Annotated in this window: 50 protein-coding genes and 2 pseudogenes (1 of these 52 cut by a window edge); 34 read left to right on the top strand and 18 right to left on the bottom strand. The window is 73.5% G+C overall.

The window, feature by feature from the left end:
• Positions 1–147: 147 nt before the first annotated feature.
• A complete protein-coding gene (locus ACIQ6Y_RS39105; RefSeq protein WP_404047625.1) occupies positions 148–1,185 on the bottom strand; it encodes a LacI family DNA-binding transcriptional regulator in 1,038 nt (345 codons plus the stop codon).
• A 169-nt stretch (positions 1,186–1,354) separates the two neighbouring features.
• On the opposite strand from ACIQ6Y_RS39105, the gene ACIQ6Y_RS39100 reads away from it, so the two are divergent.
• The 4 genes from ACIQ6Y_RS39100 to ACIQ6Y_RS39085 all read left to right on the top strand — a co-directional run bounded on the left by ACIQ6Y_RS39100 (position 1,355) and on the right by ACIQ6Y_RS39085 (position 5,187).
• Positions 1,355–1,999, top strand: a complete 645-nt coding sequence (locus ACIQ6Y_RS39100) for a hypothetical protein (protein WP_404047622.1) — start codon at positions 1,355–1,357, stop codon at positions 1,997–1,999.
• Between the two features lie 78 nt (positions 2,000–2,077).
• Positions 2,078–3,556 carry a PucR family transcriptional regulator gene (locus ACIQ6Y_RS39095; protein ID WP_404047619.1) on the top strand — a complete coding sequence of 493 codons (1,479 nt, stop codon included), beginning with the start codon at positions 2,078–2,080 and terminating at the stop codon, positions 3,554–3,556.
• 539 nt (positions 3,557–4,095) lie between these two features.
• Positions 4,096–4,332, top strand: a complete 237-nt coding sequence (locus ACIQ6Y_RS39090; RefSeq protein WP_404047616.1) for a hypothetical protein — start codon at positions 4,096–4,098, stop codon at positions 4,330–4,332.
• A gap of 114 nt (positions 4,333–4,446) precedes the next feature.
• Positions 4,447–5,187: a Type 1 glutamine amidotransferase-like domain-containing protein gene (locus ACIQ6Y_RS39085; protein ID WP_404047613.1), complete on the top strand. Its 741-nt coding sequence runs from the start codon at positions 4,447–4,449 to the stop codon at positions 5,185–5,187.
• Positions 5,188–5,189: 2 nt separating this feature from the next.
• Here ACIQ6Y_RS39085 and ACIQ6Y_RS39080 read toward each other — a convergent pair whose 3' ends face one another.
• From ACIQ6Y_RS39080 to ACIQ6Y_RS39065, 4 genes are all read right to left on the bottom strand, one after another.
• Positions 5,190–6,017, bottom strand: a complete 828-nt coding sequence (locus tag ACIQ6Y_RS39080; RefSeq protein ID WP_404047610.1) for a chitosanase — start codon at positions 6,015–6,017, stop codon at positions 5,190–5,192.
• 120 nt (positions 6,018–6,137) lie between these two features.
• Positions 6,138–8,942 carry a SpoIIE family protein phosphatase gene (locus ACIQ6Y_RS39075; protein WP_404047607.1) on the bottom strand — a complete coding sequence of 935 codons (2,805 nt, stop codon included), beginning with the start codon at positions 8,940–8,942 and terminating at the stop codon, positions 6,138–6,140.
• Positions 8,943–9,224: 282 nt separating this feature from the next.
• A complete protein-coding gene (locus ACIQ6Y_RS39070; RefSeq protein WP_404047604.1) occupies positions 9,225–11,828 on the bottom strand; it encodes a SpoIIE family protein phosphatase in 2,604 nt (867 codons plus the stop codon).
• Positions 11,829–12,240: 412 nt separating this feature from the next.
• Positions 12,241–13,095, bottom strand: coding sequence for a fructosamine kinase family protein (locus ACIQ6Y_RS39065; protein ID WP_404047601.1), 855 nt, complete (start codon positions 13,093–13,095; stop codon positions 12,241–12,243).
• Between the two features lie 172 nt (positions 13,096–13,267).
• On the opposite strand from ACIQ6Y_RS39065, the gene ACIQ6Y_RS39060 reads away from it, so the two are divergent.
• On the top strand, positions 13,268–13,840 hold the full coding sequence (locus ACIQ6Y_RS39060; protein WP_404047598.1) for a hypothetical protein: 573 nt from the start codon (positions 13,268–13,270) through the stop codon (positions 13,838–13,840).
• A 135-nt stretch (positions 13,841–13,975) separates the two neighbouring features.
• On the top strand, positions 13,976–15,355 hold the full coding sequence (locus tag ACIQ6Y_RS39055) for an FAD-binding oxidoreductase (RefSeq protein ID WP_404047595.1): 1,380 nt from the start codon (positions 13,976–13,978) through the stop codon (positions 15,353–15,355).
• A gap of 50 nt (positions 15,356–15,405) precedes the next feature.
• On the opposite strand, the gene ACIQ6Y_RS39050 is transcribed toward ACIQ6Y_RS39055, so the two are convergent.
• A complete protein-coding gene (locus tag ACIQ6Y_RS39050) occupies positions 15,406–15,792 on the bottom strand; it encodes a DUF4440 domain-containing protein (RefSeq protein WP_404047592.1) in 387 nt (128 codons plus the stop codon).
• 172 nt (positions 15,793–15,964) lie between these two features.
• On the opposite strand from ACIQ6Y_RS39050, the gene ACIQ6Y_RS39045 reads away from it, so the two are divergent.
• Positions 15,965–17,254, top strand: coding sequence for a phytase (locus tag ACIQ6Y_RS39045; protein WP_404047589.1), 1,290 nt, complete (start codon positions 15,965–15,967; stop codon positions 17,252–17,254).
• A 16-nt stretch (positions 17,255–17,270) separates the two neighbouring features.
• On the opposite strand, the gene ACIQ6Y_RS39040 is transcribed toward ACIQ6Y_RS39045, so the two are convergent.
• Positions 17,271–18,347, bottom strand: a complete 1,077-nt coding sequence (locus tag ACIQ6Y_RS39040) for a DUF6745 domain-containing protein (protein WP_404047586.1) — start codon at positions 18,345–18,347, stop codon at positions 17,271–17,273.
• 75 nt (positions 18,348–18,422) lie between these two features.
• Positions 18,423–18,749, bottom strand: coding sequence for a hypothetical protein (locus ACIQ6Y_RS39035; protein ID WP_404047583.1), 327 nt, complete (start codon positions 18,747–18,749; stop codon positions 18,423–18,425).
• A gap of 171 nt (positions 18,750–18,920) precedes the next feature.
• On the opposite strand from ACIQ6Y_RS39035, the gene ACIQ6Y_RS39030 reads away from it, so the two are divergent.
• The 6 genes from ACIQ6Y_RS39030 to ACIQ6Y_RS39005 are packed head-to-tail and all read left to right on the top strand — an operon-like array spanning position 18,921 to position 25,148.
• Positions 18,921–19,880 (top strand): STM4015 family protein, encoded by a 960-nt coding sequence (locus ACIQ6Y_RS39030; protein ID WP_404047580.1) that lies wholly within the window; start codon positions 18,921–18,923, stop codon positions 19,878–19,880.
• 7 nt (positions 19,881–19,887) lie between these two features.
• Positions 19,888–20,838 carry an STM4015 family protein gene (locus ACIQ6Y_RS39025; protein ID WP_404047577.1) on the top strand — a complete coding sequence of 317 codons (951 nt, stop codon included), beginning with the start codon at positions 19,888–19,890 and terminating at the stop codon, positions 20,836–20,838.
• Positions 20,819–22,108 (top strand): STM4014 family protein, encoded by a 1,290-nt coding sequence (locus tag ACIQ6Y_RS39020; RefSeq protein WP_404047574.1) that lies wholly within the window; start codon positions 20,819–20,821, stop codon positions 22,106–22,108. Before ACIQ6Y_RS39025 ends, ACIQ6Y_RS39020 begins: the two co-directional genes overlap by 20 nt.
• Before the next feature lie 31 nt (positions 22,109–22,139).
• A complete protein-coding gene (locus ACIQ6Y_RS39015) occupies positions 22,140–22,952 on the top strand; it encodes an STM4013/SEN3800 family hydrolase (RefSeq protein ID WP_404047738.1) in 813 nt (270 codons plus the stop codon).
• Positions 22,949–24,277 (top strand): STM4012 family radical SAM protein, encoded by a 1,329-nt coding sequence (locus ACIQ6Y_RS39010; RefSeq protein ID WP_404047571.1) that lies wholly within the window; start codon positions 22,949–22,951, stop codon positions 24,275–24,277. The genes ACIQ6Y_RS39015 and ACIQ6Y_RS39010 overlap by 4 nt, the downstream gene beginning before the upstream one ends.
• 10 nt (positions 24,278–24,287) lie before the next feature.
• Entirely contained in the window at positions 24,288–25,148 is an 861-nt protein-coding gene (locus tag ACIQ6Y_RS39005) for an STM4011 family radical SAM protein (RefSeq protein ID WP_404047568.1), read from the top strand.
• Here the strand turns inward: ACIQ6Y_RS39005 and ACIQ6Y_RS39000 are convergent.
• The gene (locus tag ACIQ6Y_RS39000) at positions 25,130–25,774 is read right to left on the bottom strand and encodes a response regulator (protein WP_404047735.1); all 645 of its coding nucleotides are present in this window, start codon (positions 25,772–25,774) and stop codon (positions 25,130–25,132) included. The two genes, ACIQ6Y_RS39005 and ACIQ6Y_RS39000, sit on opposite strands and share 19 nt — an antisense overlap.
• A 282-nt stretch (positions 25,775–26,056) precedes the next feature.
• Here ACIQ6Y_RS39000 and ACIQ6Y_RS38995 point away from each other — a divergent pair, with 282 nt between their 5' ends.
• The 7 genes and pseudogenes from ACIQ6Y_RS38995 (at position 26,057) to ACIQ6Y_RS38965 (ending at position 31,212) form a co-directional block, all read left to right on the top strand.
• A complete protein-coding gene (locus ACIQ6Y_RS38995; RefSeq protein ID WP_404047732.1) occupies positions 26,057–27,040 on the top strand; it encodes a Bug family tripartite tricarboxylate transporter substrate binding protein in 984 nt (327 codons plus the stop codon).
• Complete coding sequence (locus ACIQ6Y_RS38990; RefSeq protein ID WP_404047565.1) at positions 27,037–27,576, top strand: tripartite tricarboxylate transporter TctB family protein; 540 nt, start codon at positions 27,037–27,039, stop codon at positions 27,574–27,576. Before ACIQ6Y_RS38995 ends, ACIQ6Y_RS38990 begins: the two co-directional genes overlap by 4 nt.
• Position 27,577: 1 nt before the next feature.
• Positions 27,578–29,068: a tripartite tricarboxylate transporter permease gene (locus tag ACIQ6Y_RS38985; RefSeq protein ID WP_404047563.1), complete on the top strand. Its 1,491-nt coding sequence runs from the start codon at positions 27,578–27,580 to the stop codon at positions 29,066–29,068.
• A gap of 76 nt (positions 29,069–29,144) precedes the next feature.
• Positions 29,145–29,918 carry an SGNH/GDSL hydrolase family protein gene (locus ACIQ6Y_RS38980; protein WP_404047560.1) on the top strand — a complete coding sequence of 258 codons (774 nt, stop codon included), beginning with the start codon at positions 29,145–29,147 and terminating at the stop codon, positions 29,916–29,918.
• 146 nt (positions 29,919–30,064) lie between these two features.
• Positions 30,065–30,517, top strand: coding sequence for a flavodoxin family protein (locus tag ACIQ6Y_RS38975; protein WP_404047558.1), 453 nt, complete (start codon positions 30,065–30,067; stop codon positions 30,515–30,517).
• A 43-nt stretch (positions 30,518–30,560) separates the two neighbouring features.
• Positions 30,561–30,650: pseudogene (locus tag ACIQ6Y_RS38970) on the top strand (hypothetical protein); the annotation flags it as partial.
• Between the two features lie 106 nt (positions 30,651–30,756).
• Positions 30,757–31,212 carry an SRPBCC domain-containing protein gene (locus ACIQ6Y_RS38965; protein ID WP_404047555.1) on the top strand — a complete coding sequence of 152 codons (456 nt, stop codon included), beginning with the start codon at positions 30,757–30,759 and terminating at the stop codon, positions 31,210–31,212.
• 4 nt (positions 31,213–31,216) lie between these two features.
• Here ACIQ6Y_RS38965 and ACIQ6Y_RS38960 read toward each other — a convergent pair whose 3' ends face one another.
• Together ACIQ6Y_RS38960 and ACIQ6Y_RS38955 are read right to left on the bottom strand one after the other, a co-directional pair.
• Positions 31,217–31,948: a carbonic anhydrase gene (locus ACIQ6Y_RS38960; protein WP_404047552.1), complete on the bottom strand. Its 732-nt coding sequence runs from the start codon at positions 31,946–31,948 to the stop codon at positions 31,217–31,219.
• 179 nt (positions 31,949–32,127) lie between these two features.
• Positions 32,128–32,550, bottom strand: a complete 423-nt coding sequence (locus ACIQ6Y_RS38955; protein WP_404047550.1) for a heme-binding protein — start codon at positions 32,548–32,550, stop codon at positions 32,128–32,130.
• Between the two features lie 135 nt (positions 32,551–32,685).
• Here ACIQ6Y_RS38955 and ACIQ6Y_RS38950 point away from each other — a divergent pair, with 135 nt between their 5' ends.
• From ACIQ6Y_RS38950 to ACIQ6Y_RS38915, 8 genes and pseudogenes are all read left to right on the top strand, one after another.
• A complete protein-coding gene (locus ACIQ6Y_RS38950; RefSeq protein WP_404047547.1) occupies positions 32,686–33,618 on the top strand; it encodes a LysR family transcriptional regulator in 933 nt (310 codons plus the stop codon).
• Between the two features lie 166 nt (positions 33,619–33,784).
• Complete coding sequence (locus ACIQ6Y_RS38945; RefSeq protein WP_404047544.1) at positions 33,785–34,489, top strand: type 1 glutamine amidotransferase domain-containing protein; 705 nt, start codon at positions 33,785–33,787, stop codon at positions 34,487–34,489.
• Between the two features lie 236 nt (positions 34,490–34,725).
• A pseudogene (locus ACIQ6Y_RS38940) lies at positions 34,726–35,223 on the top strand (hypothetical protein); the annotation flags it as partial.
• Complete coding sequence (locus ACIQ6Y_RS38935) at positions 35,197–36,639, top strand: hypothetical protein (RefSeq protein ID WP_404047729.1); 1,443 nt, start codon at positions 35,197–35,199, stop codon at positions 36,637–36,639. The pseudogene ACIQ6Y_RS38940 and the gene ACIQ6Y_RS38935, both read left to right, overlap by 27 nt.
• A complete protein-coding gene (locus tag ACIQ6Y_RS38930; RefSeq protein WP_404047541.1) occupies positions 36,636–38,072 on the top strand; it encodes a VWA domain-containing protein in 1,437 nt (478 codons plus the stop codon). Before ACIQ6Y_RS38935 ends, ACIQ6Y_RS38930 begins: the two co-directional genes overlap by 4 nt.
• Positions 38,073–38,096: 24 nt before the next feature.
• Positions 38,097–39,209: an AAA family ATPase gene (locus ACIQ6Y_RS38925; protein ID WP_404047539.1), complete on the top strand. Its 1,113-nt coding sequence runs from the start codon at positions 38,097–38,099 to the stop codon at positions 39,207–39,209.
• Positions 39,206–41,959 (top strand): hypothetical protein, encoded by a 2,754-nt coding sequence (locus ACIQ6Y_RS38920; RefSeq protein WP_404047537.1) that lies wholly within the window; start codon positions 39,206–39,208, stop codon positions 41,957–41,959. The genes ACIQ6Y_RS38925 and ACIQ6Y_RS38920 overlap by 4 nt, the downstream gene beginning before the upstream one ends.
• A 73-nt stretch (positions 41,960–42,032) precedes the next feature.
• Positions 42,033–42,650, top strand: coding sequence for a hypothetical protein (locus ACIQ6Y_RS38915; RefSeq protein ID WP_404047534.1), 618 nt, complete (start codon positions 42,033–42,035; stop codon positions 42,648–42,650).
• A gap of 18 nt (positions 42,651–42,668) precedes the next feature.
• Here ACIQ6Y_RS38915 and ACIQ6Y_RS38910 read toward each other — a convergent pair whose 3' ends face one another.
• Both ACIQ6Y_RS38910 and ACIQ6Y_RS38905 read right to left on the bottom strand, forming a co-directional pair.
• Complete coding sequence (locus tag ACIQ6Y_RS38910) at positions 42,669–43,478, bottom strand: SMI1/KNR4 family protein (RefSeq protein ID WP_404047531.1); 810 nt, start codon at positions 43,476–43,478, stop codon at positions 42,669–42,671.
• Positions 43,478–43,837 (bottom strand): MerR family transcriptional regulator, encoded by a 360-nt coding sequence (locus tag ACIQ6Y_RS38905; protein WP_404047528.1) that lies wholly within the window; start codon positions 43,835–43,837, stop codon positions 43,478–43,480. Before ACIQ6Y_RS38905 ends, ACIQ6Y_RS38910 begins: the two co-directional genes overlap by 1 nt.
• 91 nt (positions 43,838–43,928) lie before the next feature.
• On the opposite strand from ACIQ6Y_RS38905, the gene ACIQ6Y_RS38900 reads away from it, so the two are divergent.
• Positions 43,929–44,381, top strand: a complete 453-nt coding sequence (locus ACIQ6Y_RS38900) for a hypothetical protein (protein ID WP_404047526.1) — start codon at positions 43,929–43,931, stop codon at positions 44,379–44,381.
• A 4-nt stretch (positions 44,382–44,385) separates the two neighbouring features.
• On the opposite strand, the gene mgrA is transcribed toward ACIQ6Y_RS38900, so the two are convergent.
• Complete coding sequence (gene mgrA / locus ACIQ6Y_RS38895) at positions 44,386–45,429, bottom strand: L-glyceraldehyde 3-phosphate reductase (protein WP_404047523.1); 1,044 nt, start codon at positions 45,427–45,429, stop codon at positions 44,386–44,388.
• A gap of 301 nt (positions 45,430–45,730) precedes the next feature.
• Between mgrA and rpmG the strand changes: the two genes are divergently transcribed.
• Entirely contained in the window at positions 45,731–45,898 is a 168-nt protein-coding gene (gene rpmG / locus ACIQ6Y_RS38890) for a 50S ribosomal protein L33 (protein WP_404047520.1), read from the top strand.
• 84 nt (positions 45,899–45,982) lie between these two features.
• On the opposite strand, the gene ACIQ6Y_RS38885 is transcribed toward rpmG, so the two are convergent.
• Positions 45,983–46,330, bottom strand: coding sequence for a luciferase family protein (locus ACIQ6Y_RS38885; protein ID WP_404047517.1), 348 nt, complete (start codon positions 46,328–46,330; stop codon positions 45,983–45,985).
• On the opposite strand from ACIQ6Y_RS38885, the gene ACIQ6Y_RS38880 reads away from it, so the two are divergent.
• From ACIQ6Y_RS38880 to ACIQ6Y_RS38870, 3 genes are all read left to right on the top strand, one after another.
• Positions 46,322–46,627 (top strand): winged helix-turn-helix transcriptional regulator, encoded by a 306-nt coding sequence (locus ACIQ6Y_RS38880; RefSeq protein WP_404047514.1) that lies wholly within the window; start codon positions 46,322–46,324, stop codon positions 46,625–46,627. The genes ACIQ6Y_RS38885 and ACIQ6Y_RS38880 overlap by 9 nt on opposite strands.
• Before the next feature lie 163 nt (positions 46,628–46,790).
• Positions 46,791–48,515 (top strand): lysyl oxidase family protein, encoded by a 1,725-nt coding sequence (locus tag ACIQ6Y_RS38875; protein WP_404047511.1) that lies wholly within the window; start codon positions 46,791–46,793, stop codon positions 48,513–48,515.
• Positions 48,516–48,680: 165 nt separating this feature from the next.
• The gene (locus ACIQ6Y_RS38870; RefSeq protein ID WP_404047507.1) at positions 48,681–49,865 is read left to right on the top strand and encodes a tetratricopeptide repeat protein; all 1,185 of its coding nucleotides are present in this window, start codon (positions 48,681–48,683) and stop codon (positions 49,863–49,865) included.
• A 307-nt stretch (positions 49,866–50,172) separates the two neighbouring features.
• On the opposite strand, the gene ACIQ6Y_RS38865 is transcribed toward ACIQ6Y_RS38870, so the two are convergent.
• Together ACIQ6Y_RS38865 and ACIQ6Y_RS38860 are read right to left on the bottom strand one after the other, a co-directional pair.
• A complete protein-coding gene (locus ACIQ6Y_RS38865; RefSeq protein WP_404047504.1) occupies positions 50,173–51,090 on the bottom strand; it encodes a hypothetical protein in 918 nt (305 codons plus the stop codon).
• Complete coding sequence (locus ACIQ6Y_RS38860) at positions 51,087–51,476, bottom strand: hypothetical protein (RefSeq protein ID WP_404047501.1); 390 nt, start codon at positions 51,474–51,476, stop codon at positions 51,087–51,089. The genes ACIQ6Y_RS38865 and ACIQ6Y_RS38860 overlap by 4 nt, the downstream gene beginning before the upstream one ends.
• Positions 51,477–51,686: 210 nt before the next feature.
• Here ACIQ6Y_RS38860 and ACIQ6Y_RS38855 point away from each other — a divergent pair, with 210 nt between their 5' ends.
• Entirely contained in the window at positions 51,687–55,535 is a 3,849-nt protein-coding gene (locus ACIQ6Y_RS38855) for a CHAT domain-containing protein (protein WP_404047498.1), read from the top strand.
• Here ACIQ6Y_RS38855 and ACIQ6Y_RS38850 read toward each other — a convergent pair.
• Positions 55,494–56,014 carry the 3' portion of an HXXEE domain-containing protein gene (locus ACIQ6Y_RS38850; protein WP_404047496.1) on the bottom strand. The gene runs 76 nt beyond the window's last position, so 521 of the gene's 597 nt are visible here — the last part of the coding sequence; its start codon lies off the right edge, out of view; its stop codon occupies positions 55,494–55,496. The genes ACIQ6Y_RS38855 and ACIQ6Y_RS38850 overlap by 42 nt on opposite strands.

Raw genomic sequence — 56,014 nt, 5'->3', positions numbered from 1 at the left:
GCCGGGGGGCCTCGCCGCGGCTTTTGCGGCCACCAACCCCCCCGGGTTTATCCGGGGGGGGGGGGCGGGGCGGGCCCCGGGGGGGGGGGGGGGGGCGTGGGGGGGGGGTGGGTGGGGGGGGGGGGCCCCCCCCCCCCGCGACCCCGCTCAGCCCAGCGGCGCTCCCACCGGCTCTCCGGTCGACTCCCGGACGCGCAGCTCGGGCGTCAGGACCTCGGACGCGGTCTCCTCGCCGGCGATGCGCCGCAGCAGCAGGGCGACCGCGCGCCGGCCCTGTTCGGCCATGGGGGAGTGGACGCTGGTGAGCGGCACGGGGAGTTCGGCGGCCAAGGGTGTGTCGTTGAAGCCCGCGAGGGCCAGGTCCCGGCCGAGGTGCAGGCCCAGGTCACGGGCCGCGCCAGCCGCGCCGATGGCGGCGAAGTCGTTCACCGCGAACAGGGCCGTCGGGCGCGCGTCGGAGGCGCCGGACCCTGAGCCGGTGAGCAGGGCGGTCGCGGCACGCCGGCCGCCTGCGGTGTCGAACGCGCAGTGCACGACCCGGTGCGCGGGCACGGGCAGCCCCGCCTCGCGGTAGCGCTCGACGAAGCCCTCCGTACGGTCGGCGCCCGTGCTGGCGAACGGCTCGCCCGCGAGGACGCCCACCGAGCGGTGCCCCAGCGCGAGAAGGTGCTCGGCGACCAGCCGCCCGCCCAGCCGGTCGTCGCACGTCACGGACGTATGACCGGCCCGGGTGCGGCGGTTGACCAGCACGAACGGCGTGCCGCGCAGCCCCGGCACGTCCAGCGCCGCCCCGTCCAGATGGGCGTCCCCGATGATCAGGCCGTCCACCCGGCGGGCCAGCACCATCGCGATCCGGTCGCGCTGGAGGGCCGGATCGTCATGGGTGTTGGTGACGAACGCCGACAGCCCGTGCGCCGCCGCGGCCTCCTCGGCCCCCTCGTAGACGGTCGCCATCACGATCTCGGACAGCCGTGGCACCAGCACGCCGATCAGATTGCTGCGCCGCGTCCGCAGGCCGGCCGCCAGCGGGTTGGGCCGGTAGCCGAGTTCGTCGGCGAGCCGCCGGATGCGCTCGGCCGTGTCCCCGGAGGCGGCGCGCACCCGTCGGTCGCGCGGGCCGTTGAGCACCCGGGAGACGGTCGAGACATGCAGACCGAGCCGCTCGGCGATGCCCTGCAATGTCACCGGACCCTGCTCCACCACGACCCCGCCTCTCGGTAGTTCTGTGTCGCGCGCACATTGTTGCGCAACCCGCTCCGGCCGATCCGGGCAAACGATTGGCCCAAACGATTGGGTGGGGCATACTGACGGCCCGCGCAAGCGACAAGACCGAGGGGATCAGAAGGAGTTGGACGTGACGGCGTTACGAAGAGCCGCTCTGGCCGTGCTGCTGGCCGGCGCCGTGGTCACCGGCTGCGGACAGGCGGAGGGATACCGGTCGGACGGCGCCGCGCCCACGAGCGCGAGCCCTTCGCCGGGAGAGGAGCTGGACGTCGACGACTGTGTCGCGAAGGACGACGCCCCGGGGCCGGCCGGCGAGTACGAAGAGGTGCCGTGCACCGACCGCCGGGCGGAGGCCACCGTGCTGGCGGTGTTCCAGGACACCGCCCCGGCCGACCCGCGCGACTGTCCCGAGCGGACCGACGACACCGTCGACGTACCGTGGGACGCGGGCAGCCGTACGGTCGTCCAGCTGGTCTGCGTCCGCAACCGCACGGCCCCGCACCCCGGGGACCCCGGCCAGGGCGGCGGCCCCCACCTGGTGGTGGGCGACTGCCTGCGCGTCGGCGAGGAGGGGTGGGTCGCGGAGGTCGTCTGCCGAGGCAAGTCCCCCGCGGACAGGGCCACGCACCAGGTCGTCGAGGTGCTGGTGGACCAACCGGTGAGCGACGGCATCCCCTTCGACGGCTGCGCCGCCGGTCTGACACCGGTGGTCCTGAAGAAGTGGGCCACGACGGACACCGGGGCCGAGGTCGCCTGCAGCCGGGAACTGGACTGACGCCCCCGGCGTCTTCCCAGGTCCCTGAGGTAACGTCCGGACGGATCAGGGGCGTACGACAGGCGAGGAGGAGGCGGCATGGCCGGCCGCGGCAGCGGAGCGCGGGACGGCGGGCGGTCCGCCTGGGCGGAGGAACTGCTCGGTCATCTGCGGCCGACGGGACGCGACCTCGGCCGGATCGCCGACTGGCTGGCGAGGACCGTGGAGGGCAGCGTCTGCCTGCGCGACCACGACGGCACCCTGCTCGCCGGACGCCCGATCGCGCTGGACGACGCGCTCGCCGCGGACGTCGGCGCCGGGCGCATCGCCACGGCGGCCGTGGAGGACGCCGGACGCCATCTGCGGCTGGTCCGGGTGGAGCGGCCGGGCCCGCAGCCCGCCGCCGTCCTGGCCGTGTCCCGCACGGAACCCTTCGACCGCCGGGCCTTCGACATCGTCACCCACACCGCCGCGGTCGTCGAACTCCTCCTCGGCGCGGGCGAGTCGGCACTCGCGTCCCGGCGCCTCGAACGCGCCGCCGCCGACCTGCGCCTCGCCATCCTGCAACTGCTCATGGTGGAGGACGCCGTCTCCGCCCGCCGGGTCGCCGCGGGCCTGTGGCCCGGCCTGCTGGACACCGACACCGCCCGCGTCTACGTCGTCGAGTGCCGGCCCGAGGACCGCGACCGGTTCGCCGAGGACTGCCTCGACGCCACCGGGGAGCGGGCGCTCGTCGTGCGCTGCCCGGCGGTCGACGCCCATGTCATCGTCGTCGTGCCCGACGACACCGCGGCCGAGCGGCTGCACGCGCTCGTCGGCGACCGCGCCGACACCTTCCTCGGCGGCAGCCGCCGGCACAGTCTCGCCCGTACCGCCACGGCGTACGGACAGGCCGTCAGTGCCCTGGCCGTGGCCCGCTTCCGGCCCGGCAAGGCGGCGCTCTACGCCGAACGCACCCACCCCGAACGGCTCCTGGACCCCCGGGCGCTGCACGGCTGGGCCGCGCGGCTGCTCAGCCCGCTCGACGCGCTCGCCCACCACACGCGGGCCGAGCTCCTCGCCACCACGCGCCTGGGGCTGGAGTTCACCGCCGTCAGCGCGGCGAAGATCCTCGGCGTCAGCCGCAACACCGTGCGCGCCCGCATGGAGCGCGTGGAGGCCCTGCTGGGCACCGACTTCTCCGACCTCGGGGTCCGCGCCGCCGTCCATCTCGCCCTGAACTCCCAGGCCGGGCTCACCGAACAGCCGCCGCCGCAGCCCGCCGGGGCCCGCACCGCGTTCGATGACCTGCTGACGGACGCCGCCCTGCGCGCCTGGTCCCGCGCCCTGCTCGGGCTGCTGGACGGCGACGGCCGCGACCTGCGCCGCACGCTGCGCGCCTGGCTCGCGGCCGGCGCCAACGCCGAGCGGGCCGCGCGGACGCTGGGCGTGCACGCCCAGACCGTACGCGACCATGTGCGCGGCGCCGAGCCCGTGCTGCAGCGCCAGCTCCTCGCCTCCGGCAGCGACCTGTACGAGGTCGTCCTGGCCCACCTCGCCCTCGGCGACCTCGCCCCGCCGGAGCTGCCCGCCGCGTAGCCCCGGCGGCGACGAACCGGGACCATCCGGGCGGGCTTGTGCACGGTTGAGTCCTCGGGGCGCCGGACCGGGCATCGGCACGGTTCCCAACCGGCGGATCGCGCACGTAGGTTCGGCGGGCCGCAGGGGCGCGACCGGCACGGGGGACCGGTCGGCCCCTTCGGCACCGACCGGCACGGGGGAACGAGTCCGGCCCTCCGGCGGCCGACCGGCATGGGGGATCGAGTCCGGCTCTTCGGCGGGCGACCGGCATGGGGGATCGAGTCCGGCTCTTCGGCGGCCGACCGGCATGGGGAATCGAGTCCGGCTCTTCGGCGGCCGACCGACACGGGAGACCGGTCGGTCCCTTCGCCGCCCGACCGGGACACGCAGGCGGCCACGCCCCGGGCCGGGCCGTGCCTTTCCGAGGCGATCTCCCGTGCAGGCGGTGTGTGCGGCCCGCGGGCGGGTACTCGGCCCGCGCCGACAAGATCCGTCACGCCCGGTGACCCGACCCGGGCCCGCGGATCCGCACCGAGAACCGCGAAGTGGAGGGCCGCATGACGAGTGGCACCGAGACCGGCCAGGTGACCGGTACACGGGACAAGGACTACAACCTCATCTGGTACGTGGAGGCGTGCCTGAGCAATGCCCTGCGCCTGGAGACGTACATCCAGGACGCCGAACGCGACAAGGACAGCGAGGTCGCGGACCTGTTCCGCAAGGCGCAGGCGGACAGCCGCAAGGGCGCCGAGCTGGGCAAGGACCTTCTGCGCTCGCGTCTCGCGGGCGGCTGACGCCACGGCCCGACGAGCCCGGTCCGTGCAACCGGTACGGACCGGGCCGTCGCCGTGCCCGCCCGGCCTCAGGCGCCCGGGACCGCACCCGGGGACGGCCGTTATGATCACGCCATGACAGCTCCGGAACCGACCGTCCTCGCCACCTCCGGCGGCCACCGCATGGGCCGGCGGACCCGGCTGCTGTTCGACTCCCTGGTCCACCACGCCGTCGAACTGTCCGGCGTTCACGGCCGGCGCCCCCGCATCCTGTACGTCGGCACCGCGATCGGCGACGCCGAGGCCACCGCCGCCCGCATGGCCGAGGCGGCCCGGGTGGCCGGCTTCGACCTCACCCCGCTGCAGCTGTTCCCGATGCCCAACCTGGACGACATGGAGGGCGCGGTCCTCGACAGCGACGTCGTGTGGGTCATGGGCGGCTCGGTCGCCAACCTGCTCGCGGTGTGGCGGGTGCACGGCCTGGAGCGGATCATGCGCCGCGCCTGGGAGGCGGGCGTGGTGCTCAGCGGGGTCAGCGCCGGTTCCCTCTGCTGGTTCCAGGGCGGCACGACGGACTCGTACGGGCCCGAACTGCGCCCCGTCACCGACGCCCTCGGCCTGCTGCCGTACGGCAACGGCGTGCACTACGACTCCGACGCGGGCCGACGCCCGCTGATGCACCGGCTCGTCGCGGACGGCACCTTCCCCGAGGCCCACTGCACCGACGACGGCGTGGGGCTCGTCTACCGGGGCACGCGGCTGGTCGAGGCCGTCACCGAGATCCCCGGCAAGGGCGCCTACGTGGTGCGCCGCGAGGGCGGCGAGGCGGTGGAGGAGCGCATCGAGCCGCGCCTGCTCCCCACCGCCCCGGGCTGACCTCAGTCGAGGTGGTAACTGTCCCCGTACACCCGCCAGTCCAGCGGGGTGTCCAGGTCGAGGTTGCCCGCGCGCAGGAAGACCCGCTGGGCGGTGTCCACCCGGCTGGTGTCGCTGTGCGCCTCCTCCTGCTTCATGGCCCACACCCGCGCGTCGAGGAAGGCGTGCAGGTAGCGCACCTCGTCCCCGCCGCGTGACGGCGGCTGGGCCGAGCGCAGCGCTCGGGCGCGGATGCTGCGGAACGAGGTCGCGTCCGTGCCGTCGCCGTGCATGACCAGGGCGTCGTAGTAGGCGAACTGGCCGAGTGTGCGCAGCCCGTCCGCCCTGCCCTGCCGTACGGCGGGGTCGAAGTAGACGCGGTCGCGTTCGTCGTTCTGGGCCTGCTGGAACGCCCCGTCCCGGGCGGCCCGGCGCCAGTCGCCGGGGTAGCCGGGGTCGAGGCCCTCGTGCGAGTCGGTGCCGTCGACCTCGCGCAGGGCGGGCAGATAGCGGGCCAGGACGTTGCCCGGGCGGCGCGCGGCGTACAGCTCGACCAGGTCGAGCATGTCGCCGGTGCCGGAGCAGAAGCCGATGATCCCGGCGGTGTAGCCGCGCCCGTCGCCGATGTCCTCGATGTACTTGTACTGGGCGCGCCAGTCGAGGGAGGAGTTCTCCGCGCTGGAGACCAGCTTCATGGCGATCTCCTTCTTCGCCGGGTCGTCCAGGCCGGCCGCCCGGTCGGGGGCGGCGTACGCCCGTGGGGAGCCGAGCAGCGGGGCCGACGCCATGGCGGCGCCGAACAGGGCGAGGAGGGTGCGGCGCGAGGCGCTCGCTGCGGTGAAGGGTTGCATCACGGGGCTCCGATTCCGTGTGGGGGGTGGGGAGTTGAGCGTGGTTCCGTGTGCCGAACTGATAGTAAGGTTTCCTATCAGACCCGCTCGCGCTTGACCACACCCCTTGCGAGAACTCCCTCACGGCAGCGGCTGCTCCGCCCAGATGACCTTGCCGTCGGCGACATAGCGCGTGCCCCAGCGCTCGGCGAGCTGCGCCACCAGGAACAGCCCGCGGCCGCCCTCGTCGGTCATCGCCGCGTACCGCAGATGCGGGGCCGTGCTGCTGCTGTCGAAGACCTCGCAGATCAGGGTGCGGTCGAACAGCATCCGCACCCGGATCGGCCCGGCGCCGTAGCGGATCGCGTTGGTCACCAGCTCGCTGAGGATCAGCTCCGTGGTGAACACCAGTTCCTCCAGGCCCCACTCGTCCAGCCTGCGGGTGACCGCGGCGCGCACCCGGCCGACCTCCGCCGGGTCCGACGGCACCTCCCACTCCGCGATCCGGTCCGCGGCCAGCGCCCGGGTGCGCGCCACGATCAGCGCGATGTCGTCGCCAGGCCGGGCCGGCAGCCGGGCGTCCACCACCGCCCGGCACGTCTCCTCCGGCGACGGCCCCGCCTGCTCCAGCGCCTCGCCGAGCAGCTCGAGACCGACGTCGATGTCGTGTCCCCGGTCCTCGACCAGGCCGTCGGTGTACAGCACCAGCCGGCTGCCCTCGGCCAGCTCCACGTCCGCGGTCTCGAACGGCAGCCCGCCGAGCCCCAGCGGCGGGCCCACCGGCACGTCCAGGAACTCGACCTCGCCGTCCGGCCGTACCAGCGCGGGCGGCGGATGACCGGCCCGCGCGATCGAGCACCGGCGCGTGACCGGATCGTAGATCGCGTACAGACAGGTGGCGCCAGTGACGGGTGCGCTGCCGCCCTCCTCCGCCTCGTCCTGGTCGATGCGCGCGACCAGCTCGTCGAGCAGCGACAGGAGCTCGTTCGGGGCGAGGTCCAGCGCCGCGAAGTTGTGCACCGCCGTGCGCAGCCGGCCCATCGTCGCCGCCGCGTGCAGCCCGTGGCCGACCACATCGCCCACCACCAGCGCCACGCGGGTCCCGGACAGCGGCAGGACGTCGAACCAGTCGCCGCCGACGCCCGCCTGCGCGGGCAGATACCGGTAAGCGATCTCCAGCGCGGACTGCTCCGGCAGAGAACGCGGCAGCAGACTGCGCTGCAGCGTCACCGCCATGGCGTGCTCGCGGGTGTAGCGGCGCGCGTTGTCGATGGCGACCGCCGCCCGCGCCGCCAGCTCCTCCGCCAGCGCCTGGTCCTCCTCGTCGAACGGCTCGGGCTGCTCGGACCGCCAGAGAGTGACCAGGCCCAGGATCAGCGCGCCCGCCCGCAGCGGCACCGTGATCAGCGAGTGGATGCCGTACTCCACCACCTGCCCGGCCCGCTCCGCGTCCTGCTCGTGCCAGCCGTACGCCTGGTCCAGGTCGGGCTCCACCACGGACTCGCCGGTCGCAAGGACGCGGGCCTGCGGGGAGGTCGGCACGAACCGGATCCGCTCGCCCACCGGGTACAGCGGCACGTCCTTGCGGATGCCGCTCAACGCCGTGCGGCGCAGCTCCGTGCCGGGCTCCGGCGGCTCACCGCCGAGCACCGCGTCGAACAGGTCCACGCTGACGAAGTCCGCGAACCTCGGCACGGTCAGCTCCGCCAGCTCCTCCGCCGTACGCGACACGTCCAGGCTGCCGCCGATGCGCACCCCGGCCGCGTACAGCAGGTCCAGCCGCTCACGGGCCAGCTCCGCCCGCCCGGACAGGGCGCGCAGCTCGGTGGAGTCGCGCAGGGTCGCCACACTGCCGGCCGGGCCGCCCGCCAGATCGGTGGGCCGCTGGTTGACCGCCAGCAGCCGGTCGCCGACCAGGTGCACCTCGTCCGTGGCCATCCGGGCCGAGCCCAGCAGGTCGGCGGTGTCCGGGTCCAGACCGAGCTCACGCACCTGCCGGCCCTCGGCGTCGGCGGGCAGGTCCAGCAGCCGGTGCGCCTCGTCGTTGGCCAGCAGCAGCTCGCCCTCGCCGCCGACGATGATCACGCCCTCGCGCACCGAGTGCAGCACCGCGTCGTGATGCTCGTACATCCGGGTCATCTCGTCCGGGCCCAGACCGTGCGTCTGACGCAGCAGCCGTCTGCTCACCAGCGCCGTACCGGCCAGCGCGAGGGCCAGGGCGGCCGCCGCCGCGCCCAGCACCAGCGGCAACTGGTCGTTGGCCGTGCCGCCCACATGCGCGGTGGTGATGCCGGCCGACACCAGGCCGACCACCGTTCCGTCGTCCGTCCTGACCGGCACGACGGCCTGGACCAGGCGGCCGATGGTGCCGTCGACCTCCTCGACCACAATTCCGCCGGCCTGCGCCGGGGCGATGTTCCCGACGAACTTCTTGCCGATGCGGTCCGGCTTGGGGTGGGTGTAGCGGATGCCGTCGGGATCGGTGACGACGATGAAGTCGACCTCGGAGGCCAGCCGGGCCGCCTCCGCGCGCGGCTGCAGCACGGCTGACGGGTCCGGGGAGAACAGCGCCTCGCGGACACCTGGTGCGTTGGCGAACGTCTGCGCCACCGCGAGCGAGCGGTTACGGGCCTCCGTCGTGGTGTCCACGCGGCCCTGGAGGACCAGCGCCGCCACCGCCGCGACCACCAGCAGCAGCACGATGACGAACTGGAAGACGAACACCTGCCCGGCCAGACTCCGGCCGCCGAGCGCCGCCCGCAGCGCCGCGAGCCGGCCCGGACGACGCCCGCCCGCAGCCGAGACCCGCCGCAGCCGCGGCCGGTCCGCCGCGTGCCGGGCGCGCGACTCACCGACCGGACGAGCACGACCGGGCGCCCGCACCGCGCGCGCACTCCCGAGACGGCGGGCCGGCCGAGTCCCGGACCGCCCCACAAGCCGGACCATGAGCCATGTCTACACTCCCGAGCCCCGGTAGGCGAGGGGTGTCACTGATCGGGACGAGCCGTGTCCGGGCGCAACGGGGTGGGGGTTGCGGGGACACGCGGGGCGGGTGCGGGTTCGCCTGTGCCGTGGGCCGGCTCCGGGCTCTTGCCGGGTTCTGGGTTCTGGGTGGCTGGTGTGCGGGTGCCGGGGTTCGCGGGCGCGCCGGGCTCTTGACGGGTGCCGGGTGCCGAGTGCCGAGTGCCGGGTGTGCGGGCGTGCCGGGGTTCGCGGGCGTGTGGCGCCTCAGCCGTGGTCTCCCGCCCCGCCCCGGCGTGCCGCGAGCAGGAGGGCGATGTCGTCGGGGCGGTCGGCGGTGTGGCGCATGGTGGCGGTGAGGCGGTCGGCCACGGAGAGCAGGGAGCGTCCGTCGGGAGTGCCCGCCCTGGCCAGGGCCACCCGCAGTGCGCCGATGCCGTCGTCGATGTCCACGCCCTGCCGCTCCACCAGCCCGTCGGTGTACAGCGCGAGGATCGCGCCGGGCTCCATCCGCACCTCCGTCACCGGGTAGCGGGCGTGGGTGACGACCCCGAGCACGACCCCGACAGGGGTCTCGACCACCTGCGTACGGCCGTCCGGGTGGCGCAGCAGCGGCGGCGGATGCCCGGCCCGTGCGATGCGGGCCACGCCGGTGGCCGGGTCGAGCCAGACGTAGCAGCAACTGGCGAACTGGCCCGGGTCGAGGTCGATCAGCAGCCGGTTGGTGCCGCTCAGCACCTGCTCGGGCGGCCGGTCGTCCAGCGCGAACGCCCGCACCGCGCTGCGCAACTGCCCCATCGTCGCCGCAGCCTGCACCCCGTGCCCCTGCACATCGCCGATCACCAGCGCCACGCCGTCCCCGGCCTCCACGACGTCGTACCAGTCCCCGCCCACGTCCATGCCCTCGGTCCCCGGCAGATAACGCCCCGCCGTCTCCAGCCGCGGATGCACCGGCAGCCGGCGCGGCAGCAGGGCGCGTTGCAGGCCACGGGCGAGCGCGGCCTCGGAGTCGTAGCGCTGGGCCTTCTCCATGGCGTGCGCGATCAGCCCCGCGAGTGCCGTCAGCACGGTGCGCTCCTCCTGCGCGAAGCTGTGGGGCCGGTCGAAGCCGAGGATGCAGGAGCCGACCGGGCGGCCCGACGCGATCAGCGGCAGAAAGGCGCGGGCACCCTCGGGAGCGTCCAGCGCGATACCCGGATAGGCGGCCGCGAGCTGCTGCATCGAGTCGAAGAACAGCGGCTGACCGGTGGTCAGCGTCTCCACGCCGGGCAGCCGGGTGTCCAGGCTCACCCCGTCGAAGGGCGCGAGGAAGCCCTCCGGGAAGCCGGTCTCCCACGCCAGGTACAGATGCCGGTCCTGAAGCAGGTAGATCGCCAGCCGCCGCCCGCCGAACGCGGGCAGCAGCTCCTGCATCACCACGGCGGAGACCTGGCGCGCGGTGACGGCCTCGGTGAGGGCGATGGCGAGGGTGATGGGCCGGTAGAACGACGCCGAGCGCAGGGCGTCCGTCGGGGAGCGCAGCACATCGGCGGGGTGGGGGAGCGGGGAGGTCGCCGGTGCCTCTGTGCCGGGGGCCGCGGGGGCCTCCGTGCCGGGGGCCGCGGGGGGCCGGTGTGGCTCCGTGTCGGGGAGCGGGCCGGGTGCGTGGGTCGGCGGAGGGGAGGCGTCGGGCGGGGGCGCGGGCGCGTCGGCCATGCGGTTGGCCGGTACGACCGTGCAGGTCAGGATGTCGGGTCCGGGACGCACGGACAGGGCGAGCCAGTCGCCCTCGTAGGGATGCGGGCCGGGAGGCCGGCGGACGTGGAAGTGCACGGCCTCCGATGCGAGCAGCGCCGCCCGCAGATGGTCCTCGCACACCGGCTGCTGCAACCACGGCACCGCCTCCCACAGCGGCCGCCCCACGAGCCGCTCCCGGGCCACGCCCAGCAGATGCGCGGCGCGCGGATTGGCGTACACCGCGATGCCGAGGCGGTCCAGGCAGAACACCCCCTGCGGCAGCAGCTCGGCCGCGGTGTCGGCCACCGGGTCCGCCTCCAGCACCACCCCGGCCACGAGACGCGCGCCGGAGGCGGGCCGCAGGTCCACCAGACGCAGCGCGCCGTACGTGATCCGCACCGGCAGCGGGCGAAGGGGCGTGCGCCCGCGGGCCGTCTCCCGCAGCAGCGTCATCAGCCGCAGCGCGTCCCCCCGGTCCATGCCCCGGGCCAGCGCCCCGGCCGGGCCGGGCAGATCGCCGGGCGCCAGGTCCAGCAGCCTGCGCGCGCCGTCGTCCGCGGTGACCAGATCGGCCGCCGGGTCCCAGGTGAACCGGCCCACGCGGGCCGTGCCCAGCCGCGCGGACGGGGGCCGCAGACACAGCGGCTCGTCCTCCCACACGGCCCGGGTGCCGGTCTTCTCCAGACCGTCCAGCCGCAGGGCGAGCCCGCCAGCGAGGGTGAGCAGCCGGTCCCGTTCGGGCAGCAGCTCGGTGACGTCGGCGCTGGACGGCCGCAGCACCGTCAGCACACCGGTCCGGGCCCCTCCGGTCGTCATGGGCACGGTGATCGAGCCGAGCGGGAACGGCAGCGCGGCGGCGAACTGGGGGTAGCGGCGCATCGTCTCCGTGGCGTTCGGCAGGACCACCTGCACGCCGGAGCGGAACGCGTCCGCGACCGGGAACTGGCGCTCCACATGCACCCGCCACCACGGCCGGAACAGCGGACCGGGCACGCCCGCCAGCACCGCGAGCCGCAGCACACTGGGCACGTCCGAAGGCAGATAGACGCCCGCGACCGTGCCGCGGACCGCACTGATGGCCTCGGCCGCGACCTCGGTGAGCAGCACGGCCAGCCGGCCCGGCATCCCGCTCCCGCTCTCGGCGCTCCCAGTCATCGGCCCTTACCTCGTCGGTGCCCTGCCGCGCAGGCGACACAGCCAGAATGCGCCTGTCCGACGCGGGCGCGCACCTCCGGGGTGAGCTGCCGTCTCGGCGACGAGCGGTTCGACATCGCGCGCGGGGCCGAGCGCGGGCGCGACGCGGCATCTGCGCGGCCCGCGCTCCAGGTGGCCGGTGGGCGTGCCGGTCGGCGGCACGGACCTACGTGTTGGCTGGTGGCGCGGACATATGTGCCGGCCGGCGGCGCGGACTCACGTGCGGCTGGTGGCGCGGACTCACACGGCGGTGGATGTGCCGGCCGGCGGCGCGGACTCACGCGGCGGTGGATGCGCCGGCGGGCGACACGGCCCCACGTGGCGGTGAATGTGCCGGCCGGCGGCACGGACCCACGTGCCGGTGGGCGTTCCCCTAGTGGCGCACGGCCGCCCGGGCCGTCTCGACGGCCTGTTCGGCGTAGCCGCGGCCGAACAGGACGGCGTGCACGAGCAGCGGGAAGAGCTGGTGCACGCCGACGCGTGCGGCCCAGCCGTCGGCGAGCGGCGCGGCCTGCTGGTACGCCTCCAGTACGTCGTCCAGGTACGGGCAGCCGAACAGGCGCAGCATCGCCAGGTCCGTCTCGCGGTGCCCGCCGTGCGCGGCCGGGTCGATGAGCCAGGCGTCCCCGTCGGCGCCCCACAGGACGTTTCCGTTCCACAGGTCACCGTGCAGCCGGGCGGGCGGCTCCGGAGGCCCGGCGAGCGCGGGCAGCTGCTCGCACACCGCCTCGACCACCCGGGCCTCCGCCGGGCGGACCGTACCGTCGTCGACCGCCCGGCGCAGATACGGCAGCACCCGCTGCTCGGCGTACCAGCGCGGCCAGTCAGTGTCCGGGCTGTTGCGCATCGGCGCGGCACCGATGAACGCGTCCCGCGGGCCTCCGGGCGGCGGCGCCCCGAACGCGGGCGCGCCCGCCGCGTGCAGCGCGGCGAGACCGCGGCCGAGCCGGGCGGCCGTCTCCCGGTCGGCGGGGCCGGTGCGCACGCGCTCGGTGACCAGCCAGGTCCCGTCCTCGCCATGGACACGCGGCACCCTGAGGGCACCCGCCTCGGCCAGCCAGCGCAGCCCGGCCGCCTCCGCCCGTACGGCGTCCGGACCGTCGCCCCGCTTCACCATGACCACCGGCCCGCCCCGGAGCGCGACCTCAGCGAGCGTCCCCGACAGCGGCCGCACCTCGGCGACGGACCGCCCCGTCAGCCGCGCGGCGGCGTCTCCCGGCCCGCTCATCCGCCGGTCCCCGCGCACGCGCGGAAGGGACCCTGCTCACGGCCGCTACGACGACACATGCGCCCAGAGTACGGCGCGCCGCCCCGGCCGGCCCGAGCCAACCCACCGCCGCCGGTCGCCCTTTGGCAGGATGTCGCCTGCACCGCGCCCCGCTGTGTAAGGAGCCCGCTCCGTGCGAAGACCGCTGCTCTACCTCGACGTCGACGGCCCCCTCAACCCGTACGCTGCCAAGCCCGAACGCCGCCCCCAGGGCTATACGACCCACCGCCTGGCCCCCGAGGGATGGCTCGCCCGGCATCCCGTCGAGGACCGCGCCCGGCTGCGCCCGCTGCGGGTGTGGCTCAATCCCGAACACGGCGCGTGTTTAAGGGAGTTGAGCGACGTGTACGACCTGGTGTGGGCCACCACCTGGGGCCGCGACGCCAACACGCTGATCGCCCCGGTCCTCGGGCTGCCCGACCTGCCGGTCGTCGACTGGCCCGGCATGTTCGACGCGGGCCCCGAGGGCACGTTCTGGAAGACCCGCCATGTCCTCGCGCACGCCGCGGGCCGCCCGTTCGCCTGGGTGGACGACGAACTCGGCGACGCCGACCGCGCCTTCGTGGCGGCCCGGCATCCCGGCAGCGCCCTCCTGCACCGCGTCGACGCCCGACACGGCCTGCGCCCCACCGACTTCGCCGCGCTGAAGGCCTTCGCCCACGCGCTCACCGGCTCCGCCGAACCCGGTCCCGACGTACCGCTGTGAGCGGGTCCGGTGTCCAGTTCCCAAAGTCTTGGCCGAATCCTTCCGCGCAGGTCCCGCCCGCTGACCGGAGCCCTACTCTGCCGCTACCAGACGCTGCGGGCGTGACCGGCGGCGCAGACTCTCAGAGGGGTGGCCATGACTGCTGTGAGCGCGACCGCGCAACTCGCCGAACGTCTGCGACGGACGACGGACCCGGGCCGGGTCACGACGGCCGGCCCCGAGTACGAGGCGTCCCGCACCGTGTGGAACGGCGCGGTCGAGAGCCGTCCGGCCGTCGTCCTGCGGTGCGCCGACGCCGGCGACGTCCAGGCGGGTGTCACGGCGGCGCGTGAGCTCGGCGTGCCGCTGTCGGTGCGCGGCGGCGGCCACGGTTGGACGGGCGGCGCGATCCTCGACGGCGGGCTGCTGCTCGACCTGAGCGGCATGCGGCAGGTCACCCTCGATCAGGACGCCGGCGTGGCGGACGTCCAGGGCGGCGCCCGGGCCATGGACGTGGCGCAGGCCGCCGAAGCCGCCGGCCGGATCGCCGTCACCGGCACCTCCGGCAGCGTCGGGATCGTCGGCTTCACCCTCGCCGGCGGATACGGACCGCTCGGCGGCCGGTACGGCCTCGGCATCGACAACGTGGTGGCCGTCGACCTCGTCCTCGCCGACGGAACCGCCGTCACGGCCGACGCCGAGCACGAGCCCGAGCTGCTGTGGGCCCTGCGCGGAGGCGGCGGCAACTTCGGCGTCGTCACCTCCATACGCGTGCGGGTGCACCCGCTGCCCGGTGGAGCCGCCGACCCGACCGTGGTGGCCGGCACGATCCTCTACCCGTGGGACCAGGCGAGCTCCGTGCTGAAGGCGCTCGGCGAACAACTGCCGACGCATCCCGACGAACTGACCGTCACCTGCGGGCTCTTCACCGGCCCGGCCGGCAGCCCGCTGATCTACGTCGCCCCCACCTGGTGCGGTGACGCCGACACCGGCCGCGCGGCCGTCGAGCCCCTCACCCGCCTCGGCGACCCGGTGATGGCGCAGGTGGGGCCCACCCGGATGACCGAGACCCTGGCCGCCACGGACACCATGGCCCCCGCGGGCCGCCACGTCGAGGTCCGCCCGCGCACGGTGCCCGGCCTCACCGACGGCGTCATCGACGCCCTAGTCGCCGGCGGCGACGCGCTGACCTCCCCGATGTCCGCCGTCTACACCCACCGCCTGCACGGCGCCGCCGCCCGCGTGCCCGTCTCCGACATGGCCTTCGCCATGCGCACCCCGCACATGCTCGTCGAGAGCGTCGCGGCCTGGGCACCGGCAGAGCCCGCCGCCCGGCACCGCGACTGGGCCCGCGCCCTGTCGGACTCGCTGTCCGCCGAAGCGCTGCCCGGCGGATACGTCAACATGCTCGCCGCCGACGAGCACGACCAGATCGCCCACGCCTACGGCCCCAACCGCGACCGCCTGCTGGCCGCGAAGCGCGCCTACGACCCCGACGGCGTCTTCCACGCGAGCCCGCTGCCCGTGGTCTCCTAGGGCTTGCCTGGCCTGCCCTCCGGCTCATGCCAGCGTCGCCGGGCCTGGCACTACGCGACGTCCGCCGGCACCGGCGTGGCCTGGTGGTAGTACATGCGCCAGCCCGCGCCACCCTCTCCCCGGCGCCAGAGCGAACTGCGCCGCGCACGCTGCCCGTCCCGGACCGTCTCGTACGTCAGATGCACCAGGCCGGGAGCCAGCAGCACCCCGTCGATGTCCGAGGGCTCGTACCGCGGCCCCTGCGCCGCGCTGCCCGCCATGCCGGGCAGCGCGGCGAGCATCTCCTCGTACGTCCAGCGCCGCCCCGACGCGCCGACCTCCACGAACTGCGGGTCCAGCAGCCGTGCGGCGTCCTCGGGCGATGTCCGCACGGTGGGGTCCATCAGCCGCAGCTCCGCCGCGATCGCCTCGGCGATGTGATCTTCGTCGTCAGTCATGGAGGATCTTCACCACGTCCATCGCTCCTTCCGCAATCGCATTGTCCGGCCCACCGGACACACCCTCAGCGTTACCCTGCCGTTCACAGCCCCGTCGAAGAACCGTCCCCACCCGTCAGCCGCTCCCGGACAAGGTCGAGCCGTCCGAGAACATGCCTGGAAAGGACCGACTGTGACGACGCGTCAGACGCTGCGGGTTGCCACCTACCTGCTGGGAGTGGTGGTGGCCGCGGCCACCACCGTGCCGGCCGAGGCCGCCTCCCTGCCCCTCGTGCACCCGCGCGCCGAGACCTCCGCCCTCTACGACGACGAGGCCGGCGGCAACGCCAACGCCGACGACCCGGCCATCTGGCGCAACGCCGCCGCCCCGGGCCGCAGCCTGGTCATCGCCACCGCCAAGGAGGGCGGCCTGCGCGTCTACGACCTCGACGCGCACGAGGTCCAGTCGATCCCGGCCCCGGCCGGCCCCGGCGAGGACGACGCCCCCGGCCGTTTCAACAACGTCGACCTGGTGCAGGGCATGCGCCTGTCCGGCGGCCGCGCCGACCTGGCCGTCGTCAGCGACCGCGGCAACGACCGGCTGCGGATCTACCGCATCGACCGCGACCGCCCCGGCGGCCCCCTCACCGACGTCACCGACCCGGCCGCACGCCCCGTCTTCTCCGCCGACCAGGCCGAGATCAACGACCAGCGCACCGCCTACGGCCTGGCCACCTGGACCGACAAGGCCACCGGCAGGTCCTACGCCCTGGTCAGCCGCCGCAACGAGACCCGGCTCGCCCTCCTGGAGCTCACCGCCGGCCCTGGCGGCACCGTCGGCTACCGCACGGTCCGCACCCTGGACCTGCCCTCCTCCTTCCGCCTGCCCGACGGCACCTCCTGGTCCCCCTGCGGCGAGCCCGACGAGCGCCCGCAGGTCGAGGGCATGGTCGTCGACCCCGCCGACGGCACCCTGTACGCCGGACAGGAGGACGTCGGCATCTGGCGCCTGCGCGCCGACCTGACCAGCCGCCCCGAACTCGTCGACAAGGTCCGCGAGTACGGCGTCCCCGGCACCTATGACGAGGAGACGGAGGAGTGCACGCCCGGCGCCGACCCCGGCTACGGCGGCGAGCGCCTCACCGCCGACGTCGAGGGCCTGACCCTCCTGACCGAGTCGGACGGCGACGGCTATCTGCTCGCCTCCAGCCAGGGCGACAACACCTTCGCCGCCTACGACCGCGAGACCGACGAGGACAACGAGTACGAGGCGGGCTTCCGCGTCGGCGCCGCGTCGGCCACCCTCGACGGCTCCGAGGTCTGCGACGGCGCCGCCGTCCTCAACGCCCCGCTCGGCAGCCGCTACCCCGAGGGCCTGCTCGTCGTCCAGGACGGCCAGGAGACCCCGGCCGACGGCGACCGGGAGAGCACCGGCTTCAAGTTCGTAGACCTCGGCGACGTCATGGACGTCATCGACGGCTGACCCGCGGGGGAGTCGCTCAGGTCTCCCGCAGCGGTGCGTAAGCGTTCTCGTCGAGGCCGAACGTCCAGGCGACGCCCTGTCTCGCCGTCATCGTCGTCGGCGGCACGCGCAGCCAGTACGTGCGGTGCGTGCCGTCCGGCTCCGGCGTGGAGTTGACGACCTCCACCATCACCACCGGCTCGTCGCCGACCAGCGTGATCCGCCACAGGGTGCCCGTCTCGTCCTGGTGGACCGGGCGGGCACCGGAGTCCTCCAGGTAGCGCTCGTAGCCGTAGTGCTCCAGCATCACGCGGCGCAGCTCGGCGTTCTCCTCGTCGCGGATCCGCTCGGGCGTCAGCGTGCTCAGCTCGTCCAGGAAGGCCGCCGGCACCGGCATGCCCCGCCAGGCGTACAGGGCGAACCCGTCCGGGAAGGCGAGCGCCGGGCCGTCCCCGCGGTCGAGGCGGCCCGCCTCGTCCCGGTGCAGGGCGACGGGCCGTTCGCACACCACCGCCACCTTCGCGAACGGCCACCACCAGCCGGCGCTGCGGCACACCCGCGCGAGCCCGTCCAGCGGGGCCCGGTCGGTGGGCAACGCGGCGAGCCACGGCGCGTCGTGCTGCCCCAGCACCGCGTCCAGCAGGATCAGCCGCGTCTCCGTCTCGAGCCGGCGGTCGTCACCGGCCAGTTCCTCCAGCACACCCCGGCGGACGCGGTCCACCAGCGCCTGCGTGACGTTCCACAGCCGCTCACCCGTCGCCGACCAGTGGGCCGACCAGCCCGTCGGCCCCAACTCCACGAGCATCCGGGCGCGTTCGCGGGCCCAGGGACCCGTCCGCACCGCCTCCCGGACACTCGGCCCCGCGTCCGTGAGCCCGCGCACCACCTCGACGCCCTCGCGAGGCGAGGCGGCCCACACGATCCGCTCCGGCTCGGCGAGCCCCGCCCGCCGATAGGCCAGCCGGACGCCCGCCTCGGCCTCGGCGCGATCGGCCGGAACCGCCGCAGCGGCCCACTGCCGCCACGGTCGTACCGCATCAGCATCCGCATTCACGTCCGGTGCGCCGGCCCCGGCCCCGTCCGTCGCGACCGTGTCCCTCGTCCCTGCCCTCATCGTCCTCGCCCCCGTCGTCATCTCCCGCACCTCCGCGAGCCGTTCCCCTCAACCCCCGTCGTCTCCGGGGCAACCTCAGTCCGCCACGATGCGCACCGACCCCGGTACGTACTCCCGCTGCCGGACCACCCGGAACCAGCCCTTGGGCAGCACGATCGCCGCATGCTCCTCGTGCACCACCCGTCCGCCCTCCGGCAGATGCAGCAACATCGGCCCGAACGGGCCTGGCTCCCTGATCAGTTCACCCGGCCCGACGACCGCATGGGCATGCCCGGTCACCTCGCCCAGGGCCAGCACCAGCCGCCCCCGCCCGTCCCGCGGCTCCCGCGGCGCCCGTTCCACATGCGATGGCACCGCCTCCTTTGCCACGGGCACGATCAGCACGTCTCCCTGCCGGTACACGGCTCACCCCTCCCCGCCGGTGCACGGCGCACCGGCCACGAGATCGACAGTACGAGCCACCACTGACAACGGCCCCCGGCGAGCGGCCCCGCGACCGTCGATGTCAGTGCCGGTTGATACAACTGCTGGCATCTCACGGATCGCGGAACCCACACGTCAGGAGCAGCGCGCATGACCATCGGCGACCACTTGCAGGAGCTGTACGGCCTGCCCGCGTTCACGTTCCCCGGACCGGGAGAGAAGGAGACGGTCCTGCCCGCTGCAGACGCCGTCGCCTGGCGGGTCACGAGCGATGTGTACGACGCCGACGAGGAGTGGGAGGCGGCCTTCGCCCGGTTCTGCTCCGAGATCGACACCACCCGGGTCCGCGCCCTGATCGTCGGCGCCTGGTCGGAGGCGTACGACACGGACTCCTCCGGCGTGGTCGCCGCGCTGCTGGCCGCCTGTGACCGGCTGCCCGCCCTGCGGGCGCTGTTCCTCGGCGACATGGTCATGGAGGAGTGCGAGATCTCCTGGATCAACCAGAGTGACGTCACCGACCTGCTGACCGGCTTTCCGGAGCTGGAGGAGTTCGGGGTGCGCGGCGGTTCCGGGCTAGGTCTGAGCGCCGTACACCACGAGCGGCTGCGCAGGCTCACCGCGGAGACCGGCGGTCTGCCCGTCGGATTCGTGCGCGGCGTCGGCGCGAGCGACCTGCCCGCGCTGGAGCACCTGGACCTGTGGCTCGGCACCTCCGAGTACGGGGCCGACACCGAGGTGTCCGACCTGGAGCCGCTGCTGTCCGGCACCCGCCTGCCGAGGCTGCGCCATCTCGCCCTGCGCAACAGCGAGATCCAGGACGAGATCGCCGCGGCCGTCGCCTCCGCACCCGTGGTCGCCCGCCTCGAGACACTCGACCTGTCCATGGGCGTGCTGACCGACGACGGCGCCGCCGCACTGCTCGGCGGCCAGCCGCTCACCCACCTCAAGTCGCTGGACCTGCACCACAATTACCTCAGCGAGCCCGTCCGGCAGCGCCTGCGCGAGACCCTCGAACCCGCGGGCGTGACCCTGGACCTCGACCCGGACGACGCCGACCAGGACGAGGACGAGGACGGCACGGTCTGGCGCTTCGTCTCGGTGGGGGAGTGAGGACGCCGTGCCGAGCTACTACCCGTCGCATCTCCAGGACTTCCACGACCTGCCGGTCCACACCTTCCCCGCCGACGAGGAGCACGACGCCCGGGCGTTGCCCGACGCCGCCTCCGTCGCCTGGCGGCTGAGCACCGAGTGCGAGTACGCCTTCGAGCCGATCTGGGGCCGCTTCCTGGACCAGGTGCGCGCCGAGGACGTCACCGCTCTCGTCATCGGGCCCTGGTGGGAGGACTGGGACGCGTCCAGCGTCGACCCGGTGCTGGAACTGATCGCGTCCGACGCCCGCCGCCTGCCCAACCTGCGCGGCGTGTTCGTGGCCGACGTGGAGTCCGAGGAGACCGAGCTGTCCTGGATCGTCCAGGGCGAGGTCACCCGGCTGCTGCGCGCCTGGCCCGGCCTGCGCGAACTCGGCGTACGCGGCGGCGAGCACCTGGCGATCGAGCCCCTGCGCCACGAGGGCCTGCGCGACCTGTGGGTCGAGTCCGGGGGACTGCCCGCCGCACCCGTACGGGCGCTCGGCGCCTGCGAGTTCCCCGCGCTGGAGCGGCTCGAACTGTGGCTCGGCACCTCCTGGTACGGCGGTGAATGCACCCCCGAGGACATCGACCCGCTGCTGGCCATGCTCGGCCGCTGCCCCGAACTGCGCCATCTCGGCCTGCAGAACAGTGACATCCAGGACGAGATAGCCCTCGCGCTGTCCTCCGCCCCGGTGGTCGCGGGGCTGGAGTCCCTGAACCTGAGCATGGGCACGCTCGGCGACGACGGCGGTGCCGCGCTGCTGGCCGGGCAGCCGCTCACCCACCTGCGCTCGCTCGACCTCGACCACCACTACATGAGCGAGGAGCTCACCGACCGTCTGCGCGCGGCCCTGGAACCGCACGGCGTACGCCTCGCCCTGGCCGCGGTCGACGCCCGGTACGACTCGGAGAACCGTTATGTCGCCGTCGGCGAGTGACGTCCCCGCGCGCCTCGCCGTCGTCGGCAACCCCGAGAACCGTCGCGTCACCCTGTTCGCCGACGCGGTCCGGGCGGCGGGGCTGCCCGCGCCCCGGGTCGTGCCCTGGGCGCAGGTGCTGCACGACGGCGGTGCCGACTTCGGTCCGGACGAGACCGTACGGCTCGACTCGCCCGGCGAGAACCCGGACGTGGACCGGCTGCTGCGCGGCACCGACGACCCCACCCGGGTCGAGGGGTCGGCCCGCTGGTACACGGCCTTCACCGCGGCCGTGCGTGGCCTGCGCGGCGGCGTCCGGCTCGACGACCCGGACGAACTGGCCGTGCTGTTCGACAAGCGCCGCTGTCACGGCGTGCTGCAGGCGGCCGGCGTCCCGGTGCCGTTCTCGCCCACGTCCGGCCCGGCGGGCGCACCGGTGCGCGGCTGGGACGACGTACGGGCCCTGATGCGTGAGCACCGTATGCCGCGGCTGTTCGTGAAGCTCGCGCATGGCTCGTCCGCATCCGGCGTCCTGGCCGTCGAGTCGGCCGCAGGCGGCCGGATCAGAGCCACCACCTCCGTCGAACTCGCCCCGGGTTGCGCCCTCTTCAACTCCCTGAAGGTGCGCCGCTACGACAGCGAGCGGGACATCGCGGCGATCGTCGACGCACTCGCCCCCGACGGACTGCACCTGGAGCGCTGGCTGCCCAAGGCCTCCCAGCGGGGCCGCGCCGCCGACCTCAGGGTCGTGGTGATCGACGGCCGCGCCACCCACGCGGTGGTGCGCACCAGCGCCTCGCCCATGACGAACCTCCACCTCGGCGGCAGCCGAGGCGACCTCGACCTCGCCCGGCAGGCCGTCGAGGCGGCGGGCGCCCGCTGGGCCGACCTGCTGGAGGTGTGCGAGCGGGCCGCGGCCTGCTTCCCGCGCACCCTGTGCGTGGGCGTCGACCTGCTGCCCGCCGTCGGCTGGCGCCGGGTCGCGGTCGGCGAGGTCAACGCCTTCGGTGACCTGCTGCCCCGTCTCACCGGCCTGCCCGGCAGCGGTGCGGAGGGCCTCGACACCTATGCCGCGCAGGTGGCCGCCCTCGCCCGCCCGGGCGGCCTCGCGAACGACTGCGCCCCACACCATCCGCACGACCGGGCACCGCACGACCCACATGACTGCGCTCCGCACGACCCGCACGACCGCGCTCCGCACGACCGCGCTCCGCACCCCCCGCACGGCCTCGCGCCCGGCCGCGCACCGCACCACCCGCACAGAACGGAACACGCCCATGCCGGCGCCTGACAGCACGCCTGAGGCCGAGAACGCGCTCGACATGAACGCGATCGTCGGCAGTCACGACCTGCTCCTGGTCACCCTCGACACCCTGCGCCACGACGTCGCCGTCGAACTCGCCGCGGCGGGCCGCATCCCGAACCTGGCCCGGCATCTGCCGGGCGGCCGCTGGGAGAAGCGGCACGCCCCCGGCAGCTTCACCTACGCCTCGCACCAGGCGATGTTCGCCGGCTTCCTGCCGACCCCAGCCGCCCCCGGCCGGCACCCGCGCCTGTTCGCGGCGAGCTTCGCGGGCAGCGAGACCACGGCTGAGCGGACGTACGTCTACGACACTCCCGACTTCGTCTCCGCCCTCGCCCAGGACGGCTACCGCACGGTGTGCATCGGCGGTGTCGGCTTCTTCAACAAGCAGGGCCCGCTCGGCTCGGTGCTGCCCGGACTGTTCCAGGAGTCCCACTGGGAGCCGGAGTTCGGGGTCGCCTCGCCCACCTCCTTCGAGGCCCAGGTCGCCCGCGCGGAGGAGGTCGTACGCCGACTGCCCCGTGAACAGCGGCTGTTTCTGTTCGTCAACGTGGCCGCGCTGCACCAGCCCAACTGGTTCCACCTGCCCGGCGCCACCCGCGAGGCGGGCGACTCCCGCGAGACGCACGCCGCCGCGCTGGAGTACGTCGACCGGCACATCGGCCGCCTGTTCACGGCCGTGAGCAGCAGACGCCCCGCCTTCGCCATCGTCTGCTCCGACCACGGCACCGCCTACGGCGACGACGGCTACACCGGCCACCGCATCGGTCACGAGTCCGTGTGGACGGTGCCGTACGCCCACTTCTTCCTGGAAGCGGAGGCCGCCCGATGAATGCTCCCGTCGGCCCCTACCAGAGCTACGTCTACGCCTACCCGCACAAGACCGCGTACCGGAAGCTGCCCGACCGCCCCTTGCTGCGCATGGAGTGGGAGGCGGAGCCGAAGGACGCCCTCTCCCTCTACCTCCACATCCCGTTCTGCGAGGTCCGCTGCGGCTTCTGCAACCTCTTCACCCGCATCGGTGCCCCCGACGGCCTCGCCGGCGCCTACCTCGACGCCCTCGACCGGCAGGCGACGGCCGTACGCGAGGCGCTGGGCGGCACGGAGCCCGTGCGGTTCGCGACCGCGGCCTTCGGCGGCGGCACCCCCACCTTCCTCACCGCCGCCGAGCTGGAGCGGCTGTGCGACATCGCCGAGCAGCGCATGGGAGCCGACCTCAGGGCCGTACCCCTGTCCGTGGAGGCGTCGCCCGCCACCGCCACCGCCGACCGGCTCGCCGTCCTCGCCGAGCGCGGCACCACCCGGCTCAGCCTGGGCGTGCAGAGCTTCGACGACACCGAGGCCCGGTCCGCCGTACGGCCCCAGCGCCGCGCCGACGTCGAGGCCGCGCTGGGCCGCGTCCGCGACAGCCGCATCCCCGTCCTGAACATCGACCTGATCTACGGCATCGACGGCCAGACCGAGGACAGCTGGCTGAAGTCCCTGGATGCGGCCCTCACCTGGCGACCCGAGGAGCTGTACCTCTACCCGCTGTACATCCGCCCCCTGACCGGCCTCGGACGCCGCGCGGGCGAGCACGATCCGGCCTGGGACGCACAGCGCCTGCGGCTGTACCGCCTCGGCCGCGACCACCTCCTCGCCCAGGGCTACACCCAGCAGTCCATGCGCATGTTCCGCCGCGCCGACGCCCCGCCCCAGGGCGCCGACGACTACGCCTGCCAGACCGACGGCATGATCGGCCTGGGCTGCGGCGCCCGCTCTTACACGGCGGGACTGCACTACTCCTTCGACTACGCGGTCGGCATGCACGAGATACGCGGCATCATCGACGACTACGTCGCCCGCCCGGCCGCCGACTTCGCGCACGCGGAGTACGGCCGCCGGATGGACGCGGACGAGTCCCGGCGCCGGCACCTGCTCCAGTCGCTGCTCCAGGCCGAGGGATTCCGGATCGCCGACTACCGCGAGCGGTTCGGCCGTACGCCCCGGGACGACTTCGGCACCGAACTGGAGCGGTTCGCCGACCGCGGCTGGCTGGTGGACAGCCCTGACGTACTGCGGCTGACCCCCGAGGGTCTTGCCCACTCCGACGCGATCGGACCCGAGCTGTTCTCCCCGGACGTCCGCGCGGCGATGGCCGCCTACGAGCGGAAGTGAGCGGCCCGCGATGGACCTGACCCTCCTCTACCGGGGCCCGCTGGCCTCCTGCGACTACGACTGCCCGTACTGCCCGTTCGCCAAGCGGCGCGACAGCCCGGAGCAGTTGCGCACCGACCGGGCCTGCCTGGAAAGGTTCGCCGACTGGGCGGCCGGGCAGACCGATGACCGGCTGTCGGTGCTGTTCACGCCCTGGGGCGAGGGCCTGGTCCGCTCCTGGTACCGGCGCGCCCTCACCGAGCTGTCCCACCTCCCGCACATCCGCCGGGTGGCGATCCAGACCAACCTCAGCTGCCGCACCGACTGGCTCACCGGCACCGACCGCGACACCCTCGCCCTGTGGTGCACCTACCACCCGGGCCAGACACGGTACGACCGCTTCCTGGGCAAGTGCCGCGAACTCGCGCGGCAGGGCGTCCGCTTCAGCGTCGGCATCGTCGGCCTGCCCGAGCACCTGGAGCACGCCCGCCGGCTGCGCGCCGACCTGCCCGAGCACGTGTATCTGTGGGTCAACGCCGCCGAAGGACACCTGTACGACGACGTGGAGGCCGGGAGGTGGACCGACCTGGACCCCCTCTTCCCGTACAGCCGCCGCCCGCACACCAGCGCGGGCCTGCCCTGCCGTACGGGCGAGTCGGTGATCTCCGTCGACGGCGACGGCACGGTCCGCCGCTGCCACTTCGTGCGCGCCGAACTGGGCAACCTCTACGACGGCTCGTACCGCGAGGCGCTGCGCCCGCGCCCCTGCCCGCTGGCGGTCTGCGACTGCCACATCGGGTACGTCCATCTGGAGACGCTGCCGCTGTACGACGTGTTCGCGGGCGGCGTCCTCGAGCGCATACCCGCCGGCGCTCAGCTCCGCCAGCTGTAGCGGCGCTCCGGCCGCCCCGCAGCGCCGTAGCGCAGGGACACCTCGGCGCTGCCGGTGCTGTGGAAGTACTCCAGGTAACGGCGGGCGCTGACCCGGGAGACGCCGGTGAGCCCCGCGCACTCGGTGGCGGACAGGGTGCCGTCGGCCCCGCGCAGGGCGCGCTCCACCAGGCCGGCGGTCTCGACGCTCATCCCCTTGGGCAGGGCAGCGGCCGGCCCCGGTCCCGCCGACGCCCCGGCCAGGACGCGGTCCACGTCGGCCTGGCTGCGCACCACGGCCGTCAGCAGGCGCCCGCGCTGGGCGGCGTACCGTTCCAGGCGTGTCCGCAGGTCCTCGAACGCGAACGGCTTGAGGAGGTAGTCGACGACGCCGTGCCGCACCGCGCCGCGCACCGCCTCGGCCTCGCGCGCGGCGCTGACGACCATGACGTCGCAGTCGTGCCCGGCGGTGCGCAGCCGCGGGATGACGTCGAGCCCGAACCCGTCCGGCAGATACAGGTCGAGCAGCACCAGGTCCGGGCGCAGCGCGTCGACCGCGGCCACGGCCTCCTCACCGCTGCCCGCCGAACCCACGACGCGGAACGGCCCGACGCGCTCCACATAGGCGCGGTGCACCCGCGCCACCATGAAGTCGTCGTCGACCACGAGGACGTCGATGTCCTGCTGCTGCACTGTCGTCCCTCCCACCGGCACGACATCGGGCACCTCCGCTGCCGGACCGCCCCATCATGGCGCCGACCTGCGGGGAAGGAAAGGGAGGTGCCGCAACCGCGGGTGACCGCAATGACCACAACCTCCGTTGCCGACGCAAGGCAGACACCCGCCCGGTGCGGGGGCACCATGTGGGCCACATCACGCCCCCCACGGGATCCCCCCTTTCCGTAAAGACATCGACAGGTGGTGGCACTCGTGCGCCTGCGCACCCCCCTGGCCCTGCTCGGGGCCGCCCTGCTCGTCCTGCTGGGACCACCGCTGCTGACCACCGGCAGCGGTGCCGAGTCGGGCACCCGCATCCCGGGCCTGCGCTTCATGGTCCCCAACACGCCCGGCGGCGGCTACGACATCACGGCCCGTACGGCGGCCAAGAACGCCGAGGACGCCGGGCTCACCCCCGGCATCGAGGTGTTCAACCTGCCCGGCGCGGGCGGCACCGTGGGCCTGGCCCGGCTGGTGAGCGAGCACGGCAACGGCAAGCTCGCGATGTCGATGGGCCTCGGCGTGGTAGGCGCCGTCCGCTCCAACCATGCGCCCAAGACCCTCGCCGACACCACGCCCATCGCCCGGCTCACCGAGGAGCAGGACGTCGTGGTGGTCGCCAAGGACTCCCCGTACCGCACCATCGGCGACCTCGTCGACGCCTGGAGGGCGAACCCCGGCAAGCTCCCCGTCGGCGGCGGCTCCTCCCCGGGCGGCCCCGACCATCTCGCGCCGATGCTGATGGCCCAGGCGGCCGGGATCTCCCCGAAGCAGGTCAACTACATCCCCTTCGACGGCGGCGGCGAGCTGCTCGCCTCGATCCTCGGCAACAAGGTCGCCTTCGGCGTCTCCGGCGTGGGCGAGTACCTCGACCAGATCCGCGCCGGCGAGCTCCGCCTCCTCGCGGTGACCGGCCCCGAGCGCGTCCCCGGGCTGGACGCGCCGACGCTGAAGGAGTCCGGCTACGACGTGACGTTCACCAACTGGCGCGGCATCGTCGCCCCGCCCGGCCTGTCCGACGCCGAGCGCGACAAGCTCACCCGCCTGATCGAGGAGCTGCACGCCTCGCCGCAGTGGCGGCAGTCCCTGAAGCAGAACGGCTGGGACGACGCCTTCCTGAGCGGCGAGAGGTTCGGCGCGTTCCTGGACGCCCAGGACAAGCGCGTGGTCTCGGTACTGAAGGAGCTGGGACTGTGACGACACAGACCACCGACACACCTCAGGCCACGTCCCGCGAACGGGGCTCCTGGTGGCGCGAGCACTCCGAACTCGGCGTCTGCGCCATGCTGCTGGCGCTCGGCGTCCTGGTCCTGACCGACGCGCTGACCATGGACGTGGACATCGCCCAGCGCGGTCCGGTCGGCCCGAAGACCGTGCCGGTCGTCGTCGGCGCGGGCCTGCTCGTGATCGCCGCGCTGCTCGCGCTCGACGTGCTGCGCGGTGGCCGCGGCCGGGCGGAGGGCGGCGAGGACATCGACCTGTCCGAGCCCGCCGACGGGCGCACGGTCCTGCTGCTGGCCGGGGTGTTCCTCGGCGCGGCCGTGCTGATCGAGCCGCTCGGCTTCCCGGCCGCGGGCGCGCTGCTGTTCTGGGGCGCGGCGTACGCCCTCGGCAGCCGCCGGACCGACCGGGACCCGCTGATCGCGGCCGTGCTGTCCCTGGTCACCTACGCCGTCTTCGACAAGCTGCTCGGAGTGCCGCTGCCCGGCGGCCCGCTGATGGGAGTGCTGTGACATGAACGCCCTGAACTCCCTCCTCGACGGCTTCGGCACGGCGCTCACCCCCCTGAATCTGCTCTGGGCCGCGATCGGCGTGCTCCTCGGCACCGCGATCGGTGTCCTGCCCGGCATCGGGCCCGCGATGGCGGTGGCACTGCTGCTGCCGGTGACGTACGGACTCGACCCGATCGGCGCGTTCATCATGTTCGCCGGCATCTACTACGGCGCCATGTTCGGCGGCTCGACGACCTCCATCCTGCTCAACACGCCCGGCGAGAGCGCCGCCGTGGTCGCGGCGATGGAGGGCAACCCGATGGCGAAGTCGGGGCGGGGTGCGCAGGCCCTTGCCGCGGCGGCCATCGGCCACTTCGCGGGTGGCATGGTCGGCACGCTGCTGCTGGTCGCGCTCGCACCGACGGTCGCCGACCTCGCGGTCGACATCGGCGCGCCCGACTACTTCGCCCTGATGGTCCTGGCGTTCATCGCCGTGACCTCCGTCCTCGGCTCCTCCCGCATCCGCGGCCTCGCCTCCCTGTTCATCGGCCTCACCCTCGGCCTGGTCGGCCTGGACCAGATGACCGGCCAGCAGCGCCTGACCTTCGGCTCGCTGCAACTGGCCGACGGCATCGACGTGGTGATCGTCGCGGTGGGCCTGTTCGCCATCGGCGAGGCGCTGTGGGTGGCGGCCCACCTCCGGCGCCGCCCGGCCGAGCCGATCCCGGTGGGGCGGCCGTGGCTCGGCCGCGAGGACGTGCGGCGCACCTGGAAGTCCTGGCTGCGCGGTCCGTTCATCGGCTTCCCGTTCGGTGCGATCCCGGCGGGCGGTGCGGAGATCCCCACCTTCCTGTCGTACGTGACCGAGAAGCGCCTGTCGAAGCACAAGGACGAGTGGGGCAAGGGCGCCATCGAGGGCGTGGCCGGACCGGAGTCGGCCGCCTCCGCCTCCGCGGCGGGCACCCTGGTGTCGATGCTGACCCTGGGCCTGCCGACCACGGCGGTCGCCGCGGTCATGCTGGCCGCCTTCCAGCAGTACGGCATCCAGCCCGGCCCCCTGCTCTTCGAGCGCGAACCCGAGCTGGTCTGGGGCCTGATCGCCTCCCTCTTCGTCGGCATGGTGCTGCTGCTCGCGCTCAACCTCCCGCTGGCCCCGCTGTGGGCGAAGCTGCTGCGCATCCCGCGGCCGTACCTCTACGCGGGCATCCTCTTCTTCGCGGCGGTCGGCGCCTACGCCGTCGGCGGCGACGTTGTGGACCTGGTGATCCTCCTGGTCATCGGCCTGATCGGCTTCGGCATGCGCCGCTACGGCCTGCCCGTCCTGCCCGCCGTCCTCGGCGTCATCCTCGGCCCGAACGCCGAGCAACAACTGCGCCGGGCACTCCAGATCAGCGACGGGAGTGTCAGCGGGCTGGTGAACACGCCGTTCGCGGTCACGGTGTACGGGGTGATCGCGGTGGTGCTGGTGTGGCCGCTGGGGAAGAGGGCCGTCGTCGCTGCTCGTGGTAACTGATTCGATTACTAAATTTTATGAGTAACATGGGTGCTCGCTCGCGGTGAGCGGAGTGAGGACGCGGAAGGCGGCACCCATGATCTGCACGCGGTACGTCGCCCTCGGGGACAGTCAGACCGAGGGCGTGGGCGACGGCGACGACGTCACGGGGCTGCGCGGCTGGGCCGACCGCCTCGCCGAACGGCTCGACCGGAACAGCCCCGGGCTCCTCTACGCCAACCTGGCCGTCCGGGGCCGTCTGGCCGGCCAGGTCCGCGCCGAGCAGCTCGCCCCTGCCCTGGCCCTGCGTCCGGACCTGGCCACCGTCGTCGCCGGGGTCAACGACCTGCTGCGGCCCCGCTTCGACGCGGACGAGGTCGCCGGGCACCTGGAGGCGATGTTCGCCGCGCTGACCTCCCAGGGCGCCCGGGTCGCCACGCTGACCTTCCCGGACCCGGCGCGGATCAGCCCCCTCGCCCGAAGGCTCGGCCCGCGGGTGACGGCGCTCAACGACCGGGTGCGCGAGGCCGCCCGGCGCCATGGCGTCATCGTCGCCGACACCGCCGAGCAGCCCGTCGTCGCCGACCCTCGTCTGTGGAGCCCCGACCGGCTGCACGCGAGCCCGCTGGGCCACGACCGCATCGCCGCCGCCATGGCGCACGCCCTGGAGCTGCCCGGCAGCGACGCCCGCTGGGCCGACCCGCTGCCGCCTACGGGACCGGTTCGCGCCAGGTGGCAGACGGTCGGCACCGAGCTGCGCTGGACGGCCTCCTTCTTCGGCCCCTGGCTGGGCCGACGGCTGCGGGGCCGCTCCTCGGGGGACGGACGCGCGGCGAAACGGCCTGCGCTGCTGCCCGTGACGCCGGTCTGAACGCCGTATACCTGCCCGGGCCTCCCAGGCGTCCCAGGCGTCCCAGGCGTCCGGTACGGGCTGACGGCCCCGTGGCACAGGAACCAGAACCGCAGCCGCGGCTCCAGCGCTTGCGCCGACCGAGGGCGGCGGGGCAGGGTTCGGGCGTGGCCACCTTGTTGATCGTCCATCACACGCCCTCGCCCAACTGCCAGGCGATGTTCGAAGCCGTCGTCGCCGGTGCGACGGCCCCGGAGATCGAGGGAGTCACCGTCGTACGCCGGGCGGCGCTGGCCGCCACCGTCTCCGACGTGCTCGAAGCCGATGCCTACCTGCTGGGAACACCGGCGAACCTCGGCTACATGTCCGGTGCGCTGAAGCATTTCTTCGACCAGGTGTACTACCCCTGCCTCGACGAGACACGCGGCCGCCCCTTCGGCTACTACGTCCACGGCGGCAACGACGTCACCGGTGCCGTGCGGGGCATCGAGGCCGTCACCACCGGCCTCGGCTGGCGGCGCACGGCGGAAGCGGTGACCGTGACCGGCGAGCCGTCGAAGAGGGACGTCGAGGCGTGCTGGGAACTCGGTGCCACCGTGGCCGCGGGCCTGATGGACTGACCCTCACCTCCCCCGAGCGGGGGACCGCTTCTTCGTCCTCGGCCTGCGCCGGCCGGTCGACCACACCGACCCCAGGGCCGGCACCTTCGAACAGCGCCTCACGCTCCTGCACGCCTCGGCCGACCGCCCCACCGTGCTGTTCACCACCGGCTACGCGGCCACGCTCACACCCCCGCGCGCCGAGGCCACCCTTCTGCGCTGGGCGGCGGGGTCGGGCGGGCGCGTCTAGTGTGAGCCCCATGTACGCGACGCGGATGTCCCGGTACGTCGAGGCGTCGCCCGGTTCCGTCTACCGGGCGCTGCTGGACGCGGACGCGGTCGGCCGCTGGCGGGTGCCGGACGGCATGATGAGCCGGGTGCACGCGTTCGACGCCCGGGAGGGTGGCGCATTCCGGGTGTCGCTGACGTACGAACAGCCCGACGCCGTCGGCAAGTCGGGCGCGCACACCGACACCTACCACGGCCGGTTCGTACGGCTCGTGCCGGACCGGCTGGTGGTGGAGGAGCTCGCGTTCGAGACCGAAGACCCGGACCTGCGCGGCACGATGACCATGACGACCACGCTCACCACCAAGGAGGGCGGGACCGAGGTCGTCATGGTGCACGAGGGCGTCCCGGACGCGGTGCCGCGCGCCGACAACGAGACCGGCACGCGCATGGCGCTCGCCAGGCTCGCCGCGCTGGTCGAGGGCTGACGGCTCAGTCGACCCGGTGCACCAGCTGGCTGCCCAGCTCGTACCGGGCGCCCACCACGGCGAGCCGGCCCGCCGTGATCCTCTCCGCGAGGTCGGGCTGAGCGGCGAGCCGCGAGCGTACGAGCCGGACCTGCGCGTCGATCGTGGCGTCGATGCGCGCGTCGCCGTCCACGCTGTGATCGATGGCCGGGCGTATCTGGTCCGCCAGGTACTGGATGTGGTCCGGCAGCGGCTCCCCGGTCCGGTCCACCTCCACGGCGGCACGCACCGCCCCGCAGGACTGATGGCCCAGCACCACGACCAGGGGTATCGCCAGCTCCAGCACCCCGTAGGCCACACTGCCGAGCACGGCCTCGTCCAGCACCTCGCCCGCCGAGCGCACGGTGAGCAGATCGCCGAGCCCCTGGTCGAACACCAGCTCCGGCGGCACCCGAGAGTCCACACAGCCGAGCACGAGCGCGAACGGGTGCTGACCGCTCGTCACCGCCCTGCGCACCGCGGGCGTCTCGTCCGGATGCCGCTCCCGGTACGTCTGCCAGCGCAAGTTGCCCGCGGCCAGCGCCCGCAGCGCCTCGGCGGGGGTGGAGGGCCGCGGCTGCGCGGGCCCGGGCCCGGCGGCGACCGCGGGCGTGGCCCCGGCCGTCAGGGCGGCGGCCCCGGTCAGACCGGCCCACAGGAGCGTGCGCCGGGCGGGCGGAAGGACAGGGGCGGCGGGGGAGTCGGCATGTGATGTCACGACGAACGAACGTACGACGGCCCCAGGGACTGCTTGCCGCTCCTTGCCGAATGCTGATCAGGGGTTGAACCGCCCTTGGGTGGTTCGTTTCCACCGGAATACCCGCGAGTAGGTGCCGGCTGCTTCCGCTTCGCGGGGGTCGCCGCGCGCGAGGACGCTCTGTTGGTGCCGCGGGCGGGTCAGGCCAGGGTGGTCAGGGCCGTCGTCGCGAAGGAGTGGTCCTGCTCGGGGGCGCCGCCGCCCACGCCGATGGCGCCGATGAGGCGGCCGTCCCGGTGGACGGGGATGCCGCCGGCGATGAACAGCAGGGGCCGGTCGAGGGCGGTGGGCAGGCTGTGGAAGGGGCCGTCCGGCTTGACCGCGTCGACGAGGTCGGCGGTCGGGGCGTCGAGCTGCAGGGCGGTGTAGGCCTTGCGGGTGCTGGTCTCGCCGGAGATGAGGACGGCCCGGTCGTCGCGGCGGAAGGCCAGCAGGTGCCCGCCGGCGTCCAGCACGGTGACGCTGACCGCGACCCCCGCCGCCTCGGCGGCCCGGCGGGCGGCGGAGACGAGGGCCTCCGCGTCGGCGGTGGTCAGGGGGGTGACAGCGGTGGTGGTGCTCATGGGGCGATGACTCCGTTGCTGATTGCGTGCGGTGCTTACGAGCGGCCACAATAGTTGCATGCGCGGGCTACGTGCAAACGCCGCAAGGTGTCGTGCCGTCCTTTGTCGCTGCCTGGGAATGGTTTGCTTCTGCCTGTGGTGGAGTACGACAAGCGCGGCGGTACGCCGAGTCTCGATCTGTTGCTGACCTTCCTGGAGATCTACCGGGCGGGCTCCCTCTCCGCGGCGGCCCAGCGGCTGGGCGTGACCCAGCCGGCCGTCACCGGGCAGCTCGCCCGGCTGGAGGAGCAGATCGGCGAGCGGCTGTTCCTGCGTACGCACAAGGGCGTCACCCCGACGCAACGAGCGGCCGTTCTCGCCTCGCGGATCGGCGTCCATGTGGACGGACTGCGCGGCGCCCTGGCCCCCGAGGGCACCGAGCCGGTGCTGGGCGGCACCGTACGGGTGGGCGGGGCGGCCGAGGTCATGACCCTTCGAGTGATGCCGGTCCTGGCCGACCTCGGCAGGCGCGGCGTACGGGTCCAGGTGACCCTCGGCCCCGCCGACGACCTGCTGTCCCAGCTGGCGTCCGGTGCCCTCGACCTGGTGGTCTCCGCGGTGCGGCCCGCCCAGGGCGGCGTCCTCGCGATGCCGCTCGTGGACGAGGAGTTCCTGCTGGTCGCCGCCCCGGCACTGGCCCACACCGTCGACGCCGAACGGCTCGCCGCCGACCCGCTCGCGGCCCTGGCGCACCTGCCGCTGGTCGCCTACGCCGACGAGCTGCCGATCGTACGCCGGTACTGGCGCAGCGAGTTCGGCCGGCGGCCCGCCAACCCGGTGGCCCTGGTCGTGCCCGACCTCCGCGCGGTGCTGGCCGCGGTGGTGGCGGGCGCGGGCGTCTCCGTCCTGCCGCGCTACATCGCCGCCCCGGCCCTGGCCGCCGGCGACATCGTCCAGCTGCACCACCCGGAGGCGGCCCCGCTGAACACCCTCTACCTCGCCGTCCGGCGGGGCGCCCCCGTCGGACCGGCGCTCGCCGTGCTGCGCGACCGGCTCCAGCGGGCGGCGCGGGACTGGAACGGTCTGTAGCAGCTGGTGTCTGTTCCCGGACGGTTCCCGCCGCCTATAAGCATGCTTATAGCCGAGCGTGGGCGGGCGGATGATCCCTGATGGATTCTGGCGTTGTCCAGCACACCGCGGAACCGCCGCGGGGCAGGTGGCCCAGCCACCTCGATCGGGAAGAACAGGCAAGTCGATGTCGAAGATTCTGATGGTCCTCTCCGGAGCCGACACCCTGGAGCTGGCCGACGGCTCCACCCACCCCACCGGTTACTGGGCGGAGGAGGTCGCCGCCTCCCACCAGGTCCTCACCTCGGCCGGCGTCGACGTCGTGATCGCCACGCCGGGCGGCGTGCGCCCCACGGTGGACGCCCTCAGCCTGAGCGAGCGCGGCGGCGTCGCCCCGGCCGACGCCGAGCGTCACCGCGCCTACCTGGACGGCATCGCCGACCAGCTGGACGCACCCCTCGCGCTGGCCGACGTACACGCCGCCGACTACGACGCGATCTACCTCCCCGGCGGTCACGCGCCGATGGCCGACCTCGCCCAGGACACCGATCTGGGGCGGCTGCTCGGTGAGTTCGCCGCGCAGGACAAGGTCGTCGCGGCCCTGTGCCACGGCGTCGCCGGACTGCTGAGCGCCCGTACCGCCGACGGCGGCTTCGCCTTCGCGGGCCGCTCCCTGACCTCGTTCACCGACGAGGAGGAGCGCCAGGGCGGACTGGGCGAGAACACGCCGTACTTCGTGGAGAGCCGGCTGCGCGAGCGCGGCGCCGTCGTCGAGACGGGCCCCGCGTGGAGCGACACCGTCATCACCGACGGCACCCTCGTCACCGGGCAGAACCCGCAGTCCAGCACGTCCACCGCACAGGCCGTCCTCAAGGCGGTCGCCGACCGCTGAACGGGCTGCGTCCACACGAGCGGGCCCGTGGGCGAAGGCGTCGTCAGACGTCCTTCGCCCACGGGCTTTTCCGCTGATCAAGAGCCCTGCGGCGAGCCTTCGCGGGGGAGGCGGACAGCGCTCGGAGATCACGTTGTCAGTGGTCGCCGGTAAGTTCGTTCGTGTTCCCGCCGGAAGGTGTCGGCACGCGGTCTCTCGCGTGCTCATGAGGCGTGCGCTGCAAAGGAGATGATGCGTTGTCCGACTGGGAGAAGTCGAGCACGGCCCGGGTGGTCCGCCCCGCCCGGCCGCGCAAGCTCGCCAAGGTGCCGTTCGTCGAACTCGCCGACGGACGACTGCAGGGCGTGGTGTCCAGCGGCTCGGACATCGAGCGGGTCTACGTGTCCTCCGTAGCCGCCGGGACGTACGCCTTCGCGTGCAGCACCAACAACAACCGCCCCTGCGGCGGCGCCCGCGGCTCGTTCTGCAACCACATCCGGGCCCTGATCAACGAGGCCGTGCTCCAGTACGGCGGTGACCGCGTCGCCCGCTATCTGCGCGTGGACCTCGCCGACGACGAGCCGGGCGCGGCATCCCTCACGTCCGCCATGAGCGCCGCGCGCCCCTCGGCGGCCGACGGCAAGGCCGCCGCGGCTCCCGTCTTCAGCCGCTTCCTGCGCCATCTCGCCTACCTCGAACTCGCCCCGGACACCGAGCCGTTGCCCGAGATGCAGTGGTTCGCGCCGACCCGGTCCCAGGTCGAGACGGACGCGCCGGAGCCGGCCACCGGCCTCCTCGCCGAACCGATCGCCGGGCTCGACGAGGCTCTCGCGGCCGTCGACGCCTTCGACCGCGCGCTGAGCGAGGGCCTGCTCAGGCCCCGCCCCGACCGCGCCGCCGATCTGACCGCGCTCGCCGACGCCCTCGCGGGCACGCCGCTGGCCGCCCGGGTGGCGGAGGCGGCCGACAAGGCGGCCGCCGGAGCCGCGAGCGAGGACCACCTCCTCGCACTCGCCGCCGCCCGCACCGCCCTGCTGGGCTCCGCCCACGACGCACTGGCCGCGCGCATCGCGGAGCTGACCGGCCGCACCCCGCAGGACGCCGACGGCCCGTCCGCACCGGGTGCGGGCCAGGCGCCCAACCTCCTGGTGGCCGCCCGGTCCTGGCTCGCCGACCTGGCCCGCACCGGCTGGCAGGGCATCGACCACGACCTCGTCTCCGGGGCGGCCCAGATCGTCTCCGCGATGCTCCCGGACCCCTCCCTGCGCCGCCTGGCCACCCTCCTCGACGGCCTCGCCGCCGAACTCGCCGCCTCCTGCCCCGGCACCGCCCTGGAGCGCATCCCGGCACGCCGCTGGGGCGACCTGTGGGCGCGCGCCCTGCTGCTCACCGTGCCCGGCGCCATCGACGCGCCCGACCCGGGCACCGCCACCGGACGCCTGCTGCCGCTCGGCGTCGACCTGCACGAACACGCCACCGCCGTACAGGCGCAGGTGCATGCGGTCCTGGAACCCGCCGACGGGGGAACGCCCCGCCTGGTGCGTGCCTCCGTCTCCGTGCCCAAGCCGGACACCGTCGTCGAGGCGGGCGTCTGGCAGCTGCTGCGGCCCCATATGTCGCTGCTCGCGGCCGTCGGCGAGGGCCGCGCCATGGAGCTCGACGGCATGCCGGTCACTGCCGAGGGCGACCTGATCTGGCACGAGGAGCAGGCGCGCCCCGGCGAGCCGGCCGACGTGTTCGCCACCGCCCGCGTGGCCCTGTCCTCCGCGACCCTCCCGGCCGCCGCACCCCTGGACCGGCACCCGGCAGGCCTCGCCGTCCCCGTCTTCCTGGAGGGCTACGCCGCCCGGCAGGACGGCGACATCACCGTGTTCGACCTGCCCTCGGGGCCGCTCGCCGTCGACACCGACCGCATCCCGACCGCCGGACCGCTCACCCCCGAGTCCGTCGCCGCCTCCAGCGCCTGCGTCGGGCTGCTGCGCTGGGACGCCGGGACGTTCACCGTGCAGCCGCTCGCCGTCGAGACGACCGTACGCAAGAAGACCGTCGCCCTGCACGCGGGCGCCTGGGCAGGCGGCACCACCGACAAGGCCGGCGTCAAGGCCGAGAAGGCCGCCACCGACGCCGTCAAGGTGCTGCGCGAGCGCGCCGGAAGGCTGCTGCGGAAATGACCGAACCCACGCGGGAAGCCACCGCTTCCGAATCAGACGTCAATCGCCGCCAAGCCCTCTACTGGCGGCTGCTCGCCCGCCTCTTCGACCAGGAGGAGCAGCCCACCCTGGAGTCCGCGAGCCTCGCCGTCGTCGAGGACATCGGCCTGCCGGCCGCGCTGCTCGACCCGCAGACCTCGGTCGACTCCCTGGTGCAGCGTCACCCCGAACTGGCCGCCGAGTTCGACGGCCTGATGGTCCCCGAGGACGGGGGCGGGGAAGAGGACCGGGACCGTGCCACCGAGGTGCGCCGCGCCGCCCTGGTGTCGAAGGTGCTGCTGAACGTCTTCGCCCAGGGCTCCGGCACCGTCACCGCCGGCCAACTCGCCCGCTGGCAGTCGGACGCCGCCTGGCTGGAGCGTGCCCTCGGCTGCAAGCCCGGCGAGCTGCGGGCCGGCCGGGCCGCGGCGCAGGGTCCGGGCGTGAGCGGTGGCGCCGGAGCGGGTGTCAGCCCCACCGGCACCGGAGGCAACCGCCACACCCCCGACCTGAGCCGGCTGATCCCCGAGATCGGCCCCGAACTCGGCGCCATCGAGGCCGACCTGGTCAAGCGCATGCACCTGCGCGAGGTCCTCGCCGACCCGCAGCTCGCCGCGAAGCTCACCCCGAGCATGTCACTGATCGAGCAGCTGCTGCGCGACAAGAACAACCTCTCCGGCGTCGCCCTCGCCAACGCCAAGGCGCTCATCCGGCGCTTCGTCGACGAGGTCGCCCAAGTCCTGCGCACCCAGGTCGAGAAGAGCACGGTCGGCACCCTGGACCGCTCCGTGCCGCCCAAGCGGGTCTTCCGCAACCTCGACCTCGACCGCACCATCTGGAAGAACCTCACCAACTGGAGCCCGGAGGAGGAGCGGCTCTACGTCGACCGCCTCTACTACCGGCACACCGCGCGCAAGACGACGCCCCAGCGGCTCATCGTGGTCGTCGACCAGTCGGGCTCGATGGTCGACTCGATGGTCAACTGCACCATCCTGGCGTCCATCTTCGCCGGACTGCCGAAGGTCGACGTCCACCTCATCGCGTACGACACGCAGGCGCTCGACCTCACGCCGTGGGTGCACGACCCGTTCGAGACGCTGCTGCGCACCCAGCTCGGCGGTGGCACCGACGGCACGGTCGCCATGGCCCTCGCCCAGCCGAAGGTCGCCGAACCGCGCAACACCGTCGTGGTGTGGATCTCCGACTTCTACGAGTGGCGCGGCGAGCAGCTCTTCGCGTCCATGTCCGCCCTGCACCGCTCGGGCGTGAAGTTCATCCCCGTCGGCTCGGTGACGAGCTCCGGCCGCGGCAGCGTCAACCCCTGGTTCCGCGAGCGGTTCAAGGACCAGGGCACCCCGGTGATCTCCGGACACATACGCAAGCTCGTCCACGAGCTCAAGACGTTCCTCGCCTGACACCTTCCGAGAAAGGCCTACGACATGTCCGACCTGCTGCGCGCCCCCGCCGAGATCAAGTACGCCGAGGAGCTGGACTGGCTGGAGTCGATCGACGACAGCCCCAAGCCGTTCTCCTGGCGGCTGTCGCCGAAGATGGTCCGCCTGTTCATCCTCGGCTCCGAGCGCGCCGACGGCCTGGACCGCGAGATCCCGCAGAAGTGGTTCGGTGACCGCAGCTTCGTCGAGCGGTCCATCGTCACCCTCGCCTCCGACCGGGGCCTGCTGCTCATCGGGGACCCCGGCACCGGCAAGAGCTGGCTCGCGGAACTGCTCGCCGCCGCGATCTGCCGTAACTCCACGCTGGTGGTGCAGGGCACCGCGGGCACCACCGAGGACCACATCAAGTACTCGTGGAACGTGTCCATGGTCATCGCCAAGGGCCAGTCCCGTGAGTCGATGATCCCCTCGCCGATCATGACCGCCATGGAGGGCGGCGCCATCGGCCGCTTCGAGGAGCTCACCCGCTCCACCAGCGACGTCCAGGACGCGCTCATCTCGATCCTGTCCGAGAAGTACATCTCCGTGCCCGAACTCGACAGCGACAACATCGTGTTCGCCAAGCCCGGATTCTCGATCATCGCCACCGCCAACAGCCGGGACCGGGGCGTCAACGACCTGTCGTCCGCACTGAAGCGCCGGTTCAACTTCGTCCGCATCCCGGTGGTCGGCAACAAGAAGGCCGAGGCGGAGATCGTCCGCTTCCGCACCGAGGAGCTGCTGCGCCGCCACCAGATCGAACTGGACGTGCCGCCCACCCTGCTGGACGTGCTGCTGCAGAGCTTCGCCGATCTGCGCGCCTCATCCGCGGCGGCCGGCAGCGACGACGAGAAGCTGGAGTCCGCCCTGTCCACCGCCGAGCAGATCGGCGTCCTCGAAGACGCCATCCTGCACAGCAACTTCTTCGGCGAGCGGACCCTGACCGCCCACACCCTCGCCTCCTCGCTCGTCGGCTCCCTCGCCCGGCGCGAGCCCGAGGACCTCGCCATCCTCAACAAGTACCTGCACGGCGTGATCGAGCCGCGCAGCAAGGAAGAGGGCGGCTCCTGGCCGGAGTTCCTCGAGGGCGGCCGCGACGCGATCGCGACCCTGTCATGAGCGAAGCCACCTTCACCGGGCTGCGCGCCCAACTCGAAGAGGCCGCGAAGACGTTCGCCGACGGCCCGCGCGCCCTGGAGGGCATCCTCCTGGGCATGGTCGACGACGTCGACCGGGCGGTCCGTGAACCCCTGGAGATCTTCCCCGTCTGCCACCACTCGCCCGCCTCCGCCCTCGCCATGGCCCGCCGGCTGCGCGAGAAGCAGCCCAAGGTGGTCTACCTGGAGCTGTGCGAGGACATGGCCCCGCTGCTCACCGAGCTGCGCAACTGCCGGTTGCCGGTGGCGGTGCAGGCCTTCGCCAGCGACATCGACGGCTTCCCCGCCGACTGGGCGCCGCTGTCGGTCGTCGCCCCGGTCACCGAGGCCTCCGCCGAGTACCAGGCCATCGCCTACGCGCTGGACACCCCGGGCGTCGAACTCGTCCTGGTCGACCGCTCCTCCGACCATGTCTTCCAGTGGCGCGAGCCCGAGGAGGACCCGGCCGAAGCGGACACCCCGGCCGAGGAGGAGGCCGCGCTGCACGGCGACGCCGTCGGCGTGGAGATCGGCGACCTCAGGCCCCGGTTCGCCGAACTGGAGGAGCATCTGCTGCGGCACGGCAAGGTGCGGCACTGGTCGGAGTGGTGGCACCAGTACGTCGAACTGCCCCTCGGCGACAGCGACCACGACACCTACCGGCAGGTGATGTTCCTCATCGGCAGCCTCTTCCGCCGCCTCGCACCCGGCGACACCCGCCGCGTCCGGATCGACGAGGACCGCGAGCGCTACATGTGGACCCGGATGCGCGAGCACCTCGCCGCCACCGGCACCGACCCCGCCGACTGCCTCTACGTCTGCGGCGCGTTCCACGCGGCCAGCCGGGTCGAGGAGTTCGGCGTCCACGGCAGCGACACCTTCGAGATCGGGCCGCGCACGGGCACCACCTGGCAGTACGGACTGATCCCGTCCAGCCACGCGGCGATCGAGGCCCAGTTCGGCCTCGCCGCCGGATCGGTGTCGATCGCGGCGACGGAGTGGGCGAAGAACATCAAGCGGACCCGGGTGAAGCCGTACCGGCTGGCCGGGCAGGCGGGCACCAAGAAGCCGGCGAAAGCGGCACCCCCTCCGGCCCCGGCCGCCGACACCCCGCCCGCCGACCGGCTGACCGGCTTCCTGCAACGCCCGCCCGTGCTCGACTCCCTCGACGAGGCCGAACTCCTCGGCTGGTCGGTGGAGATCGTGCGCGCCGCCCGCCGCAACGGCTACCTCGCCTCGACCGCCGACGCCATCGCCGTCTTCGAGACGTCCATCCTGCTCGCTGGGATGCGCGACCGGGCCAAGCCGACGCCGTACGACTTCCAGGATGCGGCCGTCACCTGCATCGAGAAGGACAGTGTGCCCGGGAGGCGCGACGTCCGCAGGCTCGTCGAGATCATGATGGGCGGCGACCGCGTCGGCCAGGTCGGCTACGACGCCCTGCCGCCCCTAGCCCGGGACGTCCACGACCGGCTCGCCCCGCTGAACCTCAAGCTCCAGCAGCGCGGCGTCCAGCGGGCCCTGCTCGACATCGCCTCGCAGCCGGAGCTGGAGAAGTGCTCCGACGTGCTGTGGATGCTGAAGTACCTGATGCCGCACGGCGCCGCACGCCCGATCATGGGCGAACGGCGGCTCGGCGAGAAGCCCATCCAGGAGTCCTGGGACCTCGCCCTCGGCACCCACCAGCGCGCCCTCATCGAGCTCGGCTACGAGGGCGTCAGCATCGAGCAGGTCCTGGAACAGCGGCTGCGTCGCACGGCCTACGACCCCAAGGCCACCACCGCGACCGTGCTCCAGGCCGTCGAGGACGCCGTCCTCCATCTGCGCAGCCGCCGCCTCGCCGACGAACTCGGCACCCGCGCCCTGGAAGTGCTGGCGGCCGAGCGCAGTGTCGACGGCGCGCCCGAGGTGCTGCGCCGGGTGCGCCGACTGCTGGCGTACTACCGCACCAGCGAGCCGACCCTGCCCGGCTGGATCGAGGCCTTCGTCAAGACCGGCTACGCCCACTACTGCACGCTGCTGCCGACGGCGTTCACCGACGAGGACGCCACCGTCCGCCAGGTCGCGGCCATGCTCGGCTTCCTGTTCAGCATGGAGAGCCTGGCGCTGTCCCTCGGCTGCGACCGCACCCAGCTCGAGCTGGCCGTAGCCCAGTCGCACCCACAGGAACCGGACCGCACGGCCCTGCTGTGGGCGGCCCAGACCCACCTGGGCCGGCTCTCCCGCGCCGAACTGCGCGCCCGCTGCACCGAGCTGCTGGGCAACCCCCTGGTCGTGCCCGCCTATCCGCGCTACCTCAGCGGGTTCCTGCACGCCCTGGAGCCGGTGCCGCAGCTCACCGACTTCGTCGTGGAAGCCGTCTCCAGCGCCTTCGCCGAGCTGCCCGACCCGGTGCTGCTGCCCTGGCTGCCGACCCTGATCACCACCCTGCGGTCGGGCGGCGCCGACCTCGCCCCGCTGCTCATACGCGAGGCCGGGCGGATCTACCCCGGACGCCTGGAGGCCCTGGACACCTGGGTGCCGCCGTGGCGGACGGAGGCGCAGCAGGCCCCCGCGTCGCCGAGGTCCCGGGCGGGCGCCGTGGCGCTGCTCGCGGCCCATCCCGCGACCTGCGACGCCCTCGCCGGACTGCTCGGCTGCGAGGGGACCTGGGAGACGGCGGCCCCGAGGGGCGCGGCCCTGCTCGAACGCCACCCGCGGACGGCGACCGCGCTGGAGGCGCTGCTGGCCTGACGACCCTGACCGATCCCACCGGCCCCCGGCCCGGCATACTCGATCACACCGTTGCCGAGTCGGGGGAGCCGGAGTGGGAGAGAGCTGGGTCGCGCTGGCCGTCGCCGTGGTCGGCGTGGCCGGCACGCTGGGGGCCGCGCAGCTGACACAGAGCCGGGCCGACCGCACCAAGCGGCTCGAACTGGAGGCGCTGGCCCGGCAGCAGCGCGAGGAGCGTGAACACGCCGAGCGGGTGCGGCGCTCCGAGGCCGCCGAGGCCCGGCGCCGCGAGCGGCTGGAGCTGCGCCGTACCTGCTACATCGGCCTCAACACGGCCTTCCGGCAGTACCAGACCGCGCAGATCAACCTGGTGCACGCCCTGCGCTCCGGAGACAGGGACGCCGTCGAGGAGTGCGCGGAGCAGTTGGAGGAGAGCCGTGGCATCCAGCGCGAGAGCTACGCCGAGGCGCAGATGATCACGCCGGACCGGGTGATGAGCACGGTCAGTGCCGCCGGCCATCAGCTCGGTCGCGGCTACGGCACCCTCAAGGGGTTCCTCGAGCAGTTCCGCGACGACACCTCGCCCGCGCCGGACGTGGCCGTCCTCGACGAGTTCGCGGCCGTGGACGTCGAGACGGCCTGGGCGCTGCTGTCCGACCTGCGCAAGGCACTTCGCCGAGACCTGGGCGTGGACGCCTCCGACGACGAGTGAGGGGCTCGGCCGCGGGCCTCACGGCCGGGCGTCCTCCGGTGCCCGCGTCTCCCAGGCGGGCAGCACCGTACCCCCGCCCGTCGTCACCTGTCGTACCTCACAGCCCATGAGCCGTACGGCGTCGAACAGACGCTCCCCGGCCCGCTGTGTGTCCTCGGGAGGGAGCCCGACACGGATCTGGTGAGGGCGGGACCGGTCGTAGGTGAACAGCCAGTCGTCGGCGACTGCGGCGAAGTGATCCTGGCCCGAGGCGCCCCCGTCCGACTCCCAGGACCCCCGGTCCGCGGTCGGCGCGAAGGCGTCCCGGAGGATTCGCAGGCGTTCGGCATACGGGTACGGCCCCTCGGACAGGACGACACACCGGTGGGTCCGCGTGCGGAACGCGTTGAACCACGGCGCGAGCCCGGCCTCCATGGCGCCCAGCAGCCGCGACTCCAGCAGCCCGAGCGACCAGCCCGCCACGAACTCCCCTGCTCCGACGGCGAGTTCCTCGACGGCCCCCTTGGCGTCCCAGATCACCACCGGCCAGTCGCCGGGCGACCCGTCGGTGCGCCAGCACAACCGGTCGGCGTCGATGGTGCTGCCCCAGACCAGCAGCCCGCCCGTGCTCCGCCAGGTGAGGCTGTTGTACGGACGGGAGCCGAACGGCGTGTGCAGATAGAGGTAGTCGCAGAACTCGCCCCAGCCGTACGTCTCGACCAGCCACTTGTAGTCGGCGGGCAGCTCCACGCCGAGCGCCTCCTCGGCCGCACGCCAGTCCCCGCGCGCGTCGATCGGCACGGCCGGAGGAGCCACCCCGGCCGCCAACCGCGCGAGAGCGCCCGGCATCACACCGCTCCGGCCCGCAGCGGGCAACCGGTGCCGACGCGTTCGCTCAAGTCGGCCCGGAGGGCGGACAGTTCTGCCATGCGTGTGTCGATGACCCGGATCTTGTCCTCGAACAGTGCGGACAGGGCCTCGGCGGAGTCGGGGGCGTCGCGCAGGTCGTCGCCGTGCCGGCGGATCTCGGCCAGGGTGAAGCCCAGGGCCTGGGCCGTGCGGACGTAGAAGAGCCAGGTCACGGCCTCCTCCGGGAAGTCCCGGTAGCCGTTCGCCAGGCGGTGGCCGGTGACCAGGCCCTGGCGCTCGTAGAAACGGATGGCGTCCTTGCTCAGGCCGGTCCGTGCCGCCAACTCACCGATACGCATGCCCGTTTCACCCCCAGGTGGACTTGACCTTGGACAGTACTCCACCGTTCAGCATGAGGGCCCTACCCCACCCCTCACCCGGAGGTCCGCCATGACCCCTACCCGACCCGCCTACCTGCGGCTCGTGCGCGCGAGCGCCTGGTACGACCTCGTCGTCACGGCGGGTTTCGTCACCCCGTGGACCTACGCACTGGTGCACACCGGCCTGTCCTGGACCGCGGAGACACTCGGGCTCGGCGCGCTGCCCGCCAGGGAACCGATGCAGGTCCTGTACGCCGACCTGATGGGGTCGGTGGTGATCGTGTGGTCCCTGCTGCGGCTGCGCGCACCCCTGCCGGTGCACGGGCTGTACGACGGTGTCGCGCGCGCCCTGTTCTCCTTCTGGATGGCGTACGCGCTGGCCGCCGGTGCCTCGGGCGTGCTGTGGCCGTTCCTGGCCGTCGAGGCGGCCTGGGGCGTCGTACAGCTGGCGCCCTGGTGGCGGGAGAGGCGCGCCGCCGGACGGCGTGGGTCGGGCCGTCCGGCGGAGGGGAAGCGGGTGTAGCGGGTCAGTCGAGGTTGCCCAGGCGGGCGTCCTGCCACAGGTCGACGCCGCCGTCGGTGGCGAGCTTGTCGATCTCGGCGAGTTCCTCGGCGCTGAAGTCGAGGTTCTCCAGCGCGGCCACGTTCTGCTCCAGCTGCTCGACGCGGGAGGCGCCGATGACCAGGGAGGTGACCCGCTCGTCGCGCAGCGCCCAGGCGAGCGCCATCTGGGCGAGGGTCTGGCCGCGGCGGGACGCGAGGTCGTTCAGGGCCCGCAGCCGGCGCAGCATGTCCTCCGTCAGCCAGCTGGTGTCGAAGGACTTGCCCTGCGCGGCCCGCGAGTCCTGGGGCACGCCGTCGAGGTAGCGGCCGGTGAGCAGGCCCTGGGCCAGCGCGGTGAAGCCGATGACGCCGAAGCCCTCCTCCTCGGCGGCGTCCAGCAGCCCGTCCGTCTCGATCCAGCGGTTGAGCATGCTGTACGACGGCTGGTGGATGAGCAGCGGCGTGCCGAGCTCGCGCAGGATGCCGACGGCGTCGCGAGTGCGCTCGGCGTCGTACGAGGAGATGCCCACGTAGAGGGCCTTGCCCTGGCGGACGGCCGTGTCGAGCGCACCCATCGTCTCCTCGAGCGGGGTGCTCGCGTCGAGCCGGTGGGAGTAGAAGATGTCGACGTAGTCCAGCCCCATGCGGCTGAGCGACTGGTCGAGCGAGGCGAGCACGTACTTGCGGGAGCCGCCGCCCTGCCCGTAGGGGCCCGGCCACATGTCCCAGCCGGCCTTGGTGGAGATCACCAGCTCGTCCCGGTACGGCGCGAGGTCCTGCTTCATCAGTCGCCCGAAGTTGATCTCGGCGGCGCCGTAGGGCGGTCCGTAGTTGTTCGCCAGGTCGTGGTGGGTGATGCCGAGGTCGAAGGCACGCAGGGCGATCTCGCGCTGGGTCTCGAAGGGCTTGTCGTCGCCGAAGTTGTGCCAGTAGCCGAGCGACAGCAGCGGGAGGTCCAGTCCTGAGCGTCCGGTGCGCCGGTAGCGCATGGTGCCGTTGTAGCGCTCGGGGTCCGCGACGTGGTTCATCGGGTGATCTCCGGGTGGTGCGGTGAGGGGCCCCGTCGGGGGAGGGGTATGTGCCCACCCTGCCCCCGGGTGATCCCGAAGTCCAACTGCCCGGGTTCATCGCATTCAGCGGTGTCGCTTCTGAATGCGGTCGGGGTCCCGGTGCGGGTGCGGGTGCGGGTGCGGGTCTGGGTCTGGGTCCAGGTGCGGGGCCGGGTCGGGGTCCGGGTCCGGGAATGCCGGGGCCGGGGTTGCTGTTGTGGCTGTCGCTGGCATGCGCAGGCCAAATTTCTGCGGCTGCCGGCGGAAGGAGGACCACCCCATGGCACGCACCACCACCGCGCGTCCCATCGTCACACTGAGGTCGACGGCCGGGACCGGCGTCACCTACGTGACGCGCAAGAATCGTCTCAACGACCCCGACCGGCTGATTCTGCGCAAGTACGACCCGGTCGCCGGCCGGCACGTGGAGTTCCGCGAGGCGCGCTGAACCACACGCCACCGACACGCGCGGAGGCGAGCCCTCGCGAGGGCTCGCCTCTCTGCCGGACGGTGGCCGTCCCCCGCGCCCGTGCTACGCCACGGCCTGCTCGTACGACGCCCGCAGCACCGTCGCCGCGACCTCCAGCTCGTCCTCGTCGCGCGGCGCGTACAGCATCACGATGCTGTCGGGGACCCCGGCCCGCCGGGAGATGGGGTGGGGCTCCGTCCAGCGCAGCTCGGTGAGCAGCGGCAGCGCCGTGACCGGCACGGTCAGATGCGGGAAGCCGGCGCGGTGGAGGTGTCCGAACTCGTCGACGGCCGGATGCAGAAACGCTTCGAAGGGGCGGTCCCGCCGGTCGATCCGCAGGGCCGGCGAGCCGGGCTCGGAGACCAGGCTCGGGCTGGTGAAGACCCCCGGGAGCCGCCGGGCGTGCGCCACCAGGGCGTCGCGGATCTCCGGCGGCGAGAAGGCATCCAGCTGGTCGTGCGGTATCTCCAGCGCATGCTGACGCGGACCCTGCGCAGTCTGGAGCGGGACGGCCTGGTGATCCGGACGGTGACTCCGGGTACGCCTCCGCGCGTCGACTACGAACTGACGCCGGTGGGCCAGACCTTGTCCGCCGAGGTGGGTTCGCTCATCGCGTGGTCCGAGCGTCATCGCGAGTACATCAGCGTGTCCCGCCGGACCTTCGACGCCCAGCAGTCGGCGGAACCCGGCCCGGCTCTCACCCGATGAACTGAATTCCGCATCAACAGGCAACCGATTTCCCGCATTTGCGGTCTCACAGGTTGCTCACAGGCCTGCCCAGGACGCGTGGGGTGCGTCCGGCCACATCGGTCAGGCGAGTGAGCTGTCGAGTCCGATGCCACTGACCATGGCACTCGCAGACGAGGAACCGATGACCAGTCAGCAACACCGCAAGCGCATCACGCGCGCGTCGCTCGCCGCGGCCGCGTCGCTCACCGTCGTCGTCGTGGCGGCCGGCGCCGCACCCGGTGCCGGCCCGTCGAGCCCGGCCGGCACGCCCAAGCTGAAGCTGGTGGCCGCGTCGAAGTCCGTCACGGTCGACCGGTGGGAGGGGGAATCCGGGGTCTATCTGGACCTCGGCACGTACATCACCGTCGACAAGGCTCCGCTGGAGTTCCAGGTGACCCGGAAGTCCTACAAGGACCCCGTCGTCGCCCGGCAGATCCTCCGCGACGGCACCACCACCCGCACGAAGACCCTGCCCACCGGAACGGTGAAGGACTTCTCCGGCCTGCCCGGCTTCCTGGAGGTCACCGTCACCGACGCGGCCGGCCGGGTCGCGGCCGAGACCAAGGGCACGTTCTGCCCGAACAACGCCTCCGGCCGCATCCGCCCGGACGCCCCGGCCAAGTCGCACTACCCGGAGAGCTGCCCCACCAACCCGTTCACCCTCGGGTCCGTGTGGGGCGTGGAGAAGGGCTGGGCGTCCAACTCCAGCACCTTCGACTACGACAAGCCGCTCGACCTCCCGGTCGGCGAGTACACGGCCAAGGTGGCCGTGGCCAAGAAGTACCGCGACCTGTTCGGCATCCCCGACGACCGACCCACCATCAAAGTGACCGTACGGAAGGTCAGCGACGGCGGCGAGGGCGGCGTCGGCGTGACCGGCGAGCGGTCGGACGCCCACCACGCCGCCGGGCACGGCGACCACGGGGCCTCCCACGGCGGCCACGGCGCCCCCCACGCGGGCCACGAGGCATCGCACGGCATCACGGCCCTCCACTACGGCCCGCGCGGCGCCGACGCCCCCACCCCGCCGGCCCTCTCGCACGCCCTGGAGGACCGCGGCACCGCCCACCACCTCGGTGACGGCCCCGGCCACACCGACGGCTCGCGCATCGCCCCGGCCCTGAAGGCGAACGCCGAGCGGCCCACCGGCCGTGCCGGCGTCCCGGCGAACGTGCCCAAGCCGGACCTGCGCTCCCTGCCGGCCTGGGACATCGCCATCACCGACGGCGAGGACGGCGACGTACCCGGCAAGGACTACCTCGCCTTCAGCGCCAACGTCTGGAACGCGGGCCCGGCCCCCCTCGTGGTGGACGGCTTCCGCACCCCGGGCGCGGACCTGATGGACGCCTACCAGTACTTCTACGACGCGAACGGCAAGCAGGTCGGCTACACCCCGACCGGCACCATGGAGTGGGACCCGCGCATCGGGCACGAGCACTGGCACTTCACCGACTTCGCCAGCTACCGCCTGCTGAGCGCCGACCGCACCGAGGCGGTGCGCAGCGGCAAGGAGGCGTTCTGCCTGGCCAACACCGACGCCGTGAACTACTTGGTGAAGAACGCCAACTGGCACCCGTACAACACCGACCTGTCGACCGCCTGCGGTCAGCAGAACTCGCTGTCCGTGCGTGAGGTCCTCGACGTCGGCTCCGGCGACACCTACACCCAGTACCGTCCCGGCCAGTCCTTCGACATCACCGACCTGCCGAACGGCACGTACTACATCCAGGTCATCGCCAACCCGTCGAAGCGGCTGAAGGAGACCAACCTCAACAACAACGTCGCCCTGCGCAAGGTGATCCTGGGCGGCACCCCGGGCGCCCGCACGGTGAAGGTTCCGCCGCACCAGCTCATCGACGCCCACTGACACACCCTTGAGGTCCGGGGCCGCCGTCGTCCGACGGCGGCCCCGGGCTCGTATGAGTCTCGTATGGCCTCGTCCGGGCCTCGTCTGGGCCTCGTACGGGGCTCGCATCCCTCGACCGAACCTCCACGCCCACGCGTGGGGGCACGGCGGCGCCCGCTCGGCACAATGGAACCATTCCTTGCGAAGGAGGAACCGCCCGTGCCGGAGGAGTCGTTGGCCGAACTGGCCGAGCAGGTGGAGTGGCTCGAAGCACGGCAGGGACCTCTGTCCCTGGAGACCACCGCGGCCCGGCACGAGCTGGCGGGCGCCCTGCACGCGGCGGGCCGGTTGGCGGAGGCGGAGGAGCAGTACACGCGCGCGTACCAGGGTTTCGCCCGCGTCAGCGGTCCCACCCATCTGTTCACGCTCACCTGTATGAACAACCTCGCCCTCGTGCTGCGCGACCGCCGCAAGTGGCAGCCCGCCCTCGAACTGCTGGCGACCGTCCATCAGGCGCGCGCCTCCCTGCTCGGGCCGGCACACCCGTTGACCCTCAACGCCGCCAACAACTTCCTGATCATCCAGGTGAAGCAGGGCGACCTGGAGACCGCGGCACGCGACTACCCGACGCTCATCAGAGGCTGCGAGGAGGCGTTCGGGCCGGAGGACGGGACGACCCATGCGATCCGCCTGAACTACGCCCACCTGCTGCGCCGCCTCGGACGCCACCGCGAAGCCGTCGAACTGCTCGGCGAGTGGGCCGAGCGACCGGTGGCGGAGGTACTGCTGGGCTGCGCCCGGACGCTGCGCTACACGGGCCTGTTCCCGGTGGCCATGACGGCCTCCCGCTACGGCGCCGAGCTGACCCTGAGCACCCACGCGGCGGCCCGTACGGCACACGGTCCCGGTGAGCAACTGCGTGACGACGAGCTGGACATCGTCTGCGAGGTGGTCGGACCGGACGAGCTGGAGGTGCCCTACAGCCCCGACCTGGATCTGCTCGCCCCTGCCGACCAGGTGGCCGACGCGATCGGCGCTCTGGCCGAGCACCTGGCGCAGGCCGAGCGGGAACTGGGCGAACAGCGGCTGCGGGTCCGCGTGTTCGTCCATCACACGCACTGGCCCCGGCTCAGCTCGCCGCCGGTGCTGACCGTGGACCGCCGCCTGATGTCGGCCCGCGACCAGGCTCGCCACGACCGGCTGATGCAGGCCACCGACCATCGGCCCGTGGAGGTTCCACAGACGGGACGGCGCGGATTCCGGCGGGCGGCGGGCGGCTTCTCCGTCCTGCTGCCCGCCGCGCCGGACGTGATCGTGTCCACCGTCGTCGGCCTCGACAGCCGGCCCGCGCCGTCACCGTACGAGGCGTGAGCGGCCCGTCCGCTTCCGTGCCCCTGCACGAGTGGTCCGTTCGCACCGGCACCCTCGGGGGCCGTGATCCGGCCCGCGCCGTCGCCGTACGGGGCGTCGGTCGGGCGGCTCCGTCGCCGTACGGGGCGTCGGTCGGGCGGCTCAGTCGCCGTACGGGGCGTCAGCCGGGCGGCTCAGTCACCGTACGGGGCGCCCGTCGGCCGACTCCGGCACCGTCCGGGGCGTCAGTCGGCCTGTTCCCTCACCGTCCAGGGCGTGATCGGTCCGCGCCGTCAACGGCGGGGGCACGGGCGGGCCGTTCGCTCCCTCACCCTTCCAGGCATGAGCGATCCGTCCGGTCCTTGCGCATCAAGGACGTGGCCCGCGCCCCCGCCTCGCGCGTGAGCGGACCCTCGCATTCCAGCCCCAACTGCACCACCAGATCACGCCCGTACAGGTCGACGGCCGACTCCACCAGATCCGCCTGGACGGCGACCGCGCTGCGCGCCCGGTGCCGCGCGGTGAGCAGCACCCCGACCGCCAGCAGCGCGGCCGGCCACCACACCACCGCCAGCGGCAGATAGAGCACCCCCCACCCGGCGAGCCGCGCCGCTGCCGCGCAGCCCGCGGTGGCCTCCACGAGCTCCGCGCGGGCGGCGTCGGGCATCAGCAGCCACAGCCGGGGCCACGCCGCCGAGAGATCCAGGTGGTAACTGGCGTGTACCCGCTGGTCGACGGCATGCAGCCGGTCCCCTATCCAGGTGGGGCGGGCGGCGGGCTCGGGGCTCGTGGCGTCCCGGCGTACGATCGCTGCCCGCAGCCGCCGGCCGGCCTCCGGGCTGCCGCCCGCGGTGGCGAACTCCCGCACCGCCGCGGTCACCGCCTCCTCTTCCTGCTCCCAGCGCCGCCGACGCCGGGCCGCGAGCCGTCGCAGCACTGGCTCCTCACCCGAGGCCCACCACACCCGCTCCACCAACTGCGCGGCGGCGGAAGCCCCCAGACCGGCGGCGGCCGCCGCGGCGGTGAACGCCGCCGCACCGATCAGCACGGTCCCGAACCGCCCGCTCGCCGGGGCCGCCGCCACCGAATCCAGCCACGCCGTCAGCGGACCCGGGTCGAAGGCATGACCCTGTCCGAGCAGGACGGCGACCGCCGCCGTACACACGTAGAAGGCGCCGGGCAGAAGCAGCAGCATGGCCCAGCGACCTGCCAACTGCTTGCCCAGTTCGGCCAGTACGACGCTCACAGACGGAACGTACGGGAGACGAGCGGTGTTCCGGCCAGCCCGCACCGGGGCGCAGCATCGGCGTGCGCCCCTTCCTGGGGCACGAGGCGCGGGCAGGGCACCGGGGACGGGCAGCCCCACAGCGTCACCCCGGGATGGGGCGTCGCTCCCCGCAACGACCCGTAATCGCGCACCCCTGTGCTGAGCGCGTCGATGCCGTGCCGGGCGAACGCGTCGTCCAGCGCGTCCAGATCCGCGGCGACCGAAGGCCCCCGCTCGCCCGACAGCACGGCCGCCCGCAGCCGGTCCAACTCGTCGCCCACTCCGTACCGCACGGCACGCTCCCGCAGCGCGTCCCCGTCCGTCTGCGGGCACAACCGCGCCAGCCGCTCCGCGATCGCGTCCATTCCGGATCCTCCCCGTCACCGCCGCCGTCACACGAATGTCCCGTCACGCTACTACCGGTCGCCGACAGCGGTGGCCAGGATGGCGACGGGAACCGCGGAGCGGGGCCGGACGTTGCACGGATACCGACCGGACACGGATCGTGACGGACTCGATACGTACGGGAACCATCCGGTGGGGCCGGACGTTGGGCGGGGCACGGGGGTGAAACCATGGAAGAGCTGCGACGCTACACACGCACCGGCGACGAACGGGACCTGCCCGTGCTACCGGACGCCGTCCTGCCGCCGGAGCCCGGCGCCGACCCGGCCGGGACGGCACGGCTGGCGCTGATCCGCTGGTACCGCTACCTCCATATGCCCGGCGTGCGCGGGCTGGGGGAGTACCGCGCCGCCCTGGAGCTGGCGGGCATGATCACCGAACCGCCGCCGGATCTGCCGCCCTTCCCCTCCACCCTGTGCGCCCACCTGGGCCGGTCCCGCACTACCCCGCGCCGCCGGCGGTTCCTACGGCGTTCCACACCGGCCGCCGCCCCGCCGGACGAGGAGGGGGGCACGCTGGGACCGGCCAGGATCGACCAACTCCTCTTCCTCATGGACCGTTTCGAGGAGGAGGACGACTTCAAGGCGCTGGACACCGTCGTGGACCTGCAGATCCGCTGGCTGGGGGAGGAGGGTACGTCCCTGCGCGAGAAGGCGGCCCTGCTCAGCGACCGCGCCTGGCTGCGGCTGCGGCTGGCGGACCTGGGCGCGCACCGCACTTGGGTCGAGGAGGGGGAGCGCAGCGCCGAACTCGCCGTGGAGGCCACTGTGCGCCACCCGGAGCGGGACGACCCGCACCTGGCCAACCGGCTGATGCTCAAGGCCCGGTGCGCGGCTCACCTCCAGCACGAGCGGCTCGACCCTGCCGCCCTGGAGCGCGCGACGGCCGATCTGCGCCGGGCCGTCGAGGCGGCGGGACAGGGCAGCCCCGTGAATCTGTACCCGGCGCGTGAACTGGTCGGTGTGCTCAGGCGCCGGGCGGCGGAGACGGGCTCGCCGGAGCTGCTGCTGGAGGCGCTCGAGGCGGCGGACGACCTGGTCCGGGCCACCGGCCACGACGACTGGAGGGTGCAGGAACACCGGGAGTGGCGGGGCGAGGTGGAGGAGGAGGCCCTCGCGCGGGTCGGCGCCGAGGCGGTCCGGGCGGTCCTCAACCGGTCCACGCCCGCACCGTCCCCGGACGACGACGCGCACCTTGCGGTGGCGTGGCGGACCGCCGACGACCCCGACGCCGCCCCGGCCGACCGCCGCCGCGCGGCCCTCGTCCTGGTCGAGATGGTGCCGGGCGGGCACGAGGACCGGCCCGGAGCCCTGGTCCTGGCCGCCGAGTCGGAGTTCAGGCACTGGAAGTCCGGCGGTGACGGCGCCTCACCGGAACAGGCCCGCGCGTGGGCGCTGCAGGCGGTGGACGCCACGCCGACCGGGCACCGCCTCGCCGGGCGGGCCCTGATCGCGCTGGCCGATGCCACCGTGCATCACGCGTACTCCTCCCAGGCCGACGCCCACCTCGCCGACGAAGCGCTGACGGCCGCGCGCCGGGCCAGGAAGGAGCTGCCGCAGGACGACCCGGACACGCCCCGGAACCTGGAGCGGCTGTCCAAAGTGCTGATCGCCGTCGCCAACGTCCTGTCCGACGCAACCCTGTTGCCCGAGTCGCTGGAGCTGCGCAGGGAGGCCCTGGCGCGCACACCGCAGGACGACCCCTTCCGTCCCTACCGCATGTCCAACCTCGCCGGCGCCCTGGGCGACTTCGCCGAGCACCAAGGGGATCGGGCGGCCGCCGCCGAGGGACTGGAGCTGGCCCGCAGGGCGGCCGACGCGTTCCCCGAGGACCATCCGCGCAAGCACGAACTGCTCCTCAACCTGGCCGGCCATCTGCTCCGCGCCGGACGGAGCGAGGAGGAGCGGCCGGAGTACCTGGCCGAGGCCGAGCAGCTCTACCGGCGGGGTCTGGCCAGACTCCCCGCGGACCATCCCGACCAGGGCCGCTTCCTCAGCTCCATCAGCCAGGTCCGCCATGTGGAGCACCTGAGGACCGGGGACCGGGAGGCGCTGGCCGACGCCGTGCGACTGGCCCGCGAGGCACTGGAGCGCACCCTGCCGGACGACCCCTACTGGGTCGAGCGCCATATCCTGCTCGCCCGCCCGTGCACCGCCCTGCACAAGCTGACCGACCCGGCCTCCCCGGAGGCCGAGGCGCTGCGCACCGAGGCGCTCCAGGTCTGGCAGGCGATCGCCGAGGACCCGCGCACGGGCCCCAAGTACCGCCTGGAGGCCCAGGAGAAGCGCGCGATCCTCGCGCAGGGTGCCGGTGACCCGCGGCTCGCCCTACAGGTTCTGGAGGGACTCTTCCAGGACGAGATCCCGCAGCAGGCCCAGCGGTCCCTGGCCGGGCCGGTGCGCAAGGGCACCGCGGCCCTGGCGCCCGCACTGGCCGCCCGTGCAGCCCGCGCGGCGATCGACTCGGGTGACGCGGACCGGGCCGTGCATCTGCTGGAGACCGGCCGCGCGATCCTCTACGGGCAGGCGCTCACCGCCCGCCGGCTCCGCGAGGCGATCGAACGCATCGACCCGATGGCCGCGCAACGGCTCGCCGAGATCGATGCGAAGCTGACCACGGCCGATTTCTACGCCAATGTCAGCGGCCTCGAGGTCAAGACCGTCGAGAAGGACGCGTCCGGCCGCGTCCTCAAGGAGACCTCCAGCCGCAAGGACCCGCGCCCCGGCTGGGCGGCCACCACCCGCAGACTCGCCGCCGAGCAGCAGAGCATCCGGCGACGCCTCGCCGAGCACCCGGAGGTCGCGGCCCTCACCCGCCCCGACTCCCTTCCCGAGTTGCGGGCCCGCATCGCCGGGGCCCCGGTGGTGTTCGTGCTCGCGCACGCCGACCGTGGCGACGCCCTGCTGGTCCCGGCCGACCCGGCTCGGCCCGTCGAACACGTGCCGCTGCCGGGCCTGACCGAGATCGCGGTCCAGGAGCACAGCGCCCTGCTGGACGACGCGTTGGCGCAGGCGCTGGACCTCGCGGCGTCCTTCGACGCCAGGGAAGCGGCCCAGGCACAGCTGCACGCGGTGCTGGCGTGGCTGTGGGACGAGGTGGCGGGCCCGGTGCTGGAGCGCATGGAAGGCGGTGGTCAGGCCGTCGTCGGGGTGGGGGACGGGGCAACCTGCGAGGGGGAAGGCGGCAAGGCGGGTGAAGGCCTCGACGACCAGGCCCTGCCCCGCCTGTGGTGGTGCCCCGTAGGCCCCTTGGTCCGCCTGCCGTTGCACGCGGCCGGTCATCACCACGACACCGACGGCCCCGCACCCCGCACGGTCGTCGACCGAGTGGTTCCCTCCTACACACCGACCCTCGCCGCGCTGGCCCACTCCCTGCGGGACACGCCGCGTGGCACCCAGCCCCCGCCCGGCAGCGCGCACCGCAGCGGTGTCCTGATCGTCACCGGCGCCGACTGCCCGCGTCTGCCGCCGCTGCCGGAGGCGGGCAAGGAGGCCGAGACCGTCCGCGCGGCGGTGCCCGGCTCACGGGTGCTCAGCGGGGCCGAATCCGGCCTGGACACCCTTGACGGGGCGTTGCGCGAGTACGCCCTGGTGCACTTCGCCTGCCACGGGGACAACGACTCCTCGCTGAGCATCCTGCGCGGCGGCGGCCTCCACCTCGACACCAGCGAGACCCTCACCGCCACCCACATCCAGGACACCGCCCTTGAACACGGCGCCGTGGCCTTCCTGTCCGCGTGCAGCACCGCCGAGCCGCATCCCGAGCTGCCCGACGAGCCCATGCACCTGGCGGCCGCCTTCCAACTGGCCGGCTTCCGCAGTGTCATCGGCACCCTCTGGCGCGCCCCGGACACCCCCGCGATATCGGGCGCGTTCTACCGCTCCCTGACCGCCGACGGCACCCGCCCGCCCGACACGACCCTGACCGCACAGGCCCTCAACACCGCGATACGGACCCTGCGCGCGAGGTACCTCGCCTCACCGACGCGCTGGGCGGCCTACCTGCACGTCGGGGCGTGAGCCCGCACCGCGCCTGCGGGTGAGGCGACGGGCCACGGCCTGCGCCGTGCCCGCGGCGAGGGGCAGCAGGCCGAGGCCGACGGCCGGCGAGGCGGGCGGCAGTCCGGCCCTGCGCAGCCGGGCCAGCGCCCAGGCGCTGTAGGGGATGACGACGGTGGGGGAGGTCGCGACGCCCGGGGTGTAGCCGCGCCAGGCGACGGACTGGGCCATGTGCACCACACCGTGCACGCCGAAGCCGGTGAGAACGGTGCGGAAGAAGGCGCTGCGGCCCCGGGTGCGGGCGCCGTCCACGGCGGCGGCCCCGATCAGCAGGCCCATCAGACCGACCGCCGCGTTCACTTGACGCTGGTCCGCCTCCAGCCGCTGCCACACCCCGGCCGGGACCCGCGGGAAGCGCTCACGCAGCCGGGATACGGCGGCCCGCGACCAGGGGGCCATGGTGAGCAGTTCCTCGATGTCGTTGGCCGCCCAGGCGGCGA

Source organism: Streptomyces sp. NPDC096205, assembly GCF_044763135.1.
Classification (GTDB): Bacteria; Actinomycetota; Actinomycetes; order Streptomycetales; family Streptomycetaceae; genus Streptomyces.
Note: the sequence above shows the minus strand (reverse complement) of the source record. Positions and strands in the feature narration are given on the sequence as shown.

What these genes read in the sequence shown, in the direction of transcription:
- ACIQ6Y_RS38925 (WP_404047539.1), top strand. Translation starts at nt 38,097, where the DNA reads ATGTCCGACCTGCTGCGCGCCCCCGCCGAGATCAAGTACGCCGAGGAG.
- ACIQ6Y_RS38900 (WP_404047526.1), top strand. Translation starts at nt 43,929, where the DNA reads ATGACCCCTACCCGACCCGCCTACCTGCGGCTCGTGCGCGCGAGCGCC.
- ACIQ6Y_RS38965 (WP_404047555.1), top strand. Translation starts at nt 30,757, where the DNA reads ATGTACGCGACGCGGATGTCCCGGTACGTCGAGGCGTCGCCCGGTTCC.
- ACIQ6Y_RS38935 (WP_404047729.1), top strand. Translation starts at nt 35,197, where the DNA reads ATGCAGTGGTTCGCGCCGACCCGGTCCCAGGTCGAGACGGACGCGCCG.
- ACIQ6Y_RS38875 (WP_404047511.1), top strand. Translation starts at nt 46,791, where the DNA reads ATGACCAGTCAGCAACACCGCAAGCGCATCACGCGCGCGTCGCTCGCC.
- ACIQ6Y_RS38980 (WP_404047560.1), top strand. Translation starts at nt 29,145, where the DNA reads ATGATCTGCACGCGGTACGTCGCCCTCGGGGACAGTCAGACCGAGGGC.
- ACIQ6Y_RS38860 (WP_404047501.1), bottom strand. Translation starts at nt 51,476, where the DNA reads ATGGACGCGATCGCGGAGCGGCTGGCGCGGTTGTGCCCGCAGACGGAC.
- ACIQ6Y_RS39090 (WP_404047616.1), top strand. Translation starts at nt 4,096, where the DNA reads ATGACGAGTGGCACCGAGACCGGCCAGGTGACCGGTACACGGGACAAG.
- ACIQ6Y_RS38955 (WP_404047550.1), bottom strand. Translation starts at nt 32,550, where the DNA reads ATGAGCACCACCACCGCTGTCACCCCCCTGACCACCGCCGACGCGGAG.
- ACIQ6Y_RS39055 (WP_404047595.1), top strand. Translation starts at nt 13,976, where the DNA reads ATGACTGCTGTGAGCGCGACCGCGCAACTCGCCGAACGTCTGCGACGG.
- ACIQ6Y_RS39030 (WP_404047580.1), top strand. Translation starts at nt 18,921, where the DNA reads ATGACCATCGGCGACCACTTGCAGGAGCTGTACGGCCTGCCCGCGTTC.
- ACIQ6Y_RS38930 (WP_404047541.1), top strand. Translation starts at nt 36,636, where the DNA reads ATGACCGAACCCACGCGGGAAGCCACCGCTTCCGAATCAGACGTCAAT.
- ACIQ6Y_RS39020 (WP_404047574.1), top strand. Translation starts at nt 20,819, where the DNA reads ATGTCGCCGTCGGCGAGTGACGTCCCCGCGCGCCTCGCCGTCGTCGGC.
- ACIQ6Y_RS38855 (WP_404047498.1), top strand. Translation starts at nt 51,687, where the DNA reads ATGGAAGAGCTGCGACGCTACACACGCACCGGCGACGAACGGGACCTG.
- ACIQ6Y_RS39085 (WP_404047613.1), top strand. Translation starts at nt 4,447, where the DNA reads ATGACAGCTCCGGAACCGACCGTCCTCGCCACCTCCGGCGGCCACCGC.
- ACIQ6Y_RS38905 (WP_404047528.1), bottom strand. Translation starts at nt 43,837, where the DNA reads ATGCGTATCGGTGAGTTGGCGGCACGGACCGGCCTGAGCAAGGACGCC.
- ACIQ6Y_RS39010 (WP_404047571.1), top strand. Translation starts at nt 22,949, where the DNA reads ATGAATGCTCCCGTCGGCCCCTACCAGAGCTACGTCTACGCCTACCCG.
- ACIQ6Y_RS39000 (WP_404047735.1), bottom strand. Translation starts at nt 25,774, where the DNA reads ATGGTGGCGCGGGTGCACCGCGCCTATGTGGAGCGCGTCGGGCCGTTC.
- ACIQ6Y_RS38910 (WP_404047531.1), bottom strand. Translation starts at nt 43,478, where the DNA reads ATGCCGGGCGCTCTCGCGCGGTTGGCGGCCGGGGTGGCTCCTCCGGCC.
- ACIQ6Y_RS39040 (WP_404047586.1), bottom strand. Translation starts at nt 18,347, where the DNA reads ATGAGGGCAGGGACGAGGGACACGGTCGCGACGGACGGGGCCGGGGCC.
- ACIQ6Y_RS38945 (WP_404047544.1), top strand. Translation starts at nt 33,785, where the DNA reads ATGTCGAAGATTCTGATGGTCCTCTCCGGAGCCGACACCCTGGAGCTG.
- ACIQ6Y_RS39015 (WP_404047738.1), top strand. Translation starts at nt 22,140, where the DNA reads ATGAACGCGATCGTCGGCAGTCACGACCTGCTCCTGGTCACCCTCGAC.
- ACIQ6Y_RS39050 (WP_404047592.1), bottom strand. Translation starts at nt 15,792, where the DNA reads ATGACTGACGACGAAGATCACATCGCCGAGGCGATCGCGGCGGAGCTG.
- ACIQ6Y_RS39075 (WP_404047607.1), bottom strand. Translation starts at nt 8,942, where the DNA reads ATGGTCCGGCTTGTGGGGCGGTCCGGGACTCGGCCGGCCCGCCGTCTC.
- ACIQ6Y_RS38985 (WP_404047563.1), top strand. Translation starts at nt 27,578, where the DNA reads ATGAACGCCCTGAACTCCCTCCTCGACGGCTTCGGCACGGCGCTCACC.
- ACIQ6Y_RS38870 (WP_404047507.1), top strand. Translation starts at nt 48,681, where the DNA reads ATGGAACCATTCCTTGCGAAGGAGGAACCGCCCGTGCCGGAGGAGTCG.
- ACIQ6Y_RS39065 (WP_404047601.1), bottom strand. Translation starts at nt 13,095, where the DNA reads ATGAGCGGGCCGGGAGACGCCGCCGCGCGGCTGACGGGGCGGTCCGTC.
- rpmG (WP_404047520.1), top strand. Translation starts at nt 45,731, where the DNA reads ATGGCACGCACCACCACCGCGCGTCCCATCGTCACACTGAGGTCGACG.
- ACIQ6Y_RS38920 (WP_404047537.1), top strand. Translation starts at nt 39,206, where the DNA reads ATGAGCGAAGCCACCTTCACCGGGCTGCGCGCCCAACTCGAAGAGGCC.
- ACIQ6Y_RS39080 (WP_404047610.1), bottom strand. Translation starts at nt 6,017, where the DNA reads ATGCAACCCTTCACCGCAGCGAGCGCCTCGCGCCGCACCCTCCTCGCC.
- ACIQ6Y_RS39005 (WP_404047568.1), top strand. Translation starts at nt 24,288, where the DNA reads ATGGACCTGACCCTCCTCTACCGGGGCCCGCTGGCCTCCTGCGACTAC.
- ACIQ6Y_RS39095 (WP_404047619.1), top strand. Translation starts at nt 2,078, where the DNA reads ATGGCCGGCCGCGGCAGCGGAGCGCGGGACGGCGGGCGGTCCGCCTGG.
- mgrA (WP_404047523.1), bottom strand. Translation starts at nt 45,429, where the DNA reads ATGAACCACGTCGCGGACCCCGAGCGCTACAACGGCACCATGCGCTAC.
- ACIQ6Y_RS39070 (WP_404047604.1), bottom strand. Translation starts at nt 11,828, where the DNA reads ATGACTGGGAGCGCCGAGAGCGGGAGCGGGATGCCGGGCCGGCTGGCC.